Raw genomic sequence first — 56,456 nt, forward strand, 5'->3', positions numbered from 1 at the left:
GCCGGCCAGGCGTTCGTTCTGGACACGTCGGTCCTGCTCTCGGACCCGGCGGCCTTCCACCGGTTCGCCGAGCACGAGGTGGTCCTGCCCCTCGTGGTCATCTCCGAGTTGGAGGGCAAGCGGCACCACCCGGAGCTGGGCTGGTTCGCCCGGCAGTCCCTACGCATGCTGGACGAGCTGCGCGTACGCCACGGCCGGCTGGACCGGCCGGTGCCCGCCAACGACGCCGGCGGCACCCTGCGGGTGGAGCTGAACCACACCGACGACGGCGTGCTGCCCCCCGGTTTCCGCAACGAGTCCAACGACGCCCGGATCCTCTCGGTGGCGCTCAACCTGGCTGCTGAGGGGCGGGACGTGACCCTGGTGAGCAAGGACATGCCGCTGCGGGTGAAGGCGGCCTCGGTCGGGTTGCGCGCCGACGAGTACCGGCACGGCCAGGCCAGCGACCCCACCTGGACGGGGATGTCCGAGCTGGCGCTGGGCGACGACGAGATCGCCGCGCTCTACGCCGGCGAGGCCCTCGACCTGGACGGCGCGGCCGGGTTGCCCTGCCACACCGGCCTGGTGCTGCACTCCGGGCGCGGCTCCGCGCTCGGCCGGGTGCTGCCCGACAAGACGGTCCGGCTGGTCCGGGGCGACCGGGAGGCGTTCGGTGTGCACGGCCGCTCGGCCGAGCAGCGGGTCGCCCTCGACCTGCTCCTGGACGAGTCGATCGGGATCGTCTCGCTGGGCGGCCGGGCCGGCACCGGCAAGTCGGCGCTGGCGCTGTGCGCGGGCCTGGAGGCGGTGATGGAGCGGCGCCGGCACAAGAAGGTGATCGTCTTCCGTCCGCTGTACGCCGTCGGCGGCCAGGAGTTGGGCTACCTCCCCGGCTCCGAGACGGAGAAGATGTCGCCCTGGGCGCAGGCCGTCTTCGACACCCTCGGCGCGGTGGTGCACGAGAACGTGCTGGAGGAGGTCATGGCCCGGGGGATCCTGGAGGTCCTCCCGCTCACCCACATCCGGGGCCGCAGCCTGCACGACGCCTTCGTCATCGTGGACGAGGCCCAGTCGTTGGAGCGGGGCGTGCTGCTCACCGTGCTCTCCCGGATCGGCCAGGGGTCGCGGGTGGTGCTCACCCACGACGTCGCCCAGCGGGACAACCTGCGGGTGGGCCGGCACGACGGCGTGACCGCGGTGATCGAGACCCTGAAGGGGCACCCCCTGTTCGCGCACGTCACGCTCAACCGGTCGGAGCGGTCGCCGATCGCAGCGATGGTGACGGATCTGTTGGAGGAGATCCCGATCTGACCGAGATCATGCCTGTCTAGTCCCCCTTTAGTGTGATTCTGCCTGTGGCCCAGGTCACAAATGGGGCTGGTGGTTTCCCATCAGCCTCACTGTGCGCGATGGTGTCCCTCGAGCGTCCACGCACGCGAAGATCGTCCTTTCCCGTCGGGCACCCGACGGCGGGGAGTGGCGAGGGCGAGTGCGTCGGCTGCGACCGGCAGGGTCGGGGCGCTCACGGCGCGGGCCGGGTCCCTCCTCGGGCCAGGGTCGCGCCGTGTCCTTGCCCCCGACGAAGGGACCACTTCGTGAGTCGGCTGTGGAGCCGGTTCGGTGCCCGTACCGCCGCCGTCGCACTGCTCTCCGTGGGCGTTGCCGGCGGCTTCTATCTGGGCGAAGACCGCGAAACCCAGCAACAGGGCCTGACCGCGCAGGTCGGCCGCCAGGTGGACCAGGCCGAGTTCGACTACCAGCGCGAGCGGCAGGCCCAGCACCGGATCGTCTCCGCCAAGCAGCGGGCCGCCGAATACCAGGCCGAGAAGCGGGCCGCCGAGGCGGCCAAGGAGGCCGCCGAACGGGCCCGCGAGGCCGAGGCGGCGTCCCGCAAGCGCGAGCGCGAGGCGGCGGCGAAGAAGGCTGCGGAGAAGGCGGCGGCGGCCAAGGCGAGCAAGCCGTACGACGGTCCGATCCCCGCCTCGTGCAACGAGTACAGCGGGAACCGGAAGGTCGGCTGCGCGCTGATGATCGACGCCGGCTTCGGCATCGACCAGTTCCCGTGCCTGGACAAGCTCTGGACCAAGGAGAGCGGCTGGAACCACAAGGCCCGCAACACCTCCTCCGGGGCGTACGGCATCCCCCAGGCGCTGCCGGGCAGCAAGATGGGCTCGGTGGCCGACGACTGGGAGACCAACCCGGCCACCCAGATCAAGTGGGGTCTCGGCTACATCAAGGGCCGCTACAACACGCCCTGTGGCGCGTGGAGCCACTCACAGAGCGTCGGCTGGTACTGATCCTCTGATCCCTGAGCACCGCGACGGCGGGGTGGGCGCGCACCCGGCGCCCACCCCGCCGGCGTCGTTTCCGCCGACGACCCCGCCGCCCGGGTGGCGGTCGGGCGGGATTGCTGATAGCTGTTTGGGCATGACCCTGCACGACGGCCCCCCGGGCGGCGACCCGCGACGCTTCGGCACCGAGGCCTTCTACGCCTCGATCGGCCGCGCCTTCGTCGCCATGTGCGCCGTCGTGCCGGTGCTCTTCCTGGTCGAGGCACTCGACGTCGGCCTCGGCATCGACCTCGACCTGGCCGGCGGCATCATCCCCCGGCACATCGACGGGCTCGACGGGGTGCTCTTCTCGCCGTTCCTGCACGCCGACTTCAACCACCTCTACAGCAACAGCGTGCCGCTGATCCTGCTCGGCACCTTCGTGCTCGCCGCCGGCTTCCGGCGGTTCATGTGGTCCACCCTGGTCATCGTGCTGGTCAGTGGGCTGGGCGTGTGGTTCACCGGCTCGCCGAACTCGGTGGTGGTCGGGGCCAGCGGCGTCATCTTCGGCTACCTGGGCGTCCTGCTCACCCGCGGCGTGGTCGAGCGCAGCTGGTGGAACTTCGCGGTCGTGCTGCTGGTCGGCCTGCTCTACGGCTGGCAGTTGCTCGGCATCCTCCCCACCGACGAGCGGATCTCCTGGCAGGGGCACCTGTTCGGGCTGGTCGGCGGCGTGGTCGCCGCGATCCTCTTCCGGCGGCGCCGGACCGAGGACGACCCGTACGACCTGGACTCCCTCCAAGCGTAAGGAAGGGCCCCTGTTAGCGCCTGCGGTAGAGAAGGGCACCCCTCTCACCCGCCGTTGGGCCGCGCCCGGCCCACGCTCGCCGTGGGACGGTGCTTGATCCAGCCCCGGCGCGCGCCTACCGTCGGCATCAGCACGCGTTGATCCGTGAGCGGAAAGCGACGGTACGCCATGCCCGAGGTCGATGTCGCAGTGATCGGTGCGGGCCCGACGGGGCTCTTCGCCGCGTACTACGCCGGATTCCGGGGGCTCTCCGTCGCCGTGGTCGACGCGCTGCCCGAGGCCGGTGGCCAGATCACCGCGATGTACCCGGAGAAGCTGATCCTCGACGTGGCCGGGTTCCCGGCCGTCAAGGGCCGGGACCTGGTGGCCAACCTGGTCGCCCAGGCCGCGCCGTTCCAGCCGAGATACCTGCTCGGCACCCGGGCCGAGAAGCTGTCGCACACCGACGGGCAGCCGGTGCTCGGCCTCGCCGGTGGCGAGCAGCTCACCTGCGGCGCGGTCGTCATCACCGGCGGCCTGGGCAGCTTCACCCCGCGTCCGCTGCCGGTCGCCGACAACTTCACCGGCACGGGGATCGTCTACTTCGTGCCGGAGCCGGCCGCGCTGGCCGACCGGGACGTGCTGATCGTCGGCGGCGGCGACTCCGCGTTCGACTGGGCGCTGGCGTTGCAGCCGCTGGCCCGCTCGGTGACCCTGGTGCACCGGCGGGAGCGGTTCCGCGCGCACGCCGCCACCGTCGCCCGGGTGCAGCGGTCGTCCGTCCGGGTCGTCGTCAACGCCGAGGTCACCCGGCTGCACGGCGACAGCGCGGTGACCGGAGCGGAGATCACCACGAAGGGGGCCCCGCCCGAGACGTTGCCCGTGGACACGGTGGTGGCCGCCCTCGGTTTCACCGCCGACCTCGGCCCGATCGCCGAGTGGGGGCTGCGGCTGGACCGCCGGCACATCGTCGTGGACAGCGCGATGGCGACGAACCTGCCCCGGGTCTTCGCCGCCGGTGACATCACCGACTATCCGGGCAAGGTGCGGCTGATCGCCACGGGCTTCGGGGAGGCCGCCACGGCGGTCAACAACGCCGCCGTCGCCATCGACCCGTCCGCCCACCTCTTCCCGGGCCACTCCTCCGACGCCCTCTGACGGAGCCGGTCAGCGGGGGAGGCCGATGAGGTCGGCCATCAGGGTGCTCTGGTGCTCTGGTGCTCGGCGCGGTGCGGCAGGGCGCGGCCGGCGGCCGGCCCGTCGCGGAGGATGCCGACCAGGACGGCCGGTGGGCGCTGCGCCGGCCCGAGGGTGTCGTCCGGGGCGGCGTATCCGGCGACCGGGCTGCCGTGGACCGCTGCGGTGAGAGGGGTGCCCTTCTCTACCGTATGCGGGCCCTTCCTTACCCCCGCCCCGGGGGGCCGAGGGCGGCGAGCAGCGTGGCGAACAGGGTGAGCGCGGCACCCAGCAGCGTGTTCACCCCCGGGTGCGAGGCCGCCGTCGGCAGCACCACGTCCAGCAGGGCGGCCCCGACGACCTGCCCGGCGATGGTGGACAGGCCGAGCAGCAGCACCCCCGTGAACCGCACGACGGCGGCGGCGACCGCGATGAAGACGATGCCGACCGGCCCACCCAGGTAGAGCCACGGTTCGGCCGGGAGGCCCCCGTCCGGGCGGCCCCGGACGGCCACCTCCACCACGAACGCGGCGAGCAGCACCACGGTGCCGACGGAGAAGTTGACCAGCGTCGCGGCCAGGGCGCTGCCGGTGGCCACCCGGACCCGCCCGTTCACCGCCTGCTGCCAGGCGACGCCCACCCCGGCCAGCAGCGGCAGCAGCGCCAGGCCCAGCGTGCCCGGGTCGCCGAGCCGGTCGCCGACGGCCAGCACGACGGCCAGCACGGTCAGCGTCGCGCCCACCAGGCGGTTCGGGGTGACGGCCTGCCGGCCGGCGGGGCCCAGCCCGGCCCGGTCGACCAGCAGGCTGCTGCCGGACTGCCCGGCGACCGCCGCCACGGTGAACACCGCCACGCCGAGCGCGCCGATGGTCAGCCCCTGGGCGGCCACGAAGAGCGCCCCGCAGGCACCGCCGAGGCACTGCCACGGCCGCAGCGAGCCGCCCGCCAGCGCCGCCCGCAGCGCGGCGAGAGCCCGCCGCCCGCCCGGCGTGGCCGGCACCAGCACCAGCAGCACCAGCAGGCCCAGGCTGAACGAGACCACTGCGGCGGCGATGCCGTCGGCCAGGCGTACGCCCAGCTCGCCGTTGATCCGGGACTGCACGGCCACGGCGACCCCGGAGGCGGTGGCCAGCCCGACGCCCGTGATCCGGCGGGCGGTCGGCAGGGTCGGCGGGGACATCGTCCCGGTGGCGGTCACTCCTGCTCGGCGAGGGGGCGGCCGTCGAAGTCGACAGCCGAGTACAGCGCCAGCTTCTCCAGCCGGTGGTACGAGTCGATCACCCGGATCGTGCCGCTCTTCGAGCGCATGACGATCGACTGCGTGTACGCCCCGCCGGCCCGGTAGCTCACGCCCCGCAGCAGGTCGCCGGAGGTGACGCCGGTCGCCACGAAGAAGCAGTTGTCGCCGCTGACCAGGTCGTCGGTGAACAGCACGCGGTCCAGATCGTGCCCGGCGGCGAGCGCCTTCTCCCGCTCCTGCGCGTCGCGCGGCCAGAGCTTGGCCTGCAGCACGCCGCCCATGCACTTGAGGGCGCAGGCGGCGGTGATCCCCTCCGGGGTGCCGCCGATGCCCATGAGCACGTCGACGTCCGACTCGCCCCGGGCGGCGGCGATCGCGCCCGCGATGTCACCGTCGGAGATGAACCGGATGCCCGCCCCCGTGCGACGGATCTGGGTGACCAGGTCGTCGTGGCGGGACCGGTCCAGCACGCAGACGGTGACCTCGGACACGTCGGTGCCCTTGACCTTGGCGATCCGGCGTAGGTTCTCGGCCACCCCGGCGTTGATGTCGACCACGTCCGCGTAGGCCTGGCCGACGGCCAGCTTCTCCATGTAGAAGACGGCGCTCGGGTCGAACATCGCCCCCCGTTCGGCCACCGCGAGGACGGCGAGCGCGTTGGGCATGCCCTTGCTCATCAGCGTGGTGCCGTCGATGGGGTCGACCGCGACGTCGACCTCGGGGCCGCTGCCGTCGCCGACCTCCTCGCCGTTGAAGAGCATCGGCGCGTTGTCCTTCTCGCCCTCGCCGATCACCACGACGCCCCGCATCGGGATCGAGTTGATCAGCTTGCGCATGGCGTCGACGGCTGCCCCGTCGCCGCCCTCCTTGTCGCCCCGGCCGACCCACCGGCCGGCGGCCATCGCCGCCGCCTCGGTGACCCGGACCAGGTCGAGGGCGAGGTTACGGTCGAGATCCTGGGGGGTACGCGTCCTGGTGCTCGTCATGACGGCTTCCTCCTCGCGACGTTGCGGGGTGGACCGGCGGCCTGCGGCCGTCGCCGGCTTTGTCGCTGATCCTCACACGATCGTCAACCTATCGTCGGGCCGGGTCGGTGGTGGCCAGCTTCCCGCCAACCGGGCGGTGGGACGTATCACCCCGGTCGCTCGGGCGGTGGCGCTGCGTTCCAGGGCGACCCGGGGCTGGAACAATGGCGGGGTGGATCCCGCGCAGCCCGCCGAGCACAGCCCCGCCGAGCCGACCCCGACCCCGCCTCCGGCCCCGTCCACCCCGCCTCCGGCCCCGTCGGTGTCGATTCCCCCGGGCCGGGAGCGGGAGAAGGCCCGGTCCGAGCGGTCGCCGAAGGACATGGCGATCTCCCTGCTGGTGCTGCTCGTCCCGATCGCCCTGCTGCTCGCCTTCTACCGGGGATTCCTCGGCGGCGACCAGCCGAGCACCGTCGACCCGGCCCCCGCCCTGGAGCAGGCCCGGGCGGCCAGCGCGTTCCCGGTGAGCCAGCCGGCCGGGCTCGGCGACGACTGGAGGACGGTCAGCGCCAGCTACCGCACGGTCGAGGGCGGGTCCAACCTGCGGATCGGCTATCTCACCCCGGAGGGGCGGGGCGCCCAACTGGTGCAGAGCAACGTGCCGCCGGAGCGGCTGCTGCCGGCCGAGCTGACCGCAGAGGGGCAACCCCAGGGCCCCACCGAGGTGGGCGGGCGCAACTGGCAGCGGTATACCGCCCGGGGCAACGAGCAGGCCCTGGTGCTGCTCGAGCCGGGCCGCACGGTGATCGTCGTCGGGGACGCCCGGGAGAACGAGCTGCGCCGGCTCGCCGACGCGGTCCGCTAGGTTTCGCCCGGGGTCCACCGCTTGCGGTGCTCCCACGCCCGACACGCCACCCGTGGGTTACTCAGCGTGGTCAAGCCGCTCGGCGGCCCCGCCTCTTTGCGCGCCACTTTGCTCTGCACCCACATAGGCAACGCTTTACGCAGCGTAACCGGTCGCCATGTACCTCATTCGACGGTCTTGCATTTGACCAGTTCAAACGGGGTGTTGCGTGGGTGGGTGCAGAGCAAAGTGGGCGGATGGTGTCTGGTGGGGTCGGAGAGGCGCGACTCAGAGTCAGATCACGCGGCCTCCGCGAACGGCCTCGCAGAAACTACGGAAAGTGATTGCCGATCGGCGAGGCGGGCCAGCGGCGTGGGGCCGCGAGCGTCCGGCCTTTCCGCTTGGCCGGGCCACCGAGGCCGGCTCGCTGAACGCCGAGCTGATCAAGGCGCTCGGGCAGCAGGCCGGTCGGTGCCGTTCACCGCGAAGCTGGACCCGCAGGGCCGGCTCAGCGAGCAGGTCGTGTGGGTCCCGGCGTCCGGGCAGAACAAGGCTCGGGACATCCGGGTCACGTACGCCGACTACGGCGCGGCGACGGCCGTCCAGCGCCCGCCTCAGGCGTCCGGCTGCCGCCGGGCCGCGTCGATGCGGGCCCGTGCGCCGTCGAGCCAGCGCTGGCAGACCTCGGCCAGCTTCTCGCCGCGCTCCCACAGCGCCAGCGACTCCTCCAGCGAGGTGCCGCCCGTCTCCAGCCGTTCCACCACGGTCGCCAGCTCGGCGCGGGCCTGCTCGTAGCTGAGCCGCTCGTCCGGCCCGGCGTTCTTTTCGTCGTCAGTCATCGGTCCCATCCCAGCACATCCCGCCCCTGAGTCACGCGCGGCTCAGCCGTCGACCGTGGCGGCCAGCTCGCCCTCGGCGAGACGTACGCGCAGCGGGTCGCCCCGACCCACCTCACCGGCGGCCCGCACCACGTGGCCGTCGGCGCGCTGGACGATCGCGTAGCCCCGCTCCAGCGTCGCGGCGGGGGACAGGGCGCGCAGCCGGGCCAGGGTGTGCCGCAGCTCGTCCTGGGCCGCGCCGAGCCGATGGTGCAGGGTGCGCCCGGCCCGCTGGCGCAGCGCCGTCACGTCGGCGGCCCGCTGCTCCACCATCACCTGCGGCCGGGCCAGCACCGGCCGGGACCGCAGCCCGTCGAGGCGGTGCGCCTCCCGGTCGACCAGGTTGCGGACCGCGCGTTCCACCCGCTGTCGGGCCTGCCGGATCAGGCGTAGCTCCTCGGTCAGGTCGGGCACGATCCGCTTCGCGGCGTCCGTCGGGGTGGAGGCCCGCACGTCGGCGACGTAGTCGACCAGCGGCGCGTCCGTCTCGTGGCCGATGGCGCTGACCACCGGCGTACGGCAGGCGAAGACCGCTCGGCACAGCGCCTCGTCGGAGAACGGCAGCAGGTCCTCGATGCCGCCACCGCCCCGGGCGATGACGATCACGTCGACGGTGGGGTCGGCGTCGAGCACCTTCAGTGCGTCGACGATCTGCGGCACCGCGCCCGGCCCCTGCACGGCCACGTTGACCGTGCGGAACTCCACGGCCGGCCAGCGCCGGCGGGCGTTGGTCAGCACGTCCCGTTCGGCGGCCGAGGCGCGGCCGGTGATCAGCCCGATCCGGCCCGGCAGGAACGGCAGCCGCCGCTTGCGGGCCCGGTCGAACAGCCCCTCGGCGGCCAACAGCTTCTTGAGCTTCTCCAGCCGGGCCAGCAGCTCGCCGAGCCCCACCTGGCGGATCTCGTCGGCGCGCAGGCTCAGCGTGCCCCGGGCGGCGTAGAACTCGGGCTTGGCGTGCAGCACCACCCGGGCACCCTCGCGCAGCTCGGGGGCCCCCGCGTCGAGGACGTCCCGGTTGGTGGTGACGGTGAGGCTCAGGTCGGCCGACGGGTCGCGCAGGGTGAGGAACACCGTGCTGGCCCCGGGTCGCCGGCTGATCTGCGCCACCTGCCCGTCGACCCACACCCAGCCGAGCCGGGCGATCCACGCGCCCACCTTGTGGCTGACGACCCGCACCGGCCACGGCTCGTCGGAGCTGCTGCGCCCGCTCTCATCGGCACTCACGCCACCACCCTACGGACGACCCCCGACGACGGGGCGGTCCGCGTACCCCTTGATCATCGCCGGTGGGGGCGGACCCGGCACGTACGATGGGCGGGTGACTCAGGCTGAGACGACTCCCCGGACCGGCAAGCGCGTGCTCCTGGCCAAGCCTCGCGGCTACTGCGCGGGCGTCGACCGGGCGGTGCAGACCGTCGAGGAGGCGCTCAAGCTCTACGGTGCCCCGATCTACGTGCGCAAGCAGATCGTGCACAACAAGCACGTGGTGCAGACCCTGGAGGCCAAGGGCGCGATCTTCGTGGAGGAGAACGAGGAGGTGCCCGAGGGGGCCACCGTGATCTTCTCCGCGCACGGCGTCGCCCCGGAGGTCTACGAGCAGGCGAGGGCCCGCTCGCTGAAGGCGATCGACGCCACCTGCCCGCTGGTGACGAAGGTGCACCAGGAGGCGAAGCGGTTCGCCGCCGAGGACTACGACATCCTGCTGATCGGCCACGAGGGGCACGAGGAGGTCATCGGCACCGCCGGTGAGGCCCCCGCCCACATCCAGCTCGTCGACGGCCCGGACGACGCCGACCGGGTCACCGTGCGGGACCCGGGCAAGGTGGTGTGGCTCTCCCAGACGACGCTGTCGGTCGACGAGACGCTGGAGACCGTGGCCCGGCTCAGGTCCCGGCTGCCGCTGCTCCAGTCGCCGCCCAGCGACGACATCTGCTACGCCACCTCCAACCGTCAGCACGTGGTGAAGGAGATCGCCCCGGAGTGCGACGTGGTGCTCGTCGTCGGCTCGCGAAACTCCTCCAACTCGGTCCGGCTGGTCGAGGTCGCCCTGGACGCCGGGGCCCGCGCCGGCCATCTCGTCGACTTCGCCCACGAGATCGACGACGCCTGGCTGGAGGGTGCCGGCACGGTGGGCCTGACCTCCGGCGCCAGCGTCCCCGACGAACTGGTCCAGGAGGTCCTGGCGCACCTCGCCGCGCGCGGCTTCACCGACGTCGACGAGGTGGTCACCGCCAACGAACGGTTGACCTTCTCGCTGCCGCAGGAGCTCAAGCGCGACATGAAGGCCGCCGCCTCGGTCCGCGCCTGACCGGTCCGGTCCGCGCCTGATTGGTGCGGCCCATGCCCGACGGGCGGGGAACGGATCAGCGGTGGGGAGCGTCTGATCGGGTATGAAGACACCTCGGATCATCGTCGCCGCGCTGGTCACCTGCGCGGCCCTGAGCGCCTGCGGTGGCCAGGGCGCCGGTGACGACAGCCCCGCCCCCAGCCTTTCCGGAGGATCCGTGGTGACCGACGCGCCCAGCACCGACCCGGTCGACCCGTCGGCCCCGGTCCCGCCCGCCTCGGTGCCCCCGGGCCGCCCGAGCCTCCCGCCGAAGCCGGGCGGCCCCAGCGTCCCGCCGGGCGTCGGGGCCACCACGCTCACCGGCACCGTCGAGGCGGGCGTGGAGCCCGGTTGCCGCCTGCTGGACGGCTACCAGCTCATCGGCGGCCCCGCCGACGTGCTGGTAGCCGGAGCCAAGGTCGAGGTCACCGGCCGGGCCCAGCCCGACATGCTCACCACGTGCCAGCAGGGCATCCCGTTCGTCGTGGAGTCCGCCCGCCGCGCCTGACGGCAGGAGCCCGCCCCCGCCGGGGCGGGGACGGGCTCCTGTGGTGAGGCGGAGGGTGGTCAGGCGGCGCGGATCAGTCGACCGCGCCGATCGCGACCGAGCCGCGGCCGACGACCGCGCCCTCGGTGGTGGTCACGGCCAGGTCGCCGTAGAGCTCGCGGCCGGCGACCGGGGCGGACTGGACGGTCACCGTGCCGGTGAGGGCGGCGGTGCCGCCGTTGGCCAGAGCGAGCGGGGTGGCCGGAGCGGTCAGCGTGCCCAGCGAGGCCGCCGAGAACGAGTCCCGGTAGTCGTAGGCGGTGCTGGTGCCCGGCCCGTCGACGGCGTACCCGTCGACCAGGACGCGGTAGGTGCCGGCGACCGGGTTGACCAGGGTCACCGCCTCCTCCGAGTCGCCGTCGGCCGCGCGGCCGACCTCGGTGGCACCGCGGAAGACGTACAGGTCCAGGTCGGCGCCGAGGTCCGCGGTGTTGCCGATGCGGGCCGTGAAGCTGGCTGCGCCGGCCGGCACCTCGACCAGGTACTCCTGCTGCGCGCCCTCGCCGATCGTGGGCCGCTCGGCGTGCACGCTGGCCAGCGGGCTGCCCTGACCGGTCACCGAGACCGGGCCGAAGGCGTTGGTCAGGTCCCAGGTGACCTCGGTCGGGGTGCCGGCGGTGACCGACGGCAGCTCGACCACGGCCGGGGAGACCGTGACGCCCTGCACCCGCACCTGGAGCTGGTACGGGTTGTCCAGCGCCGGCGAGGTGCGCCGCGACTCCACCTCGAACTCCCAGACCCCGGCGATCGGCTTCTGGTAGTCCCGCTCCTGCGGCTTGCAGGCGGCGGCGTCGGAGAAGTTGGTGTAGCAGGCGGTGCTCGCGGTGCTCTCCACCGGCACGCCGTACGGGTTGATCGCGATGAACCGGGTCTGCGAGCCGGTGGCGATGCCGGACAGGTTGACCTGGATCGTGCCCGCGCCCGCCGGGACCGTCACGTAGTACGAGGTGGAGCTGTTGCGCTCGACCGAGCCCTCGGCCGAGAACGAGTACGCCGGCTTCGCCACGTCGCTGGCGGCCACCACGACGGCGGAGACCTCGAAGTCGACCACGGAGGTGGCCGGGTCGTCGATCAGCAGGAGCGCGCCGTGCGCCCCGGCGGTCTTCGGCTTGGCCTTCACGGGGATGGTGACGGTCTTGTTCAGCGGCAGCCACACCTGCTGCTTCGCGCTGAAGGTGCCGTCGTTGCCGCGCAGCGTCACGGTGTGCAGCAGGCTCTTGTTCGGGCCGCTGGTCCGGGTGACCTTCACCTCGTACGTCTTGGACTTCTTCAGCGGCTGCCCGCCCTGCGCGACGGCGCAGCGGTTGTAGACGCCGGTGCCCCGGTGCGGGTTCGGCACGAAGGCGCCGGTGGCCTTGTCGTAGCGGGTCAGGTTCGCCGACAGTTCGGTGCAGACGGGCGCGTCGGAGACGTACGACCGGGTCTGCACGCCCTTGGCCAGCAGCGCCCACGCGCCCGGCACGTCGAACATGCCGTAGCCCTGCGCGTACGTCGCGACGCCCGCGATGGGCTTGGCCGAGGTGTAGATGGCCCGGCGCAGCGCGGCGGGGCTGACGCCCTTGTCGGTCGCCTTGGCGGCCGACAGCAGCAGCGCGGCGGCGCCGGTGGCCTGCGGGGAGGCCATCGAGGTGCCGTTGAGCATCTGGTAGCCCGGCGGCAGCGGGTAGCCGGCCTCGGGGACGGGGCTGCCGGCCTGCCAGGTCGGCGCGGTGGAGATCGCCGAGCCGGGGGCCGCGATGTTCGGCTTGAAGCCGCCGTCCTCACGCGGGCCGCGCGAGGAGAAGTTGAACAGGGCGTTGCCCTTGCGGACGACCGAGCCGTAGTTGGCCAGCCAGGTGTCCTTGCTGATGCTCGCCGCGACGCTGACCACGTTGTCGGCCACCGACGGGTCGCCGACGGTGTTCAGTCCGGGTCCGGAGTTGCCGGCCGAGATGAACAGCTGCACGCCGTACGTGTTGATCAGCTCGTTGTAGAGCTGGGAGCGGGCGTTCGAGCCGTCGTTGAGCGCGGGCAGGCCGCCGATCGACATGTTGACCACGTCGACCCCGCGGTTGATCACCAGGTCGGCCATGCCGGTGGTGAGCGCCGCGGCGGTGCAGCCGCCGCCCCAGGAGCAGGCCCGGGCGGAGACGAGCTTCGCGCCGGGGGCCGCGCCGTCGAACGCGCTGTTGCCCAGCATGTCGTTGGCGGCGGTGATGCCGGCGACGTGCGTGCCGTGGGTGGACTCGACGATGCCGATGTTGACGTAGTCGACCAGTCCCGGGCCGCCGACCGGCGCGGTGTCGACGTCCTCGCGGTATTCGACGACGAACGGGATCTGCTCGCGGACCGCGGTGGCCGGGTTGTCCGTGCCGAAGTGCCCGACCTGGAACTCCTCCTTGTACGGGCGCAGCACCTCGTCGTCGGTGAAGTCCCGGTTGAGGTTGGCGTCGACCCGGATGTCGTGGGTCGTGGCGTCGTAGAGGATGCCGAAGGCGTCGGTGGTGTCGCCGTCGCGGTTGACGTCACCTTCCGGGTCGCTGCCCGCCGTGATCGACTCGCGGAAGAGGTTGAACCGGTAGTTGCCGGCCGGGGCCGTCCAGGTCGCGCCGCCCGCGGTGAAGCTCGGGCCGGCGACCTCGGTGATCATCGCCCGCCAGGTGGCGTCCTCCAGCGGGTCCGTGGCGGTCACCCAGTCCACGATCTTGCGCTCGCCGGTGGTGGTGGTCTGGAGCGCCGGCTGGTCGAGGTCCACGCCGGAGTCCATGATGCCGATGGTGACACCGCGGCCGTCCCACGCCGGGTGCGCGGCCTTGAAGGTCTCCGCGCCGGTCTCGTTGGTCGGCATGTACGGGTTCACCGCGCCGGTGTCGTCGCCCGGCCCGGCCAGGGTCTCGCCCTGCGCGGCGGCCTTCGCGCCGGCCGGCGCGGCCTCCGGGACCGGGTCGGGGAGCTGGATGGTCTCGTCGAGGTCGACGGCGGCGACGCCGGGGAGCGTGGCGGCCTTGAGCACCTTCGCGGTGGGGACCTTCGCCAGGACGTAGCCGATGGAGTCGAAGCGCCGGCTCACCGTGCCGCCGAGCTGCCGCACCGCGTCCGCGACGTCCTTCGCCTCGCCCTTGTCGGTGGCGACGATCAGGGTGACGGTCTTGGCGTGCTTCGCCTCGGCCTCGCTCAGCAGCTTGGCGTCGTGCGCGCCCAGCGTCTCCACGGCGGTGGCCTGCGGAGCCTCCGTCTCGGTGGCGGGGGCGGCGCTCGCGGTCGCGGCGCCGCCGGCGCCGGTCATGGCACCGGCGGCCACGACCGACGCGAGGAGCCCGGCGGAGGTACGCCGGCTCAGGTTTCGGGGTTTGCTCACGTTCTCTTTTCCTCCAGAGAACAGGGCCCTGAAGTCACAGGGCACGCGTGAGCGAATCTTTGGTTCTGGCGGGCGTGGTGTCACTACCGACCGGTACGTTGTGACCACTTCGTGACATGCATAGGCGCGCATTGTCACATGTGTACTGCTAGTGGGGCCGGGTCCGTCAGCGCCTCCGGTGCGGCGTCAACGGTCCACAGCGGACGGTCGGTCGGCCTCGCCGAGCAGCTCAGGGGCCTGCGGCTGCCGGGGAGCCACCTCCACCTGCGGCGGCGCGGCCAGCTCCCGGTCCGACACGCCCAGCTCGGCGAGCTTGCGGGCGCTGACCAGCACCCGCGCCTCCAACGAGCCGACCGCCCGGTTGTACGCGGTCACCGCCCCGCCCAGCGACGCGCCGAGCTTGCCCACGTGGTCGCCCAGCGTGGACAGCCGCCCGTACAGCTCGCGGGCCAGCGAGTGCACCGCCACCGCGTTGCGGGCCAGCGCCTCCTGCCGCCACGAGTACGCCACCGTGCGTAGCAGCGCCACCAGGGTCGCCGGGGTGGCCAGCACCACGTTGCGGGCGAACGCGTGCTCCAGCAGCGTCGGGTCGCGCTGCAACGCCACGTCGAGGAACGGGTCGGCCGGCACGAACAACACCACGAACTCCGGGGTCTGGTCGAACGCCGCCCAGTAGTTCTTCGCCGCCAGCGCGTCGACGTGCGCCCGCAGGTGCCGCGCGTGCGCGTCGAGGTGGGTGTCCCGGCCCCGCTCGTCGCGGGCCTCCATCGCCGTCAGGTACGCGTCGAAGGGCGCCTTCGCGTCCACCACCACCGAGCGGCCCCCGTGCAGCCGGACCACCAGGTCGGGGCGTACCCCCTGATGGTCCGTCGCGGCGGTGACCTGCTCGCTGAAGTCGCAGTGCTCCAGCAGGCCGGCGGCCTCGACGATCCGGCGTAGCTGGTGCTCGCCCCAGCGGCCCCGCACCTGCGGCGCGCGCAACGCCGCCACCAGCTGCTTGGTCTCGGTGCGCAGCTCGCCGGAGACCGCGCCCATCGCCCGCACCTGCTCGCGCAGCTCGGCGTACGCGTCGACCCGCGCGTGCTCCAGTTCGGCGACCCGGGACTCGTAGCGGCGCAGCGTGTCGTGCAGCGGCGCCACCGCCCGGGCCACCGCCTCCTGCGACTGCGCGGTCGCCTCGTAGCTCAGCGCCCGCATCGACTGCTCCAGCCGCCCCTCGCCCGCCCGGGTCGCGGCCAGGGTGGCCTCCAGCCGGGCGAGGTCGGCCGCCGACCGGGACCGGGCCGCGAACCAGCCCAGCGCGCCGCCCGCGGCGAGACAGAGCACCACCACGGCCAGCGTCGAGAAGCTCATCACCAGAGCTTGCCAAACGCGTACGACGGGCACGCGCCGGGTACTTTTCAGGGCATGGAAACTCTGCTCGCGGTCATCCTCGTGGCGCTCCTCGTCGGGGGCTTCGTCTGGTGGCGCCGGGAGAGCGCGGCCCGTCAGGCGCGCAGCCTGGCCGACGTGCGCGCCGACGCCCAACGCTGGCACGAGCGCCTCGGCGGCCAGGTGATGAACCTGCACGGCGACTCACCGGCCGTGCGGCAGGCCCTGGTCGACGCCGGCGAGCGGTACAACGCGGCGGGCAGCCAGCTGGAGCAGGCCCGCACCGTCCACCAGTACCGGCTGGCCCGGGAGACCGCCCTGGAGGGGCTGGCGTACGCCCGCGCGGCCCGGATCGCGCTGGGCATCGACCCCGGCCCCGAGCTGCCGCCGCTGGCCTCCGCCGAGGGCACCGGCCAGCTCACCCGGGAACGCGAGGTCAACGTGCAGGGGCAGACCTTCCGGGCCGGCCCGCAGCCCGGCCAGGGCACGCCCTACTACTACCCCGGCGGCCGCTACCAGGGCCGCCCCGTGCCGGCCGGCTGGTACTCGACCCCGTGGTGGAAGACGGCGCTCGGCGCGGGCGCGGGCGTGCTCGGCGGCATGCTGATCGCCGACGCGCTCTTCTCCCCGGCGTTCGCCGACCCCGGGTACGGCTACGAGGCCGGCTACCAGGAGGGCTTCGGCGACGGCGCCGACTTCGGCGGCGGAGATCCTGCCGGCGGTGACTTCGCCAGCGCGGGCGATTTCGGCAGCGCGGGCGATTTCGGTGGTGGCGATTTCGGTGGTGGCGACTTCTGACGCCACTCCCGCCCTGCCGTTGCCGCCCGTGCCGGTGGGCGTTAAGAAGGGCCCCCCGTTATGCAGAATGCGTTGACAGGGGGCCCCTCCTTGCACCTCAGCCGGTGTTGCGCATGCCGGCGGCGATGCCGTTGACCGTGGTGAGCAGCGCCCGCTCCAGCGCCGTACCGTCACTCGGGGCCCGTCGCCCACCCGGGGCCGTGGCCACCGCCCGCCCCGCCGCGCCGGAGTCGCGGTACTGCCGCAGCAGCGCCACCTGGAGGTGGTGCAGCGGCTCCAGGTAGGTGTCGCGCACCGCGAGGGTGCGCTGGAGCACCGGCGAGCCCTCCAGCAGGGCCGGCGAGGCGGTGACCGCCAGCACCTCCCGCTTCGTCAGCTCGTACTCCTGCTCGATCTTCGCGAAGATCGGGTGCAGCTTCTTCGGCACGAGGGTCTCCACGTACCGGCGGGCGATGCTGAGGTCGGTCTTGGTCAGCATCATCTCGACGTTCGACAGGAACGTGCCGAAGAAGTGCCAGTTGCGGTGCATCTCGGCCAGCACGTCCTCCAGCCCGGCCTCGCGCGCCGCCGCCAGCCCCGAGCCGACCCCGAACCAGCCGGGCACGATCTGCCGGGTCTGCGTCCAGCCGAACACCCACGGGATGGCCCGCAGCCCGGCCAGGCCCGCCCCGGTGTTCGGCCGCTTCGCCGGACGGGAGCCGATGTTCAGCGCGCCGAGCAGCTCGGTGGGGGTGGACGCCCAGAAGTACTCCGGCAGGTCCGGGTCCTCCACCAGCGACCGGTACGACCGGAACGCCGCGTCGGAGATCACGTCCATCGAGGCGTCCCAGCGCTCCAGCTGCTCGGCCGGCTGCCGGGGCGCGGTGTGCAGCAGGGTCGCCTGGAGCACGGCGGCCATGGTCAGCTCCAGGTTCTCCCGGGCCAGCGCCGGCAGCGTGTACTTGTCGGAGATGACCTCGCCCTGCTCGGTGACCTTGATCGCGCCGTCGAGGGTGCCGTACGGCTGGGCCAGGATCGCCTCGTGGGTGGGGCCGCCGCCGCGCCCGACGGTGCCGCCCCGGCCGTGGAACAGCCGCAGGTGCACCCCGTGCCGGGCGGCCACGTCCCGCAGCGCCCGCTGCGCCCGGTGGATCGACCACTGGCTGGTGGTGATGCCCGCCTCCTTGTTGGAGTCGGAGTAGCCCAGCATCACCTCCTGCACGTCGCCCCGGGCCGCCACCAGCGACCGGTACGCCGGCAGCGACAGCAGCTCGTCCAGCAGCTCGCCGCCGGAGTTCAGCTCGGCGGGGGTCTCCAGCAGCGGCACGAAGCCGATCCGGGCCCGGCCGCTGTGCACGTCGACGAGCCCGGCCTCGCGGGCCAGCACCACCGCCGCGAGCACGTCGTCCACGCCGAGGGTCATCGAGATGATGTACGACTCGATGACGTCGGAACCGAACCGGTCCTGCGCCTCGCGGATCGTGGCGAACACGTCGAACGTCTTGCGGGCGCTCTCGGTCAGCGGCGTGTCCAGCGTCGACAGCGGGCGGCGGCCGGTCAGCTCGTCGGCGAGCAGCTTGGTGCGCTCCAGGCGGGTCAGCGCCGGGTAGTCGGACACCTCGCCGACCGCCCCGTAGAGCTGGGTGAGCACCTCGTGGTGCTTCTCGGCGTGCTCCCGCACGTCCATCGTCGCCAGGTGCAGGCCGAACGCGGACACCGTACGGATGGTGGAGGCGAGCCGGCCCACGGCGGTGAGCTGGCCGGCGTTGCGGGCCAGCGAGGCGCGCAGCAGCTCCAGGTCGGCGATCAGCTCCGCCGCGCCCTGGTAGTCGCGCCCCGGCACGTGCGGGGTGCCCCGGCGCAGCCGCTCCCGGGTGTTGGCCAGCTTCGCCTTCACGCACCGGGCCTTCAGCCGGTAGGGCTCCTCGGCGTTGACCCGGCGGAACCGGGGGGCCACCTCGGGCAGCGCGTCCAGGTCGGCGGCGAGGCTGGCGGAGAGGTCCAGCGACACCCCGCGCAGCCGGCGGGACACGGACACCTCGTTGATCAGGTGCTCCATCGCCGCCTCGGTGGCCGCGATGCCGTGCTCGTGCTGGATGCGCAGCACCTCGCCGGTGACCTGCGGGGTGACGAACGGGTTGCCGTCCCGGTCGCCGCCGATCCAGGTGCCGAACGTCAGCGGGCGGGCCGTCGGGGACGTCTCCACGCCGAGGGCGCGCAGCGTGTCGGCGAGGTCGTCGAGCACCTGCGGGGCGGCCTCGGCGTACAGGTCGCGCAGGTAGTAGATGGCGTTGCGGGCCTCGTCGGTCGGGTCCGGCCGGTCGAGCCGCAGCTCGTCGGTCTGCCACATCAGGTCCAGCAGCTCGGCCAGGCGCCGGTTGGCCGGCCCCTCGTCGCTGGCCCCGTAGAGGATCGCGTTGGCGGTCTCCGCGTCCAGCTCGTCGGCGAGGGCGCGCAGCTTCGACAGGATCGACCGGCGGGCCGCCTCGGTGGGGTGGGCGGTGAAGACCGGGCGTACGGCGAGCCGGCGGGCCGCCGCCGCGATCTCCTCGGCGGGCACCCCGCGCTCGGCGATCATCTTGGCCGCCTGGTCCAGCCAGCCGCCCTGGATCGCCCGGCGGCGGCGCAGGTCGCGGGCCCGGTGCACCTGCTCGGTGATGTTGGCCAGGTGGAAGTAGGTGGAGAAGGCGCGGGCGAGCTTCGTGCCGGTGGTCACGTCCAGCCCGCCGAGGCGCTGGGCGGCGGCCGGGGCGTCGGCGCGGACCTGCGCCCGGATCTCCTCGACCAGGTCGAGCAGGGGGCGGCCCTCCTGCCGGGCGAGGGTCTGCCCGAGCAGCGTGCCGAGGCGGCGGATGTCGGCCCGCAGTGCGGCGTCCGGGCCGTCGTGGTCGTGCTGGTCGGTCACGGGTGCGCTCCTTACGCCGGGGACGAAGGACAGCGCTGTCCGACTCCCTGGATCGTATCCGCGTCGCCCCCTTCGAAAGGAAGGGCCCCTTGTTATCGCCTTTTGTTGTACAGGGGGCCCCTGCTAACCGCGCTCACCCGGCGGGGCGCGCATCGTCGCTGGTGGGAGGCGTGCCGGCGGTGTGGCGGGCGGCGGCGCGCCGGCCCCGGACCAGGGTGGCCGTGAGCAATCCCACGACGCCGAGCACCACCCACAGGGCGAGCCCGCCCAGCGGCCAGCCCATCGACCGGCGGTCGAAGTACACCGCTGACCTGATCAGGTCGGTGGTGAGCCCGGGCACGTTCCACCGGTGCATCCCGCGCAGCCAGGTGGGCAGGAACTCCGGGGCGTAGACGCCGCCGGAGCCCGGGTTGCCGAGCACCACCAGCAGCAGGATGACGAGCCCGGTGCCGAGCAGCCCGAGCCAGCCCTGCACGGCCGAGGCGACCATGGCGGCGGCGAAGACGGCCAGCGCGCCGACCGCCGCCACCGCCGGCACGTCGTGGTGCCAGACGTCCAGCACCGGGCCGACGACGAGCGCGCCCGCCGCGCCGAGCACGACGGCGTACGCCGCGAGCGCGGCGATGCGTAGCCCGGCGCGGGCGAGGTTGCGCGGGGCGGTGCCGGTGCGCAGGCCCAGCGCGGTGGCGGCGAGGTAGCCGCCGAGGACGTACCCGACCGCGAGGTAGAACGGGACGAGACCGCGTGGGTCGCTCTGCTCCACCGGCACCTCGTCGGTGACCGTCAGCGGCAGGTCGCCCCGCCGGGCCGCCTCGGTGAACACCTGGTCGACCACGTCGGCGGCGGCGGGCGCGGCGGCGCTGGCGGTGGCGAGGCGCAGCCCGCCCCCGGGGGTGGAGGTGAGCACCCCGTACACCTCGCGGCCGGTGAGCCCGTCGTCGGCGGCGGCCGGGTCGGCGTACTCGATGGGCTCGATCTTGTCGGTCTCGCGGCGCACGGCGGCCATGACCGCCTGGGCGCGCTGGTCGCCGAGGACCACCCCGACGGGCAGGTCGCGCGGCGTCGGGTCGTGCAGCGCCCCCACGTAGGCGGCGATGAAGGCGGTGGCCAGCACCAGGGCGCCGACCAGCAGGCCGGCGGTGCGGGGCAGCCAGTCGCGCACCGGGATGTCCGGCTCCTCGTCCACGTGGTCAGCCTAGGGTGCGGTATGCACCTATTGTGATGCTTTGCTGCTCTGATGCCGGGGCGAAAAGCGGTGGCGGCGGCCGGTAGCGTCCGATCATGGAGTCGCTGCGCTATCCGCCGAAGCCCCGGCCCGGCGACCGGGTCGCGGTCGTGTCACCCTCCGCCGGGCTGCCGGCGATCTTCCCCCACGTGTACGAGCTGGGCCTGCGCCGGCTGCGCGAGGAGTTCGGCCTGGAGCCGGTCGAGTACCCGACCACCCGCGTGATGGGCGCGGACCCGCGCGACCGGGCCCGGGACGTCACCGCCGCCTTCGCCGACCCGACGGTCACCGCCGTGCTCGCCACGGTCGGCGGGGACGACCTGATCACCGTCACCCCGCACCTGGACGACGCCGTGCTGCGGGCCAACCCGAAGCCCTACTTCGGCTACTCGGACAACACCAACCTGCTCAACCACCTGCACCGGCTCGGGATCGTCGCCTTCCACGGCGGGTCCGTGCTGGTGCACCTCGGCCGGCCCGGCGCGCTGCACCCGGTGACCGCCGGCTCGCTGCGCGCCGCCCTGTTCACCCCCGGCTGGTACGACCTCGCGCCGGCCCCCGAGTGGGGCGACCAGCCGAACGACTGGCGCGACCCGGCCACCCTCGCCGACGAGCCGCCCATGTTCCCCGGCGGCGGCTGGCACTGGCAGGGGCCGGAGACGGTCGTGCGGGGGCGGACCTGGGGCGGCAACCTGGAGATCCTGCACTGGCTGCTGGCCGCCGACCGGGTCGGCGGGGTCGCCGACCACGCGGGTGAGGTGCTGATCGTCGAGACCTCGGAGGAGCTGCCGTCGGCGACCGAGGTGTACCGGATGCTGCGCAACCTGGGGGAGCGGGGGCTGCTCGCCGGCTTCCCGGCGGTGCTCGTCGGCCGGGCCAAGGCGTGGGACTTCGACCGCCCGCACACCCTCGCGCAGCGCCGGGCGTACGCCGACGCGCAGCGGACGGCGGTGACCCGGGCGCTCGCCGAGTACGCCCCGGACGCGGTGGTCGTCTTCGACGTCGACCTCGGCCACACCGACCCGCAGCAGATCGTCCCGTACGGGGGCGAGGTCGTCGTCGACGCCGTCGAGCGGCGGATCAGCGTGCGCTACTGACCGCCCGGCTCCCGCACGAAGACGCCCGCGCCCGGGGCGCCCTCGACGAGCCCGCGCGCCTTCAACCAGTCGACGGCCGACCGGACCACCTGACGGGAGACGTCGAACTCGGCGCACAGTTCCGTGCCCGAGGGCAGCTTGGCTCCCGGTGGGTACTCGCCCGACTCGATCCGGCTGGTCAGGGCGTCGATGAGTCGCTGTTTCTTCGTGTACGCAGGCATGGGCTTACTTCCGTGGCAGGTAAGGCTATGTGATCACGATCGGTGCGAAGCGTCAATCAAAAGTGCGCTCAGGTGTTGGCTTGGCATGACAGGTAGTGCTAGGTCTGCGCCGGGTGGCCGTGGCAGGTTCGCCCGTCGGATGAAGAGCGGCCCGGGGTGGAGGTGGCACTCCAGTCCCGGGCCTTGACCGGGAAAGGACCCCGGCCCATGCGTAACCTACCGAACTTCGCCCATCCGTCCTGGTGTCTGCGCGGCCCTGACTGTGCCGTGTCGAGCGGCCTGCACCTGTCCGGCCTGGTCGACGCCGCGGTTCGTGGCGACGAGGTCATTCAGGTGCGGATCGGCCTGTGGCGGATGGACGTCGGCCCCACCCCGCCGTCCGGCCTGCTGCTCGAACTCTCGACCGGAGCGGACGTCGAGCGCTGGCCGATCGACCTGGCGCAGTCCCGGTCCCTGGTCGCTCTGTCCGGGAGGCTGTTGGCTGGCCTCGCCGCCGGCGCGGCACGAGCAGCCTGACCACGACTGGCGTGCGGCAGAACACGGGGGTTGAGCAGATCTTGGACGGTTCCGGTTCCTGGAAAACCGTAAGTGTCCAAGGTCCGCGTTGGTGACGCGGCACCGACGCCGGTGCCACTGGTGGCGGGGAGAGATCGGGCAGATCTTGGAAGATTTCGGCCCCTGGAGGGGCCGTTTGGCACCAAGATCTCCCGGCCCACGTCCGGCGCGGCGCCCGGCGACGACGTTCTATTCAGCGAGGACGGCGAAGGCGCGGACCGGGAAGGTGCCCATTCCCGCCACCATCGGCGGGGCGGCCGTGAACCGGAAGCCGGTCGGGGGCAGCGCGTCCAGCCCGGTCAGGTGCTCCACGATCGGGATGCCGGCCGCCAGCAGGCCGCTGTGCGCCGGGCGCTCGCCCCGGGCTGCCTGGCTCATGTCGTCGATGTTGATCGAGTCGATGCCGACGAGGGTCGCCCCCGCCCCGACCAGCCACGCGGCGCCCTCCCCGGTCAGGTACGGCGCGTCGGGGGCGGCGTACCGGTCGGTGCCGAAGTGCGCCGACCAGCCGGTGTGCAGCAGCACCGCCCGCCCCGCCACCTCGTGCGGGGCGAGCAGCGGGCGACCCACCGCGCGCGTGCCGGCGGGCACCCGGACCACGATCCCCGGCAGGTCGGCGAGGCGGTCCAGCCCGACGCCGGTGAGGTCGGCCCCGTCGGCCCACCGGTGCGCGGGCGTGTCCAGGTACGTGCCGGTGTTGGCGATCATCTCGATCCGCCCGACCTGGAACTCCGTGCCCGGGGCGTAGTTCGCCCGGGACGCCTCCCGGGTCAGCCACTCGGTGACCCGGGGCGCCGGCCAGCCGGGCAGGGTGGTCATGCCGTCGCTGATCACGTGGCTCAACTCGACCAGCCGCCGTCGTTCCGTCACGCCCCCGACTCGACCATGCCCCGGGGCCGCCGGTCAAGCGGGGATAGGCTGGGTGCTGTCAACCCCCCCGTCCTCGCCGGGCGCGGGGGAAGCGTCGTGTGCCGTGACCGCGCCACTGGGAAGTGATCAGATTGCTCACCGGACTCTTCGCCGCCGCCCTGGCCGACCCCGGGCTGGCCCGGGCGCGTGACCTGGCGCGCTCCGGTGCCGCGCAGGTCGACGGGCTGGACCTGACCGCCCCGGCGGCGCTGCGCCCGTTCGCCGTCGCCGCCGTCGCCGCCGACGGGGCTTCCCAAGGTGCGGGGCGGCCCGTGCTGGCGGTGACCGCCACCAGCCGGGAGGCCGACGACCTGGCCTCGGCGCTGGGCAGCCTGCTCCCGGCCGAGCAGGTCGCCGTCTTCCCGTCCTGGGAGACGCTGCCGCACGAGCGGCTCTCGCCCCGCTCCGACACCGTCGGCCGGCGGCTGGCCGTGCTGCGCCGGCTCGCCCACCCCGACGCCGCCGACGCGCACGGGCGTACCGGGCCGCTGCGGGTGGTCGTCGCGCCGGTCCGGTCGCTGCTCCAGCCGCAGCTCAAGGGCCTCGGCGACCTGGAGCCGGTGCGGCTGGCCGCCGGCGACGAGGCGGATCTGGAACAGGTCGCCCGCCGGCTCACCGACATGGCGTACGCCCGGGTCGACCTGGTCACCAAGCGCGGCGAGTTCGCGGTGCGCGGCGGCATCCTCGACGTCTTCCCGCCCACCGACGAGCACCCGTCCCGGGTCGAGTTCTGGGGCGACGAGGTGGAGGAGATCCGCACCTTCGCCGTGGCCGACCAGCGCACCATCGAGGCCGCCGGGCTGCTGTGGGCCCCGCCGTGCCGGGAGCTGCTGCTCACCCCGGCCGTGCGGCGGCGGGCCGCCGCCCTGGCGGCCGAGCACCCCGAGCTGGCCGAGATCCTCGACAAGCTGGCCGAGGGCATCCCCGTGGAGGGGATGGAGTCGCTGACCCCGGCGCTGCTCGGCAGCGAGAGCCTGGAGCTGCTGCTGGACTGCATGCCGGCCGGCACCCACGTGCTGCTCTGCGACCCGGAGCGCATCCGCACCCGGGCGCACGACCTGGTCCGTACCTCCGAGGAGTTTCTCCAGGCCAGCTGGGCCGCGGCGGCCGTCGGGGGCCAGGCCCCCGTCGATCTCGGCGCCGCCGCCTTCAAGACCCTGGCCGACGTACGCGCGCACGCCCGCGCCCGGCGTCGGCCCTGGTGGACCCTCGCCCCGTTCGGGCTGGTGGAGGCCGACGCGGCCCCGGCCCGGCAGCCCTGGGAGGACGTGCCGACCGAGGTCGACGTCGCGCCCGACGACGCGATCGCGGTGACCCTGGCCGCCCAGCCGGCCCCGCTCTACCACGGCGAGACCGCCCGGGTGGCCGAGGACCTCAAGCGCTGGGCCGGCGAGGGCTGGTCGATCGCGCTGGTCTTCGAGGGCCACGGCCCCGCCCAGCGGGCCGTCGAGGTGATCCGTGACGCCGGCCTCGGCGCCCGGTTCGTCGACGAGGTGCCGGCCGCGCCCGCCCCCGGCGAGGTCCTGGTCACCTGCGGCGGCCTGACCAGTGGGTTCGTCGACGAGGCGTCCCGGTTCGTGCTGCTCACCGGCAACGACGTCACCGGCGGCCGGGGCACCTCGACGCGGGACATGCGCAAGATGCCGAGCCGGCGGCGCAACACCATCGACCCGCTGGAGCTCAAGGCCGGCGACCACGTGGTGCACGAGCAGCACGGCATCGGCCGGTACGTCGAGCTGGTGCAGCGCACCGTCAACGGCGCGAGCCGGGAATACCTGGTCATCGAGTACGCCGCCAGCAAGCGCGGCCAGCCCGGCGACCGGCTGTTCGTCCCCACCGACCAGCTCGACCAGCTCTCCCGGTACGTCGGCGGGGAGCAGCCCACCCTGCACAAGATGGGCGGCGCGGACTGGCAGAAGTCCAAGGCGCGGGCCCGCAAGGCGGTCAAGGAGATCGCCGCCCAGCTCATCCAGCTCTACGCCGCCCGCAAGGCGTCCAAGGGGCACGCGTTCGCCCCGGACTCCCCGTGGCAGCGGGAGCTGGAGGACGCGTTCCCCTGGCAGGAGACGCCGGACCAGCTGGCCGCCATCGAGGAGGTCAAGCGGGACATGGAGCAGACCGTCCCGATGGACCGGCTGATCTGCGGCGACGTCGGGTACGGCAAGACCGAGATCGCGGTGCGGGCGGCGTTCAAGGCGGTGCAGGACGGCAAGCAGGTGGCGGTGCTGGTGCCGACCACCCTGCTGGTGCAGCAGCACTACAACACGTTCGCCGAGCGGATGAGCCAGTTCCCGGTGCAGATCCGGCAGCTGTCCCGCTTCCAGACGCCGAAGGAGTCCGAGCGGACGCTGGAGATGGTCGGCGACGGCACCGTGGACATCGTCATCGGCACCCACCGGCTGCTCCAGACGGCGACCCGGTTCAAGCAACTCGGCCTGGTCATCGTCGACGAGGAGCAGCGCTTCGGCGTCGAGCACAAGGAGCACCTGAAGACGCTGCGCGCCTCCGTGGACGTGCTGAGCATGTCGGCCACCCCGATCCCGCGCACCCTGGAGATGGCGATCACCGGCATCCGGGAGATGTCGACGATCGCCACCCCGCCGGAGGAGCGGCACCCGGTGCTCACCTTCGTCGGGGCGCACGACGAGCGGCAGGTGGCCGCGTCGATCCACCGCGAGCTGCTTCGCGACGGGCAGGTGTTCTACCTGCACAACCGGGTCGAGTCGATCGATCGGGCGGCGCGGAAGATCCGGGAGCTGGTGCCGGAGGCCCGGGTCGCGGTGGCGCACGGCCAGATGGGCGAGGAGGCCCTGGAGAAGGTCATGGTCGGCTTCTGGGAGAAGGAGTTCGACGTCCTGGTCTGCACCACGATCGTGGAGTCGGGCATCGACATCCCCAACGCCAACACGCTGATCGTGGAGCGGGCCGACCTGCTCGGCCTGGCCCAGCTGCACCAGATCCGGGGCCGGGTGGGCCGGGGCCGCGAGCGGGCGTACGCGTACTTCCTCTATCCGCCGGAGAAGCCGCTCACCGAGCACGCCCACGAGCGGCTGGCCACCATCGCCCAGCACACCGAGCTGGGGGCCGGCATGTACGTGGCGATGAAGGACCTGGAGATCCGGGGCGCGGGCAACCTGCTCGGCGGCGAGCAGTCCGGCCACATCGAGGGCGTCGGCTTCGACCTGTACGTCCGGATGGTCGGCGAGGCGGTGCAGGCGTTCAAGGGCGAACGCCCCGAGGAGGAGACCGACGTCAAGATCGACCTCCCGGTGGACGCGCACCTGCCGCACGACTATGTCGGCGTGGAGCGGCTGCGCCTGGAGATGTACCGCAAGCTCGCCGAGGCCCGCGACGCCGACCGGCTGCGCGAGGTGGTCGCCGAGATGACCGATCGCTACGGCGAGCCGCCCGCCCCGGTGCAGAACCTGGTGGCGGTGGCGAGGTTCCGGCTGCTGGCCCGCCGCTACGGCCTCACCGACGTGAGCATGCAGGGCAAGCACCTGCGGTTCGGCCCGCTGCCGCTGCCCGACTCCAAGCAGCTGCGGCTCAAGCGCTACCACCCCGACTCGGTCTACAAGTCCGCGCTCGACCAGGTCAGCGTGCCCCGGCCCAGCACCCGTCGCGTCGGCGGCGAGCCGCTGCGCGACCAGGCGCTGCTTCAGTGGTGCGCCCAGCTCCTGAAAGACGTGCTGGGCGATCCGGCCCCCGTCGCCCAGCCGGCCGGGGCGGGTGCCCGATGAGCGGGGGCGGGCAGCGGGGCCGGGGCGGCAACGCGTGGTGGGCGGCGTCACGGCCGGTAGGGGCGCATGAGAGAGTGACGGTCATGCGTGCTCGCCGTCTCATCGCCGCCGCCAGCGTCGCGGCCCTCGGTGTCCTCTCCCTCGCTGCGTGCGGGAAGGCCGCGCCGGACGTCGCCGCGTACGTCGGCGACACGAAATACTCCGTCGACCGGGTGGACGAGATCTACGACGACGCCCAGGCCAAGTACGCCGACGCGATCCGGTCGCAGGCCGGGCAGGGCGGCGCCACCCCGTCGCCGGAGCAGCTGCGTTCCACGGTCACCCGGCAGGACGTGCTCAACCTGCTGGTCAGCATCGAGCTGGGCAAGCGGGTCGTGGCCGAGCAGGGCATCACGGTGGCCGACGAGGTCAAGCCGGAGCAGCTGGAGCAGCAGCTCCAGCTGCCGGCCACCACCGAGTACGTCCGGCTCTGGGGCGAATGGGTGGACATCTCCGGCGCGCTCGGCGCGCAGCTGCCCACGGCCGAGGTGGGCGACGAGTCTGTCATGGCGGTCTACCACGCCATCGCCAAGACCGGCGCGATCCAGCCGGGGATGACCGTGGCGGAGGTCCGGCAGGCGTTCGGGGAGAGCGGTGGCCCCGGCAGCCAGGGCGGCTTCGTGCGGGCCGCCACCGCGCTCAGCAACGCCCTCCAGCAGGAGGCCGAGCAGGCCGGCGCGTCGATCAATCCCCGCTTCCGGCCGGTCGGCGTCCCGTCGGTGGTCAGCACCGGCCAGTCGCTGGTCTTCTACTCGCTGCCCTACATCGACCAGTTCGGCCCGGTGACCGACATCTCCACCCCGCAGGCCCCGGCGGAGGAGTCGAACGCACCGGCCGCGCCCGTGGCATGACCGCACGGATCGTCCTGCTGGTCACCTCGCCCCGGCTCCCGGCCGGGCTGCTGACGGCGGCGGCCTGGGACGTCGTACGCGAAAGCCCGGTGCTGGCCGGCGCGGAGAGCGACCTGACGGCGGCCGTGCGGGCGGCGGGCGCCGAGGTGACCGTGCCCGACGGCCCGGCGACGCCGGCGCTGCTCGAAGCGGCGGCGGCGCACGGCGCGGCGGTCTGGCTGGCCGGGCCGGTGGGTGACGAGGCGCTGGCCCGGGAGCTGGGCCTACGGCTGGCCCGCGAGCCGGGCCTGGCCGAGCTGGAGCTGATGTACGGCTCGTGGGATCCGCCGGGTGCCCGCCTGCTCGACGCGGTCGAGGTGATGGACCGGCTGGCCTCGCCGGGCGGCGACCCGTGGAAGCGGGCGCAGACGCACCGCAGCCTCGCCGGCTATCTGATCGAGGAGTGCTACGAGGCGTACGACGCGATCGGCGCGGACGACACCGACGCGCTCCGCGAGGAGCTGGGCGACGTGCTGCTCCAGGTGCTGCTGCACGCCCGGCTGGCCGAGGAGCTGCCCGACGGCGACCGGTGGACCGTCGACGACGTGGCCGGCGGCCTGGTGGACAAGATGATCCGGCGCAACCCGCACGTCTTCGCCGACGACCGGGCCACCACGCTCGACGAGATCACCGCCAACTGGGAGCGGATCAAGCGGGCGGAGAAGGCCCGGGACTCCGTGCTCGACGGCATCGCGCCGAGCCTGCCCGCCCTCGCCCTGGCCGCCAAGATCCTCGATCGCGCCGGCCGCGCCGGCCTGACGGTCCCGCCGCCGGTGGCCGACGCGCGGGCCGGCTCGCCGGTCGACCCGGAGGCGCGGCTCGGCGCGGAGCTGCTGGCCACGGTGGCGACGGCCCGGGCGGCCGACCTGGACCCCGAGGCGGCCCTGCGCCGCGCCGCCCTGGCGTACGCCGACGCCATTCGCGCCGCCGAGCAGGCCACCCCCCGCACCTGATGCTGAGCCCGTGAACGTCGGGGGAGGTCGGTAGGGTTCGGGCCATGGAAGCGTTCGTGCCGCTCGCCGAGCGGATCGTGGAGGCGTTGCTGGAGAGCCGGCCCGGGTTGGCCACCTCTGCCGGGGAGCACCGCTACGACGACCGCCTACCCGACCTCTCCACGGATGCGCTCGCCGCCGACCGGGCGATGCTGAAGGACGCGGCCGACGCGCTCTCCGAGCTCGACCCGGACTCCCTCGACACCGACGAGAGCGTCGACCATGCGCTGCTCACCGCCCTGGTCGACCGGGCGCTGTTCGAGTCCGACGAGATCCGCAGCCACGAGTGGGACCCGCTGCGGCACAACCCGGGCCCGCTGTTGCACGCCCTGCTCGCCCGCCCGTACGCCCCGGCCGACGTGCGGCTGACCAGCCTGGCGGGGCGGCTCGCCGCCGTACCCGACGCCCTGGCGACCGCGCGCGCGACGCTGCGGGACGTGCCCCGGGTGCACGCCGAGACGGCGGTGGGCCAGTTCACCGGCGCGGCGGCGCTGGTCCGCGACGAGGTGCCCCGGCTGCTCGCCGAGGAGCCGGGGCTGCGCGACCGGGTGGAGCCCGCGGCCACGGCCGCGATCGCGGCGCTGGAGGAGTTCGTGGCCTGGCTGCGCGCGGGGCTGGCCGCCGACGCCGGCCCGGGGCGGGACCCCCGGCTGGGCCGGCGGCGCTGGGAGGCCCGGCTGTGGCACACCCTCGACACCGAGCTGGGCGCCGCCGAGGTGCAGCGCCGCGCCTGGGCCAACCTCGACCGGGTCACCGCCGAGATCCGCGAGGCGGCCGTCGAGCTGGTCGGCGGCCCGGCCGACGACGAGACCGTACGCCGGGCGCTGGGCCTGCTGGCCGCCGAGCACCCCGACGATCACACCATCGTGGACCTCGCCTCGGTCGCCCTCGACGAGGCGACCGACTTCGTCCGCGCCCACGATCTGGTGACGCTGGTCGACGACCCGTGCGTGATCCAGGAGATGCCGGAGTTCGCCCGGGGCGTGGCGGTGGCGTACTGCGACTCGCCCGGCCCGCTGGAGATCGCGCCCGTGCCGACGTTCTACTGCATCGCGCCGACCCCGGCCGACTGGCCGCCGGCCCGGGTCGAGTCGTTCTACCGGGAATACAACGATCACATGATCCGCAACCTGACGGTGCACGAGGCGATGCCGGGGCACTTCCTCCAGCTCGCCCACGCCCGCCGGCACGTCGGCCCCACCCGGGTCCGGGCGCTGGCCAGGTCCGGCCCGTTCGTCGAGGGCTGGGCGGTATACACCGAGGAGCTGATGGTCGGCCTCGGCTTCGGCGGGCTGCCGGTGCGGTTGCAGCAGCTCAAGATGCAGCTGCGGATGACGATCAACGCCCTGCTCGACCAGCTCGTGCACTGCGACGACCTGCCCGAGGCCGAGGCGATGGCGCTGATGACGGGCCGGGGCTTCCAGGAGGAGGGCGAGGCGGCCGGCAAGTGGCGGCGGGCGCTGCTCACCTCCACCCAGCTCTCCACCTACTTCGTGGGCTACAGCGAGGTCACCGAGATCGCCGCCCTGCGCCCGGCCGGGGTGTCGGTGCGGGAGTGGCACGATGCGATGCTCGCCCACGACTGCCCGCCCCCGCGCCACCTCCGCACCCTGCTCGGTCTGGGGTAGGGCGGTGGGACGTCGTGCGGCGGGGCGGTCAGCCCGTCGGGTGGCGCGGGTGACGGCGGTCACGGGTTGGCGGAGCGGCGGTCCACGACGCCCGCGCCGGCCGGCAGTTCGAAGCTGGCCCCGTCGACCGTGTCGGTGTAGCTGTCGAGGGCCAGCTCCATCGGCGTGCCGTCCACCTCGCCGGTGAAGCTGCCGAGCACGCCCTCGCTGGTCATGCAGGCGGTGAAGTCGCCGGCCGAGCGCTTGACCTCCACGCAGGCGGCGTGGTGCCCGGCGAGGGTGGTGTCGGTCTCCTTGATGACGGCCTGCGGGTCGAGCGCGGCCTCGGCGAGCAGGCCGACCACCACCGGCGGGGTGACCAGGCCCCGCCGCTTCGCCTCGGTGAACAGCTCGACCGACGGCCGCGCGTTCGGCGGGGGCGGGGCGAGCAGCGTGCAGACGGCCTTCGCCGTGCCGGTCTCGCAGCGGGCGGTGGCGTCGGCGGTGACGGTCAGCTTCCCGCCCGGCCAGGTGTACGCCGACCGGGCCGGGTCCTGCGCCTGGGCGATGGTGGCGGTCTTGCCGCCGGGGAGCTGGTACTCGGCCGAGTAGGTGAGTTCGAGCGCCCGGTCCAGGCGGGCGGCGAAGTCGTTGACCAGGTCCGATCGACCGATCGCCTGACCGGCGTCGTCGAGGGCCTGGCAGCCGGTTACTGAGAGTGACGCGATGACCGACAGAGCGAGCGTGCGGAACGTCGTCGAGGCGGCGGGCATGGCCACCAGCCTTGTCGATCGGGTCCACGTCGTGCAAACCCGTTGCCGGTTGAGGGCCGAGAATCCGGGAATGTCCGACCGGTACGCTCCCGCCGGAAGCGCCGGGCGACGCGGTGCGCCGCGCCGTCGCCCGATACGCTGCGTTCAACACCTGCCTCAGCCGCACCGTCGCGGCCCATACCGGACCGGAACCACACAAACGAGGAGCGACTCAGTGGCAACCATCGAGGGAATCGTCGCCCGGGAGATTCTCGACTCGCGGGGCAACCCCACGGTCGAGGTCGAGGTCGGGCTCGACGACGGCACGATCGCCCGCGCCGCGGTGCCGTCCGGCGCCTCCACCGGCGCCTTCGAGGCGGTCGAGCTGCGCGACGGTGACAAGGACCGCTACCTGGGCAAGGGTGTCGAGAAGGCCGTCGCCAACATCGAGGACAAGATCGTCGACCAGCTCATCGGCTACGAGGCCAGCGAGCAGCGGCTGATCGACCAGAAGATGATCGACATCGACGGCTCGGACAACAAGGGCGAGCTGGGCGCGAACGCCATCCTCGGCGTGTCCCTGGCCGTGGCCAAGGCCGCCGCCGGCAGCGCCGAGCTGAGCCTGTTCCGCTACCTGGGCGGCCCGAACGCGCACCTGCTCCCGGTGCCGATGATGAACATCCTCAACGGTGGGGCGCACGCCGACTCCAATGTCGACGTCCAGGAGTTCATGATCGCGCCGATCGGCGCGCCCACCTTCCGCGACGCGCTGCGCTCCGGCGCGGAGGTCTACCACGCGCTCAAGTCGGTGCTGAAGAAGAAGGGCCTCTCCACCGGCCTCGGTGACGAGGGTGGCTTCGCCCCCAACCTGCCCACCAACGCCGCCGCGCTGGACCTGATCGCCGAGGCGGTCGACAAGGCCGGCTACCGGCTCGGCACCGACATCGTCTTCGCCCTCGACGTGGCCGCCACCGAGTTCTTCGACAACGGCACCTACACGTTCGAGGGCGCGGCGAAGTCCGCCGAGGAGATGAGCAACTACTACACCAAGCTCGCGGGCGACTACCCGATCGTCTCCATCGAGGACCCGCTGGCCGAGGACGACTGGAACGGCTGGGCCACCCTGACCGCGGCGCTCGGCGACCGGGTCCAGATCGTCGGCGACGACCTGTTCGTCACCAACCCGCAGCGCATCGCCCGGGGCATCGCCGAGAAGGCCGCCAACGCCGTGCTGGTGAAGGTCAACCAGATCGGCTCGCTGACCGAGACCCTCGACGCGGTCGAGCTGGCCCACCGGGCCGGCTTCAAGTGCATGATGAGCCACCGCTCCGGCGAGACGGAGGACACCACCATCGCCGACCTGGCGGTGGCCACCGGCTGCGGCCAGATCAAGACCGGCGCCCCGGCCCGTTCGGACCGGGTGGCCAAGTACAACCAGCTCCTGCGCATCGAGGAGGAGCTGGCCGACGCGGCGCGGTACGCCGGGGCGGGCGCGTTCCCGCGTTACCGTTCGGCCTGAGACACCCAGTAGGCCTCGGGGGAGGGGTGTGACGATGCAGCAGCGCCGCACACCGGGTGGTCAGCGTCCCGTCCGCCGGCCGGGTCAGTCCGGCCGGCCGGGCGGGGCCCGCGCCCGGGCGTCGGTCCGCGACGGCGTCCGCGCGGAGGCGCGCGCCGCCGGCCGGTCACCCGGCTCGGCACGCGCCACCGAGCCGGTACGCTCCGCGAACCGTCCCGCCGCCGCCCGGCGTACCGCCGCCGGTGGCACGGTCAAGCGGCTCTCCGCACCCCACCCCCGACGCTTCACCGGCCGGGCCACCGTTTTGTTCGCGGTGCTGATCGCGCTCGCCCTCGCGTACACCTATCCGGTCCGGGTCTACCTGGACCAGCAGGCGGACATCGAGCGGATGGAGGCGGCCCAGGCCGCCCAGCGGCAGCTCATCGCCGAGCGCGCCGCCGAGGCGGCCAAGTGGCGTGACGACGAATACATCCGCATCCAGGCCCGGGAGCGGTTCTACATGGTCTACCCGGGCGAGGTCCCGGTGATCGTGCTCAACGACCCGGCGGGTGCGGCCCGGGACGCGGGCGGCGGGAAGGCACCCGCCCGGCCGCAGACCCCCGATCCCTGGTACGACACCCTGTGGTCGAGCGTGCGGGCCGCGAACGCCGACCGCCCCGGGCAGTGAGCGCGCCACCCTCAGCACGCAGGTTTCAGCGCACCGACGAAAGATGGGCACCGTGACTGTCGTACCCCCGCCTGAGCCGGCGGCGGACTCCTCACCATCGCCGAAGCGGGAACCGGCCACCGAGGCCGACCTGGCCGCGGTGGCCGCCCAGCTCGGGCGCACCCCGCGCGGCACCCGGGCGGTGGCCCACCGCTGCCCCTGCGGCCTGCCCGACGTGGTGGAGACGACCCCGCGCCTGGCCGACGGCACGCCCTTCCCGACGCTGTTCTACCTGACCTGCCCCCGGGCGACGGCCGCGTGCAGCCGGCTGGAGTCGGCCGGGCTGATGAAGGAGATGGCCGAGCGGCTGGCCGCCGACCCGGAGCTGGCGGCCCGCTACCGGGCGGCGCACGAGGACTACCTGGCCCGCCGGGAGACGATCGGGCACGTGCCGGAGATCGCGGGCGTCTCGGCCGGCGGCATGCCCGGCCGGGTGAAGTGCCTGCACGTGCACCTCGGCCACGCGCTCGGCGCGGGCCCCGGGGTCAACCCGTTCGGCGACGAGACCCTCGCGTTGGTCGAGCAGTGGTGGGCGGCCGGGCCGTGCGTGGACGTCCAGGCGGCGCAGTGAGATGACCGCCGACCAGATCGTGGTACGCCGTGCCCGCACCTCCGACGTGCGCGGCATCCGGCGGCTCGTGGACACCTACACCGACGACCGGCGGCTGCTCAGCAAGGCCACCGTCACCCTGTACGAGGACGTGCAGGAGTTCCGGGTCGCGGCCGACGCCGACACCGTCGTCGGCTGCGGCGCGTTGCACGTCATGTGGGAGGACCTGGCCGAGATCCGCACGGTGGCCGTCGACCCGGCGTGCCGGGGGCGGCGGATCGGGCACCGCCTCGTCGGTGAGCTGATCGACGCGGCCCGGGAGATCGGGGTGGCCCGCATCTTCGTGCTGACCTTCGAGACCCGGTTCTTCGGCTCGTTCGGCTTCCGCGAGATCGACGGCGCCCCGGTGCCGCAGCCGGTGTACGAGCAGCTCCTGCGCTCGTACGACGAGGGCGTCGCCGAGTTCCTGGACCTGGAACGGGTCAAGCCCAACACCCTCGGCAACACCCGGATGCTGCTGCGCCTGTGACGGCGTCCTGACCACGTCGGGCGGGGGCGGCTGCCGTAGGGTTGCTGCCGTGACGACGCGTGTGGCCGCCATCGACTGCGGGACGAACTCGATCCGACTGCTGGTCGCCGACCTGCCCGACCCGGCCGCCGGGCCGGACGCGCCGCTGGTCGACCTGAGCCGCCGGATGGAGATCGTCCGCCTCGGCCAGGGCGTCGACCGCACAGGTCGGCTCGCCCCCGAGGCGATCGAGCGGACCCGGGTGGCACTGGGCGCGTACGCGGCCGAGATCGAGAAGCTGGGCGCGGACCGGGTGCGGATGTGCGCCACGTCGGCGTCGCGGGACGCCTCCAACGCCGGCGACTTCCGGGCGATGGTGGAACGCACCCTCGGCGTCGCGCCCGAGGTGGTCACCGGCGACGAGGAGGCCCGGCTCTCCTTCACCGGGGCGGTGCGCGGCCTGCCCGCCGACGCCCTGGAGCCGTACCTGGTCATCGACATCGGCGGCGGGTCCACCGAGTTCGTGGTCGGCACCCGGGCCGGTGGCGTGCAGGCCGCGATCTCGATGGACATCGGCTGCGTCCGGATGACCGAGCGGCACCTGCTCGGCGACCCGCCCGGCCTGGACCAGATCGCCGCTGCGCAGGCCGACATCACTGTCGCGGTGGACCGCGCGCTGGAGGCCGTGCCGGGCCGGCAGGCCGCCACGCTGGTCGGGCTCGCCGGGTCGGTCACCACCGTCGTGGCCATCGCCGAGGGCCTCACGGAGTACGAGCCGGAGCGCATCCACCACGCCCGGGTGTCGTACGACGCGGTGGCGAGGGTGACCGCCGACCTGCTGGCGAAGACCCGCGAGCAGCGGCTGGCGATCCCGGTCATGCACCCGGGCCGGGCCGACGTGATCGGCGCGGGCGCCCTGGTGCTGCGCACGATCATGGAGCGGGCCGGCATGTCGGCGGTGGTCGCGAGCGAGCACGACATCCTCGACGGCATCGCCTGGAGCATCCGCTAACGGGCCGGGCGTCAGCCCGGCCCGCTCGGGCGGATCATCCGGTCACGAGCACCGGCGCCCCTCGTTGAGGCAGGCCGTGATCTTGCGCATCTGCTTCTCGGAGTTGACGTTGACGAAGTCGTTGTGGTCCGAGAACGGGTTGTGGTTCTCCTCCGGGAACGAGTCCAGCGCATACTGGCCCCGAAGCTGCACGGCGCGCGGGATGTCGTAGGAGATGCTGATCCGCAGCTGCGGGATCGCCACGAAGCCCTGCGGGCAGGCGCCGGTCGTCGGGTCGGCGAAGGCCAGGTGGGCCCGGTGGTTCTCGCTGTCGGTGTTCCGGCCGTCCCAGCAGCCCGGGAAGTCCTGCACCCGCATGACCTGACTGCCGTCCGGGCAGATCGGGTACCGGTCGGACAGCCGATCGGCGAAGCCCGAGCAGGTCCAGGTGGCGCGGGCGTTGGCCGGGCCACGGCTGGTGGGCTTGGCGTCACCGGTCAGCGCCCGCAGGAACCTCGGCATCGCCGCCACCTTCGCGCCCGGGTTGCCCCGGTACTCGATCAGCACCTTGGACGGTTGCACGATCCGGCCGGTGTTGTTCGGCAGTTCCAGGTTCGGCCCCTGCGGCTCCGGCAGCGGCTTGTTCCCGCCGTTGTTGTTGTTGCCGTTCCCGTTGCCGCCGCCGTTGTTCCCGTTGCCGTTCTCGCCGTTGTTGTTCCCGTTGCCGTCGGGCTGGCCGCCCACCGGGCGCTCGTCGAGCGTGCAGGAGGCGAGCGCCTCGAGCCCCTGCGGCCGTGGCGCGGTGCGACCGATCGCGATGGCGATCCGGTCGAGGGTGGCGACGCGCTTGGACTGCAACGGTCCCACGATCGCGTTGAGGGCGAAGTTCGGGCCGCCCTCGCCCTTGGTGGTGACCAGCCGCTCGTTCGCCTCCGCGATCTGCTGGTCGAGCAGGTCGAGGTTGCGGTTGACCTCGTCGAGGGCCGACGCCGGCACCCCGGGCAGTTTGTCGCGGACGCTCGGGCACCGCACGCCCGGACTGGCGCCGCTGGCCGTCGCCGGTGCCGCGCTGTGCGTGGCGTGCAGGCCGTCGTAGCTGACCTCGCAGTCCACCAGCGACACCATGCTGCGGGGGCGGCTACCGGCGCTGCTCATCGTCCGGGAGATCCGCTTGATCGTCTCGGCCCGCTCGGCGCGCAGGGCGCTGATCACGGACTCGTTGAGCCGCTGGTCGATCCGTCCCCGGCTGGCGACCATCCGGGCGTTGGCCGCGGAGAGCTGCCGGTCGAGGGCGGCCAGGTCACGCCGTACGCTGTCGCGGGCGGACGCGGGCACCGCCGGCAGCCGGTCGGCGACCCGGGGGCAGGAGATCGTCGGCTGCACCGAGCCCAGTGCCTGGGCGTCCACGCCGGCCCGCACCGACTTGTCGATCCGGACGACCGGCCAGAAGTACGACGAGCGGTCTCCGTTCCGGCAGGTGGTCCCGGCCTTGGCCAGCACCTCGTCGGGGGTGTTGGCGTCGATCGCCAGGTTGCCGACGAAGTCGTGCAGGTGCTCCGCCCCGTTGCGGATCCCGGGCTGGGCGACGGGATTGTCCGGGCTGAACTTGCCGTTGCGGTTGGTTCCGCAGTCCACGGTGAAGACGCCCTTGGACGCGTTCGGGCCCAACTGCGGTGTCGGCACGTTGGCGGCGACCCGCTCGATGGGGACGAAGTCGTTGAGGTTCGCCTCGGCCGAGGCGCTGCCTCGGCCGCCGCCGGAGACGAACGTGACCGTGAGGGCACCGACCGCCCCGACGGCCGCCACCACCGCCACCACCCGGCTGCCTCGGACTCTTCTCCGCTTTCCACTGCCCGCCATCGGGTTCCTCCGTCGTGCCGGACACTTCGCTGTGAAGTGCCGTCCGCCCGGGGGTACGGCCCGTCCGGATCTCCCGATCGGCCGGGCCACGACGCGTAATCGACAGGTAAGAAAAGGCTCGGCGTCGCGGCGGCGTCCGGTCAGCCGCTCAAGATCGTGCTCGATCCGGGATCAAGTGGTCTCGCGTGCGCCCGGATGCCACTCGATCCGTTTCGAGCGTGATCTTGTGCGTGGGCGTCCGTCGCCGCCCTAGGGGTCGTTCAGTCCGACGCGAGATCGGGCCGGTGCTGCTTGATCCACGCCTGCACGTCGGCCTTCAACCACACCTTGCCCATCGCCAGGACCGCGACCGGCTCGGGGAAGTTCCGCTGGTTGGCGATCACGCTGGCCCGCTGCCGCGACACGTTGCCGAGCATCTCCCGGATCTCCGACACGCCCACCAACTCCATGGGTTGACGATGGCAGCGCCGCAGTCCTCGCTCAGCGACAACTGCGCAGTTCGTTGACAGCAGCAATAGGCGGCGTCAGTATGGGGGTATGTCGACTCCGAATCGTTCGCCCGTGCACGACCGTCAGGGGCGAGCCGTCCGGCCGCACACGGCGATGCGTCCGCTCTGGCTGTGCCGGGTGTGTGCCGCGCCCTGGCCCTGCCAACCGGCCCGGCTGCTGCTGCTCATGGAGTACCGCCGCGACCGGGTCGGGCTGTCGGTCTACCTGGCGGGGCAGTTGTTCGAGGCGACCGGCGACCTGGTCCGGCTCAACCCGAACCTGGCCCCGACTCCGCAGGAGTTGTTCGAGCGCTTCCTGGCCTGGACGGCCGAGGCTCGGGGCGTCGTCTGACGGTACTGCGCCGAGCTGACGCATTCGTGCTGGCCGCGGCCGGTATGATTGTCATATGATCACTACGGTCAATCTGCCGGACGCACTGCACGAGCGACTCAAGCAGCTCGCCGACCAGGAGCACCGCTCGATGAACGCCACGATCGTGGTGGCGGTCGAGGAGTATGTCGCGGCACACAGCCGCCGTGCCCGCGTCCGGGACCTCGCCCGGGAGGTCGCCGATCGCGACGCCGAGCTGCTCCGCCGGCTCGCTGAGTGATCGTCTATCTCGACGTCGACGACCTGATGGAGATCGTCTCGGTCGTGCTCGGCGACGTGCCGCAGGTCCGTGACCCGGGTCTGCTCTCCTCGGCGGTCGTCCGGCCGGCCACCGTGGCGTTCGGTCAGGAGGCATATCCCGAGCTGTGGAGCAAGGCTGCCGCACTGCTGCACTCGGTCTGCATGAACCATGCGCTCATCGACGGCAACAAGCGCCTCGCCTGGGCCGCCGCCCGGGTCTTCCTCGCGCTCAACGACGTGCCGGTGCGGGACGTCGACGTCGACCAGGCCGAGTCGCTGGTCATGGCGGTCGCTAGCGGGGCGATGACGGAGGTTCCGGACATCGCCCGCGAGTTGCGCAAGCTCTACGTCTGACTGAGCCCAGCTGACGCCTTCTTTTGCTGTTGCCGAACTGGGCATGTGTGTTGGCGGCGGCCGACCGTGACGCGGGGCGGAGCAAGGGCTACGCGATGGCGGCGATGTCGCCGTCGTCGAAGTAGATCGCCTGGTGCAGCCTTCCGCCGAGGGCGGCGGCGTAGCGCGCGACAACGTCTTGGCCGGAGATCTTACCTTGTTCGATCTGGGAGACGCGGCCCTTGGTGACGCCCATGCGGTCGGCAACCTGCTGCTGGGTGAGGTTGCGGGCCCGCCGCACCTCGGCTAGGCGGTGCCCAACCACGCTGGCGAGCAGCTCCTGTTTGCCGGCCTCGACCGCCTGTTCGCCGCCGGCCCGTTCGACGTGGGCAGCGCGGATGTCCTTCCATCGCACGTAGTTGCTGCTCATGACTGGCGGCCCTCCTCCTCGGCGCGTTCCTTCAGATAGATCTCTGGAGCGGCGAGTATGCAATTGGTAAACCTAGCTGGCCGGTTTTCGGGGTTGCCGACGTCCGGCGCGTCGTTTGACGGTACTTCGCATTGCGCAGTAGTGTGCGATGCGTGGATACCACGCAGCTCCTGAAAGGCGTACTGGATCTCGCGGTCCTCGCCGTGCTCCGGGAGGAGGACGGCTACGGCTACGACATCCTGCGCCGCCTCCGCGAGGCCGGCCTGGACGAGGTCGGCGACGCCTCCGTCTACGGCACGCTGCGGCGACTCTTCGCCGCCGGCCTGCTGACCACGTACGTCGTGCCGAGCGAGTCCGGCCCGCACCGCAAGTACTACTCGCTCAACGCCGCCGGCCGGGACCAGCTGACCCGTTCCGGCAAGCTCTGGCGCTCGTTCGCCACCACCATGGACACTCTGCTCGACGATCGGGGGGTGGCGGCATGACCGTCATGGAGCAGGAGATCGCGGACTACGTCACCCGGGTCCGGGCCGCCCTGGCGGACCTGCCGCCCCAGGTCCGCGACGAGTTGACCGAGGACCTGCCGGAGCACCTCGCCGAGGTCGCCGCCGACGGCGACGGCTCGCTCGTCGATCGGCTGGGCGCGCCCGAGGCGTACGCCATGGAACTGCGCGCGGCGGCCGGCGCGGGGGGTCCGGCCGCCGCCCGCAACCTGGACCAGCGGGCCGCCGCCGCCGTGGCCCAGGTCCGCGCCCGGCTGCGCGCGGCCGACGTCCGGGTCGGCCCGATCCTCGGGTACGCCTCGGCGAGCGAGTACCTGCGCCTGCTCCGCCCAGCCTGGTGGGTGCTGCGCGGCTACCTGGCCGCCATGCTGATCACCGTCGTCACGACGGGCGCGCCGTTCGGGCTGCTGCCCAGGCTGGGCGGGAGCACGCTCGCGGCGCTGTTGCTGCTCGGCGTCTGCGTGGTCGGCTCGGTGTGGCTGGGCAGGCGCACCCCGGCGCTGACCCGCTGGCCCCGGATCGCGCTGCGGGCCGGCACGGCGATCCTGGCCGTCTTCGCGTTCGTCGCGTTCGTGGACGCGGACGACCGGCTGGGCTGGAACGAGTCCGGCTACGAGTCCACCTCGGTGGAGTCGCCGTACGTCAGCGACGTCTTCGTCTACGACAGCGAGGGTCACCTCGTCGAGAACGCGCGGCTGTTCGACCAGAACGGCAACCCGATCCGGATCGGCTACCCGGAGTGCGAGCGCGCGGTGCTGCCCGAACAGGGGCGGCCCCTGCCGGTCTACCCGTACTGCCCGGAGAACGCGCCGTTCCAGGCCGGACCGGTCGGGGCGCGCCCGGCCTCCGCAGCGCCGCCCGCCGACCCGCCGCTGACCACCCCGACGCCGACCGACGGCGCGCCGCCTGTCCCGACCGCCCCGACGCCGTCCGGCGGTGCGCTGCCCGCGCCGACCGCCTCGACGCCGACCGACGGCGGGACGACGGAGCCGCCCGCCCCGACGCCGACTGACGAGTCGACGTCCGAGCGGGCCCCGGCGCCGCCCGGCGCGGCCACGCTCGGGCCGCTGCCGACCGGCACGCCCACCTCGACGCCCACCCGCTGACCACGTGCCGGCAGGTGCCCAGCCGGGGACCTGCCGGCACGGATGAGGCGGAGGCAGCTCCGAACCTTGGACACTTTCCGTTCCCGGCTGACGTCAAGCGTCCAAGATCCATGCGTGCGCGTGGGTGCGGGGCGCTGCGTCGGCTGCGTGCCTCGCGGCGACCGGGCTGTTAAGAAGGGGCCCCTGCTCTACAAAAAGCGTTAACAAGGTGCCCTTCCTTACAAATGGCTGAACGGACGAGCCGGGCGGGACCACGTTCCTCGATCTTGGTCGCTAGGTTGTCGTCTGCTCGTTCACCCCTCGGAAGGAACCCCCGTGTCAGAGCCGGTCGCCGCCCCGCATCCCGCCGCGCCGCCCGAGGACGCGTCACGCCCCGTCGACCCGCCCGCCGACGGGGAGGCCGGCCAGCCCGAGAAGGGGCAGCCCGAGGGCGAACAGGTTGAGGCGGCGCAGGCGGAGCCGAGGCGGTCCGTCACCCGCAAGGTGGTCGGCGTGGTCGCCGCCCTGCTCGCCGTCGGGGTGGTGGCGGCGCTGAAGTTCGGCCTCGGCGGTGCCGTGGCCGCCGCCCTAGACGAGGACGCGACCGCGAAGGCGAAGGCCGGCGACTGCCTCGCCGAGCTGCCGGACGTGGCCGAGGGCGAGCGCAAGGACGCCCGCGGCGCGGAGGTGGTGGCCTGCACGTCGACCGATGCGGTGTACACGGTGGTCGGTCGCCTCGACGGCCAGACCGAAACGCAGGCGCGTACGGGCGAGGCGTGCGAGCCGTTCCTCCAGCCCGGGCAGGCGGGTTACTTCTTCTACAACATCAAGCCGGGCAGCACCGGCTACCTGCTCTGCCTCACCCGCAAGGCGGCCTGACCGGGCCGGTACGACGTGCCGGGCCCAAACCCCGAACGGGCCCGGCACCGTGCCGCCGCTGGGCAGAAGTCGGCGTACCAGGAGTCATCGGCAGCGAAACAGGAGGTGAACGCCACTGCTCGGGCGTCTTCCGGCGGCGGTCGTGGCGTGGCAGGCTCACGGCACGTAGGAACACCCTGCGACCAGCCAACGATGACTGACCGCGAGGAGGACGGGCCGATGGGCGAGATGGTGAGCTTCGCCAGCAACGGGGGGACGAGCGAGGGGTATCTCGCGATACCCTCCGGCGGTGCGGCCAACCCGGCGGTCATCGTCATCCAGGAGTGGTGGGGTCTCGTACCCCACATCCGGTCGGTGGCGGACCGCTTCGCCGAGGCCGGTTTCGTGGCGCTCGCCCCGGACTTCTACCACGGCGAGTCGACCGGCGAGCCGGACGAGGCCCGGCGGCTGCTGATGGGCCTCCAGATGGACGAGGCGGCGAAGGACATCGCCGGCGCGGCGGAATACCTGGCGGCACGGCCCGAGGTGACGGGCAAGGTCGGCTGCGTCGGCTTCTGCGCGGGCGGCAGCCTGGCCCTGTGGTCGGCGACGCTGTCGGAGCGGATCGTGGCCACCGCCGGGTTCTACCCGATGCTGCCGTGGGAGAAGATGCGCCCCGAGTGGGCCGACTACGCGGGCAAGTCGGCGATCATCCACTGCTCCGAGGAGGACGGCACCTCGGCCGCGCCGGGCGTGCAGACGGCCCGGTCGGCGATCGAGGCGGCCGGCGGGAGCTGCGCCCTCTACGACTACCCGGGCAGCCGGCACGCGTTCTTCAACGACGACCGGCCGGAGGCGTTCGACCAGCGCGCCTCGGCCAGCGCCTGGGCCCGCACCCTCGAACTGTTCCGGGCGAAGCTTGGCTGAGGCCCGTACCCCCGACGAGGTGGTCGCCCGCGCCGCGCGGGCGACCGACCTGGTCGACCTCGACGGCGCGGTGAGTGACTGTTTCGCCTGCCCGCGCCTCGTCGCCTGGCGGGAGGAGGTCGCCCGCACGAGGCGGGCGGCCTTCCGCGACCAGGCCTACTGGGGGCGGCCGGTGCCCGGCTTCGGCACCGCCGACGCCCGGATCGGCATCCTCGGCCTGGCCCCCGCCGCGCACGGCGGCAACCGCACCGGGCGCATCTTCACCGGCGACCGCTCCGGCGACGTGCTCTTCGCCGCCCTGCACCGCGCCGGCCTGGCCAACCAGCCGACGAGCGTCGCCGCCGACGACGGCCTCGCGCTGCGCGACACCCGGATCTTCGCCGCCGTGCGCTGCGCGCCGCCGGACAACAAGCCGACCCCGGCGGAGCGGGACACCTGCGCGCCGTGGCTGCACCGCGAGGCCGCGCTGATCCGGCCGACCCTGCGCGTCGTGGTCGCGCTGGGCGCGTTCGCGTGGGCCGCGTGGTGGCCGGTGCTCCGCGAGGTGTACGGCGTGCGCCCGCCCAGCCCGCGACCGGCGTTCGGCCATGGGGCACACTGGTCCGGCACGGCCGCACCGGCGCTGCTGGGGTGTTACCACGTCAGCCAGCAGAACACGTTCACCGGGCGGCTGACACCGGGGATGCTGGACGGCGTGTTCGCCCGGGCGAAGCAACTGGCCGGAGTGGACTGACGGGCGTGGGGCGGTGCCGATGGACCTCAGCGTGCTGCGCAGGTGGTGGCCGGTCGCCGCGGTGACGGCCCTGCTCGCCGCCGCCGCGTTGGCCGCCGGCCACTCGTCGCTCGGAGCGAGCCGCATCCCGCCCGCCGCCGACAACATCCCGTACGTGCCGGAGTATCCGTCGGCGCAGCCGCCGCCGTCGATCCCGGTGGAGCCGCGCGACGCCGGGGAGGCCACCCGCGCGCACATTCCCGAGTGGCTGGGCACCGTCGCGGTGGTCCTGCTCGGCCTGACGGTCGCCGTGGCCCTCGGCTACCTGGCCTGGACGCTGCTGCGGGGGGTGGCCCGCCGCACCACCCGGGCGCTGCCGGCCGACCGGGCGAGGCGCACCGCCGAGGGCACCGCCCGCGAGGTGGTGGCCGCGCTCGACGCCGGCCTGGTCGAGCTGGACGACGCGGACGTTGACCCGCGCACCGCCGTGATCGCCTGCTGGGTACGCCTGGAGGAGGCCGCCGACGCGGCCGGGGTGGCCCGGCACACCGGCGACACCCCCACCGACCTGGTGACCCGCCTGCTGCGCGGCGACCCCGACGCCGGGGTTCCGGCGATCGTCAGCGCCGATGTGCTGGCCGGGTTCGCCCACGTCTACCGGGAGGCCCGGTATGCCACCCGGCCGGTCGGCGAGCGCACCCGCGACCAGGCCCGGGCCGCGCTGCGCCGGCTGCGCGGCGAGCTGACCGCCGTCGCGGCCGGGATCGGCGGGCCGGCCGGGGCGGCGATCGACACGCCGGCACCGGGCGGGGGGCCGGCGTGAGCACCAGCATCGACGACCTGCTCGGCTCCGCGGAGGAACAGCCCGCGCAGGAGCGGGCCGCCCGGGGCGGCCGGGTCGGCGGCGCGCTGAAGGCCCTCGCGGTGGCCGGGGCGCTGACCGCCGTGGTGGTGGCCGGGCTGCGTACGGTCGGGTTGCAGCTCTCACTGTGGGTGGTCGTCGCCGGGGTCCTCGCCCTGCTCGCCGTGCGCCGGGTCACCGCCGCGGTCGCCCCACCGCCCCCGCCCCCGCCCCGGTCCGGGGCCCGGACCGCCGCCGGCGAGGAGGACGGCACCTACCACTGGGCTGCCCGGGACGCGCTGCGCGCCACGATCAACGGCTGGGAACGGCCGCTGGACTGGTCGTCGGGCAACCCGCAGCGGTTCGCCGAGCGGATCCTGCCCCGCCTCGGCGAGCTGGCCGACGAGCGGCTGCGCCAGCGGCACGGCGTGACCCGCGAGGCCGATCCGGCCCGCGCCCGCGCCCTGCTGGGCGACCGGCTCTCGACGTTCCTCGACACCCCGCCCCGCCGCACCCCGTCGCCGCGCGACCTTGCGGCGATCGTCGCCGAACTGGAGAAGATCTGATGAAGGACGTGGACCGGACCGTGCCCGCCGCCGAGGTCGGCCGCCTGGCCCGGGCGGTGCTGGACGCGGTCGGCTCGGTCGTGGTCGGCAAGTGGGACGCCCTGGAGCTGGTCCTCGCCGGCATCCTGGCCGGCGGCCACGTGCTGCTGGAGGACCTGCCCGGGCTGGGCAAGACGCTGACCGCCCGCTCCTTCGCCCAGGCCCTCGGGCTGGACTTCCGCCGTCTCCAGTTCACCCCCGACCTGCTCCCCGCCGACGTAACCGGCTCCTTCCTCTACGACCAGCGCACCGGCGACTTCTCCTTCCGTGCCGGCCCGGTCTTCACCAACCTGCTGCTCGCCGACGAGATCAACCGGACGCCGCCGAAGACCCAGTCGGCGCTGCTGGAGGCGATGCAGGAGAAACAGGTCTCGGTGGAGGGCGTGACGTACCGGCTGGACGAGCCGTTCCACGTGCTGGCCACCGCCAACCCGATCGAGTACGAGGGGACGTACCCGCTGCCGGAGGCGCAGCTCGACCGGTTCCTGCTGCGGGTGTCGTTCGGCTACCCGGAGCGGGAGGAGGAGTGGGAGGTGCTGCGCCGGCGGATGGGTCGCCGCCGCGAGGAGGCCGACATCGCCCCGGTCGTCGACGCCGCCACCCTGCGGGCCATGCAGGTCGCTCTGGAGGACGTGGTGGTGGAGGATTCCATCGGCCGTTACATCGTGGCGCTCACCGCGGCCACCCGGGAGCACCCGTCGGTGCTGGTCGGGGCGTCGCCGCGCGGCTCGCTGGCGCTGCTGCTGCTGGCCCGCGCCCGGGCGGTCTTCGCGGGCCGGGACTACGTGGTGCCCGAGGACGTCAAGGAGGTGGCCGCGCCGGCCCTGGCGCACCGGATCACGCTGCGCCCGGAGATGTGGCTGCGCCGCGTCGACCCGTCCTTCGTGGTCGGTGAGGTGCTCGACCAGACCCCGGCCCCGGCCAGCGGCGCGCTCCCGAGCTACGCCGCCGGCCGACCGGGGCGCTGACGGCCGTGCCCACCCCCGAGGGGCCGCAGGCGGCGGGCTGGGCGCCCACCCGGGCGCTGGGCCGGGCGGTGCTGCTGGCGGGCCTGCTGCTGATCGCCGGGGTGCTGCTCGGCCGGGTCGACCTGGTCGTGCTGGCCGTGCCGTTCGCGCTCGGCACCGCGTACGCGCTGCGCCGCCGGCCCACGGCGGGCCCGCAGCTGTGGATCACCGCCGACGAGGGGCACCTCGTCGAGGGTGGCGAGTTCACCGGCACCGTCAGCGTCGGAAACCCGGACACGGTCGGCTACGACGTGGCGGTGGTGCGCACCCGCGTCTCGCCGTGGCTGCTGGTGGAGCGGGCCGGCGTCGGCGGGGCCCGGGTGGACCTGTCCCGCAGCGGCGTGGACCGGCCCTTCGTGACCGTCGTCGACACGGGCACGGCCGTCGACCTGGAGCTGGCCGGAAAGGTTCGGCGCTGGGGCCGGCACCCCATCGGCCCGGCCGGCGCGCGGGTCGCCGCCGCCGGGGGCCTGCTGGTCTCCCGGGCGGCGATCACCGAGCCGGTCCGGTTCCGGGTGTACCCGAAGACGGAGCCGTTCGAGGCGGTGGAGGCGATGCCCCGCGCCGCGGGCCTGGTCGGCGCGCACCACTCCCGCCGGCCGGGCGAGGGCGGCGAACTGGCCGGGGTGCGGGTCTTCGGCCCCGGCGACCGGCTGCGCCGCGTCGACTGGCGGGTGTCGCTGCGGGCCCGGCAGCTGCACGTGGCCGCCACCCTGTCGGACCGGGACGCCGAGGTGGTCGTCCTGCTCGACGTGCTCGCCGAGGCCGGCCGCTCCGGTGGCGTCGGCGGGGCCGCGTCGGTGCTGGACACCACCGTCCGGGCCGCCGCCGCGATCGGCGAGCACTACCTGCACCGGGGCGACCGGGTGGCGTTGCTGGAGTACGGGCCGGCGGCCCGCCGGCTGCGCCCCGCCACCGGCCGCCGGCAATACCTCACGCTCCTGGAGTGGCTGCTCGACGTGCGCGCCGAGGCGTCGCCGCACGAGCCGTACGACCAGGTCTTCGGCCCGCAGATACTCTCCTCGGACGCGCTGGTGGTGGTGCTCACCCCGCTGCTGGACGAGCGGTCCGCCCAGATGCTGGCCCGGATGGCCCGGTCCGGGCGGTTCGTGGTGGCGGTGGACACCCTCCCGGCCGACCTGCCGCCGCCGGGCCGGCAGGGCTGGTCCGAGGTGGCCTTCCGGCTGTGGCGGCTGGATCGGGACACCATGATCGGCCAGCTCCGCGAGCACGGCGTGCCGGTGGTCCGCTGGGCGGGCGCGGGCAGCCTCGACCAGGTCCTGCGCGACGTGGCTCGGCTCGCCACCGCCCCGAGGGTGGGCGGCCGGTGAACCCGGTCGAGGCGGTGACCGAAGGCGCCCGGGCGGCGCGCTCAGCGGTCAACCGGGTCAGCGCGGCACCGCTGCTGGTGCGCGCCGGGATCTTCGGCGCGACGCTGGCGGGGCTGCTGCTGGCGTACCCGGTGCAGGTCCTCACCGGCCGCCCGCTGGCCGCTCTCGCGCTCGTGGCGCTGCTGCCGGCGATCGGGCCGCGCCGGATCTGGCCGACGTTCGCCGCCCTCGTCGCGGTTGGCGGCTGGCTGCTGGCCACCGAGGGATACGGCCGTCCGGTCGCGCTGTGGCGGCTGCTCGCCGTGGCGGCGGCCCTCTACCTTTCCCACTCGCTGGCCGCGCTGGCGGCGCTGCTGCCGTACGACGCGGTGGTGGACCCGGAGCTGGTCGTGCGCTGGCTCACCCGGGCCGGCGGGGTGCTGCTCGGTTCGGCGGTGCTGGGGGTGCTCCTCGTCCAGGTCGCCGCTGCCGGGCCCGATCGGGGCCACCTCGGCGTGACGGTCGCCGGGCTGCTGGTGGCGGTGGCGGTGAGCGCGTTGCTGGGGTGGCTGCTGCGGCGCAGATGACGGAACGCGGACTCACGTTGTGCAGGTCACAGGTGTTGTGCTCCGTCACAAAGGGGGGTCTCGAAAGGGGTTAGCGGAGCCGGCCGGGGAAAGATGGTAGGCGTGAATCCGAAGCGGATCCTTGTCGTCGGTGCCGGGCACGTCGGTCTCTACGCCGCCCTTCGCCTGTCGAAGAAGCTCTCCTCGCGTGAGGCGGAGGTCGTCGTCGTCGACCCGCAGCCGCACATGACGTACCAGCCGTTCCTTCCGGAGGCGGCGGCCGGCAACATCTCCCCCCGGCACTCCGTGGTGCCGCTGCGGCGGGAGTTGCGGCGGTGCAAGGTGGTGGCCGGCACGGTCACCCGGATCGAGCACGACCGCAAGGTGGCCACCGTGCAGCCGATCAGCGGCCCGACCCGGGAGATCCCCTACGACCACGTCGTGGTGGCCCCCGGCTCGGTCTCCCGCACGCTGCCGATCCCCGGCCTGCACGAGCACGGCATCGGGTTCAAGACCATCGGCGAGGCCATCTACCTGCGCAACCACGTGCTGGACCGGCTCGACGTGGCGGCGGCCACGCAGGACGCGGAGGTGCGCCGCAGCGCCCTGACGTTCACCTTCGTCGGCGGCGGGTACGCGGGCATCGAAGCGCTCGCCGAGATGGAGGACATGGCCCGCGACGCGCTGCGCTACTACCCGGAGCTCGAGCCGGAGGACATGCGCTGGGTGCTGGTCGAGGCGACCCAGCGGGTGCTGCCCGAGGTCGACCGGGACATGGGCGCGTACACGGTGCAGCAGCTGCTCAAGCGGAACATGGACATCCGGCTGGACACCCGCCTGGAGTCCTGCGTCGACGGGGTGGTGCAGCTCTCCGACGGGGACAGCTTCCGCTCCGACACGATCGTCTGGACGGCCGGCGTCAAGCCGTCGCCGATGCTGGACGCCACCGACTTCCCGCGCGACGAGCGCCGCCGGGTCACCTGCCTGCCGACCCTCCAGGTCGTCGACGGCGACCGGGTGGTCGAGGGCGCGTGGAGCGCCGGTGACTGCGCGGCGGTGCCGGACCTGACCAAGGAGCCGGGCAACTTCTGCTCGCCGAGCGCCCAGCACGCGGTGCGCCAGGCCGCCCAGATGGCCGACAACATCGCCCACGTGATCCGCGGCCGGCAGCCGGTCGACTACAAGCACAAGCACGCGGGCAGCGTCGCCAGCCTCGGCCTGTACAAGGGCGTCGCCCAGGTCTACGGCATCAAGATGACCGGCTGGCCGGCGTGGTTCATGCACCGGACGTACCACATGTCCCGGATCCCGTCGTTCAACCGCAAGGTCCGGGTCGTGGTGGACTGGACGCTGGCGTTCTTCCTCAAGCGCGAGGTGGTCGCGCTCGGCCAGCTGCACGACCCGCGCGAGGAGTTCGCCGAGGCCTCCCAACCCTGGTAGTTGTAAGGAAGGGTTGCCGCGTGCACCGGCCAGGCGGAGCCGCGCTCAGACCCGCCAGATCCAGGCGTCGGCGACCCGCTCGGCCGGGCCGTAGAGCTGGTCCAGGGTGGCGCGCAGGTCGTCGGCGTGGCGGGTGCCGTCGGCCAGCGCGAAGCAGGACGCGCCCCAGCGCTCGGCGTCCCGGGCCGCCTGCCGCCGCTCGCTGTCGCCGATCGCCGGCCGGCCGCCCCGCCTCGCCACCTCGCTGAGCAGGTACGAGGTGGGACGTTTCCAGGTGCCCATGGCAGCCGTGCCGCCCTTGCCGTACGGGGCGATGAAGAAGCCCTCGGGCATGCCGAACGCGGCGTCGGCGGCCGTGGCCCAGCGCATCGGCCACGGCTCCTTCGGCGTGGGCAGCGGCACCGGCACCAGCACCCCGCCGGGGCGGACGCACTCCCGCCAGTGGCCGGCCGAGATGAACTCCGGCAGCGCCGGCCGCTCGACGGTGGGCAGCGGCGCCGGCAGGATCGGCAGCAGCGCGAGCCCGACCGCCGCCGGGACCAGCCGGCGGGCCCGCCCGATGCCGCGCAGTGCCCGGTCCACGGCCAGCACCAGCAGCGTGGCGGCCAGCGGCAGCACCGCCAGGGCGAACCGCATCGGCAGGGCCCCGTCCACCACGGGCAGGCCCCCGAGCAGGGCGTACGGGCCGGGGACGCTGGTCCGGTCGCCGGCGACGACCACGTCCGGGCCGAGTGACAGGGCACCCATGACCAGTGCCCCGGCCGCGCAGGCGAGCACCAGCGGGCGGCGGCCCAGCCACACCGCGCAGCCGAGGGTGACCACGAGCAGGGGCCAGCCGAGGAAGGTGTTGTATTCGGCCGGGCCGGTGGTGAGCCGGGCCGCCTCGTCGCTGCCGGCCACCGACAGCGGGGAGACCGTCCACCAGCTGGCCAGGTCGGCCGAGAAGTAGTGCGGGCTGAACATGCCGTCGGCGACGCCCTGCGGGCCGGCGAACTGGAACCACAGCGGGTATCCCAGCAGGAGCAGGGCCAGCCCGGCGGCGATCAGCATCCCCCCGGCGAAGCCGGGCAGTGCCCGACGCGGCAGCGCCCGGTCGGCTAGGGCGTACGCGACGGCCATCACCAGCAGTGTCAGCGCGCAGAGGAAGAGCACCTCCTCGCCGACGAAGACCTGGACGCTGATCACGGCGGCGAGGCCGACGGCCGAGGTGAGCATCCCGCGCCGGTCCGGCCCGCCCAGCGGGTCGGCCGCGCGCAGCAGCCGGACCACCAGCCAGACGATCACCGGTACGAGCCACTGGGCGGTCATGTGCAGGTGGCTGTTGGTCTGCGAGACGATGCCCGGCCCGAAGCCGCACAGCCCGGCCCCGAGCGCGGCGGCGAGCCGGCGGGCCCCAAGGATGCGGGTGAAGAGCAGGTGCCAGGCGAGGGCGGTGCCGGCGAGGTTGAGCCCGGCGAGCAGGGCGAAGGTGACCGGAGCGCCGAACAGCAGGGTGACCGGGGCGAAGGCCACGCCGAGCGCGATGACCGAGGTGTTGGCCATCAGGTTCACCCCGTCCGGGGCGTTGAGCCGGTCGGTGAGCAGGCCGAAGTCACCGAGCAGGGCGCGCGAGTCGACGGCCAGGAACCACTCGTACAGTGCCTGGTCCTCGGGGTTGAGCGCCAGCACCCGGCCGGACGGGTCGGGCCAGAGCCCGTGGGTGACCCAGCCCGCCAGGGCCGTGAACAGCAGCCCGACGAGCAGGTCGCCCCGGTGCCGGGCGGCGGTGGCCCGTAGCCGGAGCCACCGGCCCGCGACCGGGGTCGGGACGTCGGAACGGACTGCCTGATCGGGGGCGGCGTCGGGGGCCGTGGGGGCTGCGCTGCTCACGGGTCGACCCTAGTGCGGGAGCGCCGCCGGGGTACGCCGGGTCGTCGCGGAACCGCTACGGTGACACTGCACCGGCGCGTGCGACGCGCGGGGCCGCCCAGCCCGGGTGGTGGAACGGCAGACACGGCCGCCTTAAAAGCGGCTGCCGAAAGGCGTGCGGGTTCGACCCCCGCCCCGGGCACGCGCAGCACGGTGACGACGAGGGCGTCCCGGCGGGCTCTCAGCTTCTTCACAGCTCCTGCTCCGCTCGATGATCACCACGGCGTCGCGTGGTGCGTCTACCCTGGAAGAGCACGTTCACGTGCGACGACCCCCTGAGGGAGGCCTGACAGTGAAGACTTCGAACCCGGTGCTCGCCCGACTCGGCCAGGCGGCCGAGCGGGAACGGGCCACCGGGTACGCCCCGACCGGGCCCTACGGGCAGCCCGGCTATCCGCAGCAGTACCCGGGCGCGACCGGCTACCCGGCCGCGCCGCCCACCGTGACGCCGATGTCGATCGACGACGTGGTGGTCAAGACCGTCATGTTGCTGGGCATCCTCGGCGCGAGCGCCGCGGCGGCCTGGGTGCTCGTCCCGGACGCGCTGCTCGGCGTGGCCTGGATCGGCGCGGCGGTCGTGGGCCTGGTCCTCGGCCTGATCATCTCGTTCTCCCGGATGGCGAACCCGGCGCTGGTCATCGCGTACGCCGTCGTCGAGGGCGTCTTCGTCGGCATGGTGAGCAAGGCGTTCAACTCGCTCTACGACGGCATCGTCCTCCAGGCCGTGGCGGCCAGCTTCGGCGTGTTCTTCCTGATGGCCATGCTCTACAAGGCGCGGGTCATCCGGGCCACCCCGAAGTTCGTCCGTGGCATGGTCGCGGCGATGGTCGGCCTGTTCGCGGTCATGTTGATCAACCTGGTGCTGGCGCTGTTCGGCGTCAACACCGGCCTGCGCGACGGCAGCCCGCTGGCCATCGGTTTCAGCCTGGTCTGCATCGTGGTCGCCTCGCTGAGCTTCGTGCTCAGCTTCGCGGAGGTCGAGGAAGGCGTCCGAATGGGGCTGCCCCAGCGCTACTCCTGGACGGCGGCGTTCGGCATCCTGGTCAGCCTGGTCTGGCTCTACATCGAGATCCTGCGCCTGCTGAGCTACTTCCAGGGCGACGACTGACCCTCGTCCCTCGACGGCGCCCGCCCCGCGATCTCCGCGGCGGCGGGCGCCGTCGCGTTCCGGGCCGGGCGACCCCAACCCGGCGTCCGCGCGCCGCCGCCGACTCCGCCCGTGCGCGGTGACTGCACGGGGTACGCCGGTCCCGGCGCGTCCGTAGACTCGGCGCGATGAGCGCAGCGGAACTGGGCCGGGCGGTGGAGTTGCTGGTCCGTCAGGTCGGGCACTGGCAGCAGCCGCGCTGGGCGGCGTCCGCCGGGGGCGGCAACATGCCCCGGGCCGACCTGGTGCACCGGCTGGTGCAGGAGATCGCGAACCTCGCCGCCGACGCCGAGGGGCAGCCCCGCCGGGCGGTGCCCCGGCTCGACAACGACCTCGCCCTGCCCGACCAGCTCCGGGTGGTCGCCGCCGACCTGCTGGCGGCGACCCCGCCGGATGGGGCGCTGGTCCGGGCCGCCGCCGAGGTGACGGCGACCCGGTCCGCGCTCTGAAGCCTGCGCGCCGATCGCCCGCGCCGATCGCCCGCGCCGCGCGAGCTCAGCTCAGACGTTCGAGGACCATGGCCATGCCCTGGCCACCGCCGACGCACATGGTCTCCAGGCCGATGCTCTTGTCGTGCCACTGGAGGGCGTTGAGCAGCGTGCCGGTGATCCGGGCGCCGGTCATGCCGAACGGGTGGCCGACGGCGATCGCCCCGCCCATCACGTTCAGCTTCTCCTCGTCGATGCCGAGCTGCCGGTAGGAGGGGATGACCTGGGCGGCGAACGCCTCGTTGATCTCGACCAGGTCGACGTCGTCGATGGTCATCCCGGCCCGGCGCAGGGCCTGCTTCGAGGCCTCCACCGGCCCGAGGCCCATGATCTCGGGGGAGAGGGCGGTCACGCCGGTGGAGACGATCCGCGCCAGCGGGGTGAGGCCGAGGTCCCGGGCCCGCTGGGCGCTCATGATCACCACGGCGGCGGCGCCGTCGTTGAGCGGGCAGCAGTTGCCGGCGGTGATCCGGCCGTCCGGGCGGAACACCGGCTTGAGCCCGGCGACGCCCTCCAGGGTCACCCCGGGACGGGGGCCGTCGTCGGTGCCGACCACGGTGCCGTCGGGAGTGGTGACCGGGGTGATCTCCCGGGCCCAGAAGCCGTCGGCGATCGCCTTCTCGGCCAGGTTCTGGCTGCGTACGCCGAAGGCATCCATGTCGGCGCGGCTCACGTCGTACGCCTGGGCCAGGTTCTCGGCGGTCTGCCCCATGGTCAGGTAGATGTCGGGCAGCTCCCCGGCGGAGCGGGGGTCGGTCCAGACCTCCGCGCCGCCCTGGGCGCGCCGCTCCGAGCGTTCCCGCGCGGCGGCGAAGCGGGGGTTCTCCCAGCCGCCGCCGACCAGCGCCTGGGCCTCCGCAGGGAGCGCGTCGGAGTTGCCGTGCGCGTACCGGGAGACGGTCTCCACGCCGGCGGAGACGAACACGTCGCCCTCGCCGGCCCGGATGGCGTGCATCGCCATCCGGGTGGTCTGGAGCGACGAGGCGCAGTAGCGGGTGAGCGTGGCGCCGGGCAGGCCGTCGAGGCCCAGCAGGGTGGCGACCACGCGGGCCATGTTGAAGCCCTGCTCGCCGCCGGGCAGGCCACACCCGAGGTAGAGGTCGTCGATCTCGGTGGGATCGAGCTGGGGGATCTTGTCCAGGGCGGCCTGGACGATGGTGGCGGCGAGGTCGTCGGGGCGGACGTCGCGCAGGGAACCCTTGTGCGCCCGACCGATGGGGGAGCGGGCGGTGGCGACGATGACGGCGTCGCGGGACGACTCAGTCGGCATGAACCAACGTTAACTTGCCGGTAACTTGCCGGGAAGCAGTGCCCCCGGCGGGAAATGTCACCCCCGGCCCTGCTGCGCCGGGCCGGCGCGTTCAGTGGCGGGAGGCGACGTTCGCGGCGGCGGCGATGGCCGGGAGCAGGGCGTGCGCCCAGATCCGGTAGCCGTCGGCGGACGGGTGGAAGCCGTCGTGGCAGAACGCGCCGGCGTCGGCCCGGAACACCGGGCCGGTCTCGGTGCCCAGGTCGACCACCGTGCCGCCCGCGTCGAGCACGGCGGCGGTCTGCGCGCGGGCGATCCGCCGGCCGGACCAGCCGACCACCTGCCGCAGCGGCGGCGCGATCGCGCGGGCCGCGCCGAGATCCGGGCAGGTGCCGACCACCACCTCGACGTTCGCCTCGCGCAGCCGCCGCACGGCCGACCCGAGGTATGCCCCGGCCTCGGCCGCGCTGCGCAGCGCGGTGGCGTCGTTGGCGCCGATCAGGACGACCGCCACGTCGGGGCGTGGGCCGAGCAGCGCCCGGGCCACCTGGGTGGCCAGGTCGGTGGAGCGGGAACCGGAGACCCCGACGCTGGACAGGTGCACCCGGCGGCCGGCCGGCCCTTCGGCGAGCAGGTTCGCCACCTGCCCGCCGACGGTGTCGCCGAGCCGGGCCACCCCGACCCCGAGCGCGGACGAGTCGCCGAGCAGGACCAGCCGCAGCGGCGGCGCACCGGCCCGGCCGACCGTGGCGCGCAGGGCCAGGCCCAGCTCGGGCTGGGCGTACGGGCGGTTGCGGGCCAGGAACGCCTCGCCGGCCAGGACGGCCGCGCCGCCGAGCGTCCCGGCGATCAGGGACACCGCCGCCGCCCTGCCCAACCGGACGGCGAACTCCGCGCCGGGCCCCCGCTCGCCACCGCCGCTCCTGCCGCCGTGCTCGGTCATGGCAGTCCCTCCAGTGTGGGTGAGTCGGCGGCCGGGCCGGCCTGCGGCACCGCGCCGACGCCGAAGAAGGCCCGCCGGCGCAGTTGCGCCCACCGCCCGCCCGGCCCGCGGTCGAGGCCCCGGACCTGGGTGGCGCTGACCTCCGTGCCGGCGTGCCGGGCCGCTTCCTGGGCCGCCTCCGGCAGCGACCGTACGCTTTCGCCCCGGGCGAGACCAGGACGGCGCTCCTGGACCCCGCCCAGCGCGGAGAGCATCGTCGGCAGCAGCGCGGCGGCGGCCACCGCGTACCCTTCTGCGGAGGGATGGAACCGGTCCCAGGCGAACATTCGGGTCGGCTCGGCGACGAACCGGGGCCCGAGCAGGTCACCGAGGGAGACCGTCCAGCCGCCCGCCTCGACCACCGCCATCGTCTGCGCGGCGGCGAGCTGCCGGCTCCACCGCCGGGCCAACCAGCGCAGCGGCGGCTGGATCGGCTGAATGGCCCCGAGGTCGGGGCAGGTGCCGACCACCACCTCGCAGCCGGCCCCGCGCAGCGCGCGGACCGCGTCGACCAGATAGCGCACCGCCAGGGCCGGCGGGGTGCGGTTGGTGACGTCGTTGCCGCCGATCAGGATCACCGCGACGTCGGGCGTCACCTCCAGCGCGGCCTCCACCTGCGGCTTCAGCCCGGACGAGATGGCGCCCACCACGGCGAACCGGTGCAGCCGGACCGGCCGGTGCAGCCGGCGGGACAGCCCGGTGGCCAGCAGCGAGCCGGGCGTCTCCCGGCGGCGGTGCACGCCGTAACCCGCGGCGGAGGAGTCGCCGAGGACGACCATGGTCAGCGGCGGGCCGGGGAGCTTCGCGCCGTAGACGCCGTCGCAACGGGGCGGGGGCGCCTCGGCCATCGGGATGGTGCGGCGGGCCTGCCGGGCCTGGCCGAGCAGGACGCCCGTCGTCGCGGCGACGGCCGCGGCGGTGGCGCCCGTGCCGATCGCCGCGAGGCGGGCCACCCGCCCGGCGCGTTGCCAACGTGGGCCGAGCTGCCGGCGCGGAACGGGCTGCGCGCGCGGACCGGCCGGTGCGACGGAACCAGCGACCCCAGCGACCCCCATGCACCGACATTATCGCGCCGGTACGACACGCCGCTGTCGTCGTACTGCCCGGTTGGTGGCTGGGAACCGACTGTTGCGGGTACCACTTGCGTCGGCACGGCACGCTGTGGAGTCGGGAAGGGGCGTGGAGATGGGGAAGACACTGAAGCGCGGCGCGGCGTTCACCGCGCTGGCCCGGGCGCTGACCGCCGGGACGCGGGGCGGCCCGTCGCTGGGGGCCCGGCTGGCGGCGCTGCCCCGGATGATCCGGGCCACCACCCGCGGCGAGTACGACGGCGGCCTGCGGCTGGCCCTGATGACCGCGGCGACGGCGTACATCGTCTCGCCG

54 protein-coding genes and 1 tRNA gene (2 of these 55 cut by a window edge) are annotated in these 56,456 nt (G+C 73.7%); 37 read left to right on the top strand and 18 right to left on the bottom strand.

The features are described 5' to 3' along the window. From ACFT41_RS04835 to ACFT41_RS04850, 4 genes are all read left to right on the top strand, one after another. Positions 1-1,290: the 3' portion of a PhoH family protein gene (locus tag ACFT41_RS04835; protein ID WP_377582438.1), read on the top strand. The gene continues 120 nt to the left of window position 1, outside the view; the window shows 1,290 of its 1,410 coding nt (coding positions 121-1,410); its start codon lies off the left edge, out of view; its stop codon occupies positions 1,288-1,290. A gap of 284 nt (positions 1,291-1,574) precedes the next feature. Then, positions 1,575-2,276, top strand: a complete 702-nt coding sequence (locus ACFT41_RS04840; RefSeq protein WP_377582441.1) for a lytic transglycosylase domain-containing protein — start codon at positions 1,575-1,577, stop codon at positions 2,274-2,276. Between the two features lie 130 nt (positions 2,277-2,406). After that, positions 2,407-3,057: a rhomboid family intramembrane serine protease gene (locus tag ACFT41_RS04845; RefSeq protein WP_377582444.1), complete on the top strand. Its 651-nt coding sequence runs from the start codon at positions 2,407-2,409 to the stop codon at positions 3,055-3,057. A 168-nt stretch (positions 3,058-3,225) separates the two neighbouring features. After that, the gene (locus tag ACFT41_RS04850) at positions 3,226-4,194 is read left to right on the top strand and encodes an NAD(P)/FAD-dependent oxidoreductase (RefSeq protein ID WP_377582561.1); all 969 of its coding nucleotides are present in this window, start codon (positions 3,226-3,228) and stop codon (positions 4,192-4,194) included. A 244-nt stretch (positions 4,195-4,438) separates the two neighbouring features. On the opposite strand, the gene ACFT41_RS04855 is transcribed toward ACFT41_RS04850, so the two are convergent. Next, positions 4,439-5,392, bottom strand: coding sequence for a DMT family transporter (locus tag ACFT41_RS04855; protein ID WP_377582564.1), 954 nt, complete (start codon positions 5,390-5,392; stop codon positions 4,439-4,441). A 14-nt stretch (positions 5,393-5,406) separates the two neighbouring features. After that, positions 5,407-6,438, bottom strand: coding sequence for a class II fructose-bisphosphatase (gene glpX / locus ACFT41_RS04860; protein WP_377582446.1), 1,032 nt, complete (start codon positions 6,436-6,438; stop codon positions 5,407-5,409). Positions 6,439-6,649: 211 nt separating this feature from the next. Here glpX and ACFT41_RS04865 point away from each other — a divergent pair, with 211 nt between their 5' ends. Next, positions 6,650-7,282, top strand: a complete 633-nt coding sequence (locus tag ACFT41_RS04865) for a DUF4245 domain-containing protein (RefSeq protein ID WP_377582449.1) — start codon at positions 6,650-6,652, stop codon at positions 7,280-7,282. A 593-nt stretch (positions 7,283-7,875) separates the two neighbouring features. Here ACFT41_RS04865 and ACFT41_RS04870 read toward each other — a convergent pair. After that, positions 7,876-8,100 carry an exodeoxyribonuclease VII small subunit gene (locus ACFT41_RS04870; protein ID WP_178063387.1) on the bottom strand — a complete coding sequence of 75 codons (225 nt, stop codon included), beginning with the start codon at positions 8,098-8,100 and terminating at the stop codon, positions 7,876-7,878. A 42-nt stretch (positions 8,101-8,142) separates the two neighbouring features. Continuing rightward, complete coding sequence (gene xseA / locus ACFT41_RS04875) at positions 8,143-9,363, bottom strand: exodeoxyribonuclease VII large subunit (protein WP_377582452.1); 1,221 nt, start codon at positions 9,361-9,363, stop codon at positions 8,143-8,145. Positions 9,364-9,457: 94 nt separating this feature from the next. Between xseA and ACFT41_RS04880 the strand changes: the two genes are divergently transcribed. Continuing rightward, positions 9,458-10,447: a 4-hydroxy-3-methylbut-2-enyl diphosphate reductase gene (locus tag ACFT41_RS04880; RefSeq protein WP_377582455.1), complete on the top strand. Its 990-nt coding sequence runs from the start codon at positions 9,458-9,460 to the stop codon at positions 10,445-10,447. Between the two features lie 82 nt (positions 10,448-10,529). Continuing rightward, positions 10,530-10,973: a hypothetical protein gene (locus tag ACFT41_RS04885; RefSeq protein WP_377582457.1), complete on the top strand. Its 444-nt coding sequence runs from the start codon at positions 10,530-10,532 to the stop codon at positions 10,971-10,973. A 73-nt stretch (positions 10,974-11,046) separates the two neighbouring features. Here the strand turns inward: ACFT41_RS04885 and ACFT41_RS04890 are convergent, their stop codons facing one another. Both ACFT41_RS04890 and ACFT41_RS04895 read right to left on the bottom strand, forming a co-directional pair. Continuing rightward, positions 11,047-14,349 carry a S8 family serine peptidase gene (locus ACFT41_RS04890; RefSeq protein ID WP_377613746.1) on the bottom strand — a complete coding sequence of 1,101 codons (3,303 nt, stop codon included), beginning with the start codon at positions 14,347-14,349 and terminating at the stop codon, positions 11,047-11,049. A gap of 186 nt (positions 14,350-14,535) precedes the next feature. Further along, entirely contained in the window at positions 14,536-15,702 is a 1,167-nt protein-coding gene (locus ACFT41_RS04895) for a DNA recombination protein RmuC (protein ID WP_377582463.1), read from the bottom strand. Between the two features lie 54 nt (positions 15,703-15,756). On the opposite strand from ACFT41_RS04895, the gene ACFT41_RS04900 reads away from it, so the two are divergent. Further along, on the top strand, positions 15,757-16,518 hold the full coding sequence (locus ACFT41_RS04900) for a hypothetical protein (protein ID WP_377582466.1): 762 nt from the start codon (positions 15,757-15,759) through the stop codon (positions 16,516-16,518). 97 nt (positions 16,519-16,615) lie between these two features. On the opposite strand, the gene ppc is transcribed toward ACFT41_RS04900, so the two are convergent. Further along, positions 16,616-19,402, bottom strand: a complete 2,787-nt coding sequence (gene ppc / locus ACFT41_RS04905) for a phosphoenolpyruvate carboxylase (protein ID WP_377582469.1) — start codon at positions 19,400-19,402, stop codon at positions 16,616-16,618. Positions 19,403-19,535: 133 nt separating this feature from the next. Then, positions 19,536-20,588, bottom strand: coding sequence for a hypothetical protein (locus tag ACFT41_RS04910; protein ID WP_377582472.1), 1,053 nt, complete (start codon positions 20,586-20,588; stop codon positions 19,536-19,538). A 95-nt stretch (positions 20,589-20,683) separates the two neighbouring features. On the opposite strand from ACFT41_RS04910, the gene ACFT41_RS04915 reads away from it, so the two are divergent. Further along, positions 20,684-21,724, top strand: coding sequence for a S66 peptidase family protein (locus ACFT41_RS04915; protein ID WP_377582475.1), 1,041 nt, complete (start codon positions 20,684-20,686; stop codon positions 21,722-21,724). Here ACFT41_RS04915 and ACFT41_RS04920 read toward each other — a convergent pair. Next, complete coding sequence (locus tag ACFT41_RS04920) at positions 21,718-21,945, bottom strand: winged helix-turn-helix domain-containing protein (RefSeq protein WP_377582478.1); 228 nt, start codon at positions 21,943-21,945, stop codon at positions 21,718-21,720. The two genes, ACFT41_RS04915 and ACFT41_RS04920, sit on opposite strands and share 7 nt — an antisense overlap. A gap of 207 nt (positions 21,946-22,152) precedes the next feature. Here ACFT41_RS04920 and ACFT41_RS04925 point away from each other — a divergent pair, with 207 nt between their 5' ends. After that, a complete protein-coding gene (locus ACFT41_RS04925; protein ID WP_377582481.1) occupies positions 22,153-22,461 on the top strand; it encodes a hypothetical protein in 309 nt (102 codons plus the stop codon). Positions 22,462-22,689: 228 nt separating this feature from the next. Here ACFT41_RS04925 and ACFT41_RS04930 read toward each other — a convergent pair whose 3' ends face one another. Then, positions 22,690-23,370: a cyclase family protein gene (locus ACFT41_RS04930; RefSeq protein ID WP_377582484.1), complete on the bottom strand. Its 681-nt coding sequence runs from the start codon at positions 23,368-23,370 to the stop codon at positions 22,690-22,692. 131 nt (positions 23,371-23,501) lie between these two features. On the opposite strand from ACFT41_RS04930, the gene mfd reads away from it, so the two are divergent. From mfd to ACFT41_RS04950, 4 genes are all read left to right on the top strand, one after another. Beyond that, positions 23,502-27,149 carry a transcription-repair coupling factor gene (gene mfd / locus ACFT41_RS04935; RefSeq protein ID WP_377582486.1) on the top strand — a complete coding sequence of 1,216 codons (3,648 nt, stop codon included), beginning with the start codon at positions 23,502-23,504 and terminating at the stop codon, positions 27,147-27,149. 83 nt (positions 27,150-27,232) lie between these two features. Next, entirely contained in the window at positions 27,233-28,039 is an 807-nt protein-coding gene (locus tag ACFT41_RS04940; RefSeq protein WP_377582489.1) for a hypothetical protein, read from the top strand. Then, positions 28,036-29,031, top strand: coding sequence for a nucleoside triphosphate pyrophosphohydrolase (locus tag ACFT41_RS04945; RefSeq protein ID WP_377582492.1), 996 nt, complete (start codon positions 28,036-28,038; stop codon positions 29,029-29,031). Before ACFT41_RS04940 ends, ACFT41_RS04945 begins: the two co-directional genes overlap by 4 nt. A 44-nt stretch (positions 29,032-29,075) precedes the next feature. After that, positions 29,076-30,698 (top strand): DUF885 domain-containing protein, encoded by a 1,623-nt coding sequence (locus tag ACFT41_RS04950; RefSeq protein WP_377582494.1) that lies wholly within the window; start codon positions 29,076-29,078, stop codon positions 30,696-30,698. Between the two features lie 59 nt (positions 30,699-30,757). Here ACFT41_RS04950 and ACFT41_RS04955 read toward each other — a convergent pair whose 3' ends face one another. Beyond that, positions 30,758-31,450, bottom strand: coding sequence for a hypothetical protein (locus tag ACFT41_RS04955; protein ID WP_377582497.1), 693 nt, complete (start codon positions 31,448-31,450; stop codon positions 30,758-30,760). Between the two features lie 214 nt (positions 31,451-31,664). On the opposite strand from ACFT41_RS04955, the gene eno reads away from it, so the two are divergent. The 5 genes from eno (at position 31,665) to ACFT41_RS04980 (ending at position 35,724) form a co-directional block, all read left to right on the top strand. Further along, a complete protein-coding gene (gene eno, locus ACFT41_RS04960) occupies positions 31,665-32,948 on the top strand; it encodes a phosphopyruvate hydratase (RefSeq protein ID WP_377582499.1) in 1,284 nt (427 codons plus the stop codon). A gap of 34 nt (positions 32,949-32,982) precedes the next feature. Continuing rightward, positions 32,983-33,615 carry a septum formation initiator family protein gene (locus ACFT41_RS04965; protein WP_377582567.1) on the top strand — a complete coding sequence of 211 codons (633 nt, stop codon included), beginning with the start codon at positions 32,983-32,985 and terminating at the stop codon, positions 33,613-33,615. 52 nt (positions 33,616-33,667) lie between these two features. Then, positions 33,668-34,225, top strand: coding sequence for a DUF501 domain-containing protein (locus ACFT41_RS04970; protein WP_377582502.1), 558 nt, complete (start codon positions 33,668-33,670; stop codon positions 34,223-34,225). A gap of 1 nt (position 34,226) precedes the next feature. Then, the gene (locus ACFT41_RS04975) at positions 34,227-34,733 is read left to right on the top strand and encodes an amino-acid N-acetyltransferase (protein ID WP_377582505.1); all 507 of its coding nucleotides are present in this window, start codon (positions 34,227-34,229) and stop codon (positions 34,731-34,733) included. 61 nt (positions 34,734-34,794) lie between these two features. After that, positions 34,795-35,724: an exopolyphosphatase gene (locus ACFT41_RS04980; RefSeq protein WP_377582570.1), complete on the top strand. Its 930-nt coding sequence runs from the start codon at positions 34,795-34,797 to the stop codon at positions 35,722-35,724. A 42-nt stretch (positions 35,725-35,766) separates the two neighbouring features. Here ACFT41_RS04980 and ACFT41_RS04985 read toward each other — a convergent pair whose 3' ends face one another. Further along, on the bottom strand, positions 35,767-37,563 hold the full coding sequence (locus tag ACFT41_RS04985) for a DUF1996 domain-containing protein (protein ID WP_377582508.1): 1,797 nt from the start codon (positions 37,561-37,563) through the stop codon (positions 35,767-35,769). A gap of 260 nt (positions 37,564-37,823) precedes the next feature. After that, positions 37,824-38,012 (bottom strand): hypothetical protein, encoded by a 189-nt coding sequence (locus ACFT41_RS04990; protein WP_377582511.1) that lies wholly within the window; start codon positions 38,010-38,012, stop codon positions 37,824-37,826. Between the two features lie 112 nt (positions 38,013-38,124). On the opposite strand from ACFT41_RS04990, the gene ACFT41_RS04995 reads away from it, so the two are divergent. Genes ACFT41_RS04995 through ACFT41_RS05005 form a run of 3 tightly spaced genes read left to right on the top strand, consistent with a single transcriptional unit; the run spans position 38,125 to position 39,036 of the window. Then, positions 38,125-38,403, top strand: coding sequence for a hypothetical protein (locus tag ACFT41_RS04995; protein ID WP_377582514.1), 279 nt, complete (start codon positions 38,125-38,127; stop codon positions 38,401-38,403). A gap of 55 nt (positions 38,404-38,458) precedes the next feature. Further along, positions 38,459-38,662 (top strand): Arc family DNA-binding protein, encoded by a 204-nt coding sequence (locus ACFT41_RS05000; RefSeq protein ID WP_377582517.1) that lies wholly within the window; start codon positions 38,459-38,461, stop codon positions 38,660-38,662. Then, positions 38,659-39,036, top strand: coding sequence for a type II toxin-antitoxin system death-on-curing family toxin (locus tag ACFT41_RS05005; RefSeq protein WP_377582520.1), 378 nt, complete (start codon positions 38,659-38,661; stop codon positions 39,034-39,036). The genes ACFT41_RS05000 and ACFT41_RS05005 overlap by 4 nt, the downstream gene beginning before the upstream one ends. 88 nt (positions 39,037-39,124) lie before the next feature. Here ACFT41_RS05005 and ACFT41_RS05010 read toward each other — a convergent pair whose 3' ends face one another. Further along, complete coding sequence (locus tag ACFT41_RS05010) at positions 39,125-39,445, bottom strand: helix-turn-helix domain-containing protein (RefSeq protein WP_377582523.1); 321 nt, start codon at positions 39,443-39,445, stop codon at positions 39,125-39,127. A gap of 152 nt (positions 39,446-39,597) precedes the next feature. Here ACFT41_RS05010 and ACFT41_RS05015 point away from each other — a divergent pair, with 152 nt between their 5' ends. The 11 genes from ACFT41_RS05015 (at position 39,598) to ACFT41_RS05065 (ending at position 49,299) form a co-directional block, all read left to right on the top strand. After that, the gene (locus ACFT41_RS05015; RefSeq protein ID WP_377582526.1) at positions 39,598-39,930 is read left to right on the top strand and encodes a PadR family transcriptional regulator; all 333 of its coding nucleotides are present in this window, start codon (positions 39,598-39,600) and stop codon (positions 39,928-39,930) included. Further along, positions 39,927-41,054, top strand: coding sequence for an HAAS signaling domain-containing protein (locus ACFT41_RS05020; protein WP_377582529.1), 1,128 nt, complete (start codon positions 39,927-39,929; stop codon positions 41,052-41,054). The genes ACFT41_RS05015 and ACFT41_RS05020 overlap by 4 nt, the downstream gene beginning before the upstream one ends. Positions 41,055-41,369: 315 nt before the next feature. Continuing rightward, the gene (locus ACFT41_RS05025; protein WP_377582532.1) at positions 41,370-41,912 is read left to right on the top strand and encodes a hypothetical protein; all 543 of its coding nucleotides are present in this window, start codon (positions 41,370-41,372) and stop codon (positions 41,910-41,912) included. Between the two features lie 219 nt (positions 41,913-42,131). After that, the gene (locus tag ACFT41_RS05030; RefSeq protein WP_377582573.1) at positions 42,132-42,818 is read left to right on the top strand and encodes a dienelactone hydrolase family protein; all 687 of its coding nucleotides are present in this window, start codon (positions 42,132-42,134) and stop codon (positions 42,816-42,818) included. 19 nt (positions 42,819-42,837) lie between these two features. Next, positions 42,838-43,551, top strand: a complete 714-nt coding sequence (locus ACFT41_RS05035) for a uracil-DNA glycosylase (RefSeq protein WP_377582576.1) — start codon at positions 42,838-42,840, stop codon at positions 43,549-43,551. Positions 43,552-43,570: 19 nt separating this feature from the next. Then, a complete protein-coding gene (locus ACFT41_RS05040) occupies positions 43,571-44,353 on the top strand; it encodes a DUF4129 domain-containing protein (protein ID WP_377582535.1) in 783 nt (260 codons plus the stop codon). After that, complete coding sequence (locus ACFT41_RS05045; RefSeq protein WP_377582538.1) at positions 44,350-44,937, top strand: hypothetical protein; 588 nt, start codon at positions 44,350-44,352, stop codon at positions 44,935-44,937. Before ACFT41_RS05040 ends, ACFT41_RS05045 begins: the two co-directional genes overlap by 4 nt. Next, entirely contained in the window at positions 44,937-45,944 is a 1,008-nt protein-coding gene (locus tag ACFT41_RS05050; protein WP_377582541.1) for an AAA family ATPase, read from the top strand. Before ACFT41_RS05045 ends, ACFT41_RS05050 begins: the two co-directional genes overlap by 1 nt. Beyond that, positions 45,941-47,314 (top strand): DUF58 domain-containing protein, encoded by a 1,374-nt coding sequence (locus tag ACFT41_RS05055; RefSeq protein ID WP_377582579.1) that lies wholly within the window; start codon positions 45,941-45,943, stop codon positions 47,312-47,314. The genes ACFT41_RS05050 and ACFT41_RS05055 overlap by 4 nt, the downstream gene beginning before the upstream one ends. Next, the gene (locus ACFT41_RS05060) at positions 47,311-47,880 is read left to right on the top strand and encodes a hypothetical protein (RefSeq protein ID WP_377582544.1); all 570 of its coding nucleotides are present in this window, start codon (positions 47,311-47,313) and stop codon (positions 47,878-47,880) included. Before ACFT41_RS05055 ends, ACFT41_RS05060 begins: the two co-directional genes overlap by 4 nt. 102 nt (positions 47,881-47,982) lie before the next feature. Then, the gene (locus ACFT41_RS05065) at positions 47,983-49,299 is read left to right on the top strand and encodes an NAD(P)/FAD-dependent oxidoreductase (RefSeq protein ID WP_377582546.1); all 1,317 of its coding nucleotides are present in this window, start codon (positions 47,983-47,985) and stop codon (positions 49,297-49,299) included. A 45-nt stretch (positions 49,300-49,344) separates the two neighbouring features. Here ACFT41_RS05065 and ACFT41_RS05070 read toward each other — a convergent pair whose 3' ends face one another. Then, positions 49,345-51,168 (bottom strand): hypothetical protein, encoded by a 1,824-nt coding sequence (locus tag ACFT41_RS05070; protein ID WP_377582548.1) that lies wholly within the window; start codon positions 51,166-51,168, stop codon positions 49,345-49,347. A 100-nt stretch (positions 51,169-51,268) separates the two neighbouring features. Here ACFT41_RS05070 and ACFT41_RS05075 point away from each other — a divergent pair. From ACFT41_RS05075 to ACFT41_RS05085, 3 genes are all read left to right on the top strand, one after another. After that, positions 51,269-51,349: transfer RNA gene (locus ACFT41_RS05075), tRNA-Leu, on the top strand. 150 nt (positions 51,350-51,499) lie between these two features. After that, the gene (locus ACFT41_RS05080; RefSeq protein ID WP_377582550.1) at positions 51,500-52,315 is read left to right on the top strand and encodes a Bax inhibitor-1/YccA family protein; all 816 of its coding nucleotides are present in this window, start codon (positions 51,500-51,502) and stop codon (positions 52,313-52,315) included. A gap of 167 nt (positions 52,316-52,482) precedes the next feature. Beyond that, positions 52,483-52,803 (top strand): hypothetical protein, encoded by a 321-nt coding sequence (locus tag ACFT41_RS05085; protein ID WP_377584403.1) that lies wholly within the window; start codon positions 52,483-52,485, stop codon positions 52,801-52,803. Between the two features lie 46 nt (positions 52,804-52,849). Here the strand turns inward: ACFT41_RS05085 and ACFT41_RS05090 are convergent, their stop codons facing one another. The 3 genes from ACFT41_RS05090 to ACFT41_RS05100 all read right to left on the bottom strand — a co-directional run bounded on the left by ACFT41_RS05090 (position 52,850) and on the right by ACFT41_RS05100 (position 56,128). Then, positions 52,850-54,112, bottom strand: a complete 1,263-nt coding sequence (locus tag ACFT41_RS05090) for an acetyl-CoA C-acetyltransferase (RefSeq protein WP_377584401.1) — start codon at positions 54,110-54,112, stop codon at positions 52,850-52,852. Positions 54,113-54,203: 91 nt separating this feature from the next. Continuing rightward, positions 54,204-55,034 (bottom strand): SGNH/GDSL hydrolase family protein, encoded by an 831-nt coding sequence (locus ACFT41_RS05095; RefSeq protein ID WP_377584398.1) that lies wholly within the window; start codon positions 55,032-55,034, stop codon positions 54,204-54,206. Then, positions 55,031-56,128, bottom strand: coding sequence for an SGNH/GDSL hydrolase family protein (locus ACFT41_RS05100; protein WP_377584396.1), 1,098 nt, complete (start codon positions 56,126-56,128; stop codon positions 55,031-55,033). Before ACFT41_RS05100 ends, ACFT41_RS05095 begins: the two co-directional genes overlap by 4 nt. Positions 56,129-56,258: 130 nt before the next feature. Between ACFT41_RS05100 and ACFT41_RS05105 the strand changes: the two genes are divergently transcribed. Next, positions 56,259-56,456: the 5' portion of a YkvA family protein gene (locus tag ACFT41_RS05105; RefSeq protein WP_377584393.1), read on the top strand. It continues 159 nt past the right edge of the window; the window shows 198 of its 357 coding nt (coding positions 1-198); it begins with the start codon at positions 56,259-56,261; the stop codon falls past the right edge of the window.

This window comes from Micromonospora sp. NPDC057141, assembly GCF_042670805.1.
Taxonomy (GTDB): Bacteria; Actinomycetota; Actinomycetes; order Mycobacteriales; family Micromonosporaceae; genus Micromonospora.

Coding starts and splice junctions, on each gene's coding strand:
- ACFT41_RS05020 (WP_377582529.1), top strand. CDS start 39,927: ATGACCGTCATGGAGCAGGAGATCGCGGACTACGTCACCCGGGTCCGG.
- ACFT41_RS04925 (WP_377582481.1), top strand. CDS start 22,153: ATGCGTAACCTACCGAACTTCGCCCATCCGTCCTGGTGTCTGCGCGGC.
- ACFT41_RS04950 (WP_377582494.1), top strand. CDS start 29,076: ATGGAAGCGTTCGTGCCGCTCGCCGAGCGGATCGTGGAGGCGTTGCTG.
- ACFT41_RS04915 (WP_377582475.1), top strand. CDS start 20,684: ATGGAGTCGCTGCGCTATCCGCCGAAGCCCCGGCCCGGCGACCGGGTC.
- ACFT41_RS04855 (WP_377582564.1), bottom strand. CDS start 5,392: ATGTCCCCGCCGACCCTGCCGACCGCCCGCCGGATCACGGGCGTCGGG.
- ACFT41_RS05040 (WP_377582535.1), top strand. CDS start 43,571: ATGGACCTCAGCGTGCTGCGCAGGTGGTGGCCGGTCGCCGCGGTGACG.
- glpX (WP_377582446.1), bottom strand. CDS start 6,438: ATGACGAGCACCAGGACGCGTACCCCCCAGGATCTCGACCGTAACCTC.
- ACFT41_RS04990 (WP_377582511.1), bottom strand. CDS start 38,012: ATGGAGTTGGTGGGCGTGTCGGAGATCCGGGAGATGCTCGGCAACGTG.
- ACFT41_RS04895 (WP_377582463.1), bottom strand. CDS start 15,702: ATGAGCTTCTCGACGCTGGCCGTGGTGGTGCTCTGTCTCGCCGCGGGC.
- ACFT41_RS05000 (WP_377582517.1), top strand. CDS start 38,459: ATGATCACTACGGTCAATCTGCCGGACGCACTGCACGAGCGACTCAAG.
- ACFT41_RS04920 (WP_377582478.1), bottom strand. CDS start 21,945: ATGCCTGCGTACACGAAGAAACAGCGACTCATCGACGCCCTGACCAGC.
- ACFT41_RS05030 (WP_377582573.1), top strand. CDS start 42,132: ATGGGCGAGATGGTGAGCTTCGCCAGCAACGGGGGGACGAGCGAGGGG.
- ACFT41_RS04985 (WP_377582508.1), bottom strand. CDS start 37,563: ATGGCGGGCAGTGGAAAGCGGAGAAGAGTCCGAGGCAGCCGGGTGGTG.
- ACFT41_RS04845 (WP_377582444.1), top strand. CDS start 2,407: ATGACCCTGCACGACGGCCCCCCGGGCGGCGACCCGCGACGCTTCGGC.
- ACFT41_RS05010 (WP_377582523.1), bottom strand. CDS start 39,445: ATGAGCAGCAACTACGTGCGATGGAAGGACATCCGCGCTGCCCACGTC.
- ACFT41_RS05090 (WP_377584401.1), bottom strand. CDS start 54,112: ATGCCGACTGAGTCGTCCCGCGACGCCGTCATCGTCGCCACCGCCCGC.
- ACFT41_RS04940 (WP_377582489.1), top strand. CDS start 27,233: ATGCGTGCTCGCCGTCTCATCGCCGCCGCCAGCGTCGCGGCCCTCGGT.
- ACFT41_RS04900 (WP_377582466.1), top strand. CDS start 15,757: ATGGAAACTCTGCTCGCGGTCATCCTCGTGGCGCTCCTCGTCGGGGGC.
- ACFT41_RS04870 (WP_178063387.1), bottom strand. CDS start 8,100: ATGACTGACGACGAAAAGAACGCCGGGCCGGACGAGCGGCTCAGCTAC.
- ACFT41_RS05095 (WP_377584398.1), bottom strand. CDS start 55,034: ATGACCGAGCACGGCGGCAGGAGCGGCGGTGGCGAGCGGGGGCCCGGC.
- ACFT41_RS05050 (WP_377582541.1), top strand. CDS start 44,937: ATGAAGGACGTGGACCGGACCGTGCCCGCCGCCGAGGTCGGCCGCCTG.
- ACFT41_RS04850 (WP_377582561.1), top strand. CDS start 3,226: ATGCCCGAGGTCGATGTCGCAGTGATCGGTGCGGGCCCGACGGGGCTC.
- ACFT41_RS05100 (WP_377584396.1), bottom strand. CDS start 56,128: ATGGGGGTCGCTGGGGTCGCTGGTTCCGTCGCACCGGCCGGTCCGCGC.
- ACFT41_RS05085 (WP_377584403.1), top strand. CDS start 52,483: ATGAGCGCAGCGGAACTGGGCCGGGCGGTGGAGTTGCTGGTCCGTCAG.
- ACFT41_RS04885 (WP_377582457.1), top strand. CDS start 10,530: ATGAAGACACCTCGGATCATCGTCGCCGCGCTGGTCACCTGCGCGGCC.
- ACFT41_RS04945 (WP_377582492.1), top strand. CDS start 28,036: ATGACCGCACGGATCGTCCTGCTGGTCACCTCGCCCCGGCTCCCGGCC.
- ACFT41_RS04975 (WP_377582505.1), top strand. CDS start 34,227: ATGACCGCCGACCAGATCGTGGTACGCCGTGCCCGCACCTCCGACGTG.
- ACFT41_RS04955 (WP_377582497.1), bottom strand. CDS start 31,450: ATGCCCGCCGCCTCGACGACGTTCCGCACGCTCGCTCTGTCGGTCATC.
- ACFT41_RS04965 (WP_377582567.1), top strand. CDS start 32,983: ATGCAGCAGCGCCGCACACCGGGTGGTCAGCGTCCCGTCCGCCGGCCG.